Source organism: Glaesserella sp., from assembly GCF_041817755.1.
GTDB lineage: Bacteria > Pseudomonadota > Gammaproteobacteria > Enterobacterales > Pasteurellaceae > Glaesserella.
The window spans coordinates 1-53192 of record NZ_JBGYBX010000002.1 but is presented as its reverse complement, the minus strand read 5'-3'; the positions used below and the strand labels follow the sequence as shown (position 1 = coordinate 53192).

Sequence of the window (53192 nt, the reverse complement as noted above, 5' to 3'; positions counted from 1 at the left end):
GGCACCATCAGGGTTTTAATACGAGAGAAACCGCAAGTTAGAGATAGCTTGCGGTTTTTTTTATTTTGCGGAAGTAATGAACAGAAGAAGAAAAGAAGAGAAGAATGAGGCTGACAAGCGGTCGGATTGCGGGGGAATTTTTCAGATAATGGCATAGTAGACAAAATTGTTTAGCAATTTCTACCCTAAATTTTAAGGAAAAAGTAAAAAAGGATACGTAAATTGTATATTTTTTGTTTGTTGGATGAATTTTAATCGTTTTTTGACAAGCACAGAGATATTTTTTAGAACATAAAATGTTCATTTTGTTTTATTTTTAAACAATTTTTAAAGTATTTTTTATTTTTTCGACAGATGTCACAAAAATAATTACTTCTTGGGATTGAAAATATTTTTTTAGCAATGAATTATTCACCTGAGAAATGTAGTTTCTTTTTTTATTATTTTATTTATAAAAGGAGTAATTTATGTCTAGCATCGAGACAAAAACAAAAGAGATAAGAGCTTTACTCTTCCCTATCATTGGTGAGACAAAAGCAAAAACCACGTTTTCCTATTATGGTATATTTAAGGACGATATATTATTTGCTTTATATAAAGATAATAACTTTTATCTTCGTGTTTCGGATATTTTTGCTGCAGAATTACTTGTGTATGAAGAAACCAAACCTTTACAAGATCCCAATATGGGAATTCATGCGAAAAACTTCTATTTTATTCCACCGTATATATTAAATAATTTACAACAGTATTCACATTGGATAATTAATACTATTCAGGAAATTTCCACCTTAAGGCAGAAAAATAATTCTATGCGAAAAAATTTAATTCGTTCTCTTCCGAATATGAATATAAATATAGAAAGGACATTAAAGAAGTTGGGAATTAACTCTGTTGATGAATTTATTAAACGGGGTGAAATAAGTATTTTTGTGGATTTGATTAAAATGGGAATTGATGTAAATCATATTATGTTATTTAAACTCTATGGTGCGATTACACACAAATATATTTATACCTTAAGTCAAAGAGAAAAACAGTTTTTACTCAAAGAAGTCAACATTGCGCTTTATCAAGCTGGTCTTCGGAAACGTTTTAATATTGAATAGCCTTTTATTATCGATTTATGATCCATATCACAATTTCTTGAAAAAGTAAGGAATGATGATCATTTTTCATTCCTTTCCGGCTCGGCGGGTGCTAATATTTTCCGACTATAAATTTTTTAATCATCATGTTTAGGAGAAACCAATGACATTCCGTATCGAAAAAGACACCATGGGTGAAGTGCAAGTCCCTTCAGATAAATATTGGGCGGCACAAACTGAACGTTCACGTAATAACTTTAAAATCGGTCCTGAAGGTTCAATGCCTGCTGAAATCATTGAAGCATTCGGTTATTTGAAAAAAGCAGCCGCTTATGCAAACCACGATTTAGGCGTACTTTCTGCGGAAAAACGGGATTTAATCGCACAAGCTTGCGATGAAATTTTAGCAAATAAATTAGATGATCAATTCCCGCTTGTGATTTGGCAAACAGGTTCAGGCACACAGTCCAATATGAACGTGAATGAAGTGGTTTCAAACCGCGCGCACGTCTTAAATGGCGGTAAACTTGGCGAGAAATCCATTATTCACCCAAATGATGATGTGAACAAATCACAATCTTCAAACGATACTTATCCAACAGCAATGCACATTGCGGCATACAAAAAAGTGGTTGAACATACCCTTCCTTGTGTAAAACGCTTACAAAAAACCTTAGCGGACAAAGCAGCGGCATTCCAAGATGTGGTTAAAATTGGTCGTACTCACTTAATGGACGCAACACCATTAACATTAGGTCAAGAGTTCTCTGCTTATGCTGCACAATTAGCTTTCGGTATTAAAGCGTTAGAAAATACGCTACCGCACTTAGCAGAATTAGCGTTAGGCGGTACAGCGGTTGGTACAGGTTTAAATACACCGAAAGGCTACGATGTGAAAGTCGCTGATTACATTGCGAAATTCACCGCTTTACCGTTTGTTACCGCACAAAACAAATTTGAAGCCCTCGCAACGCACGATGCGATCGTAGAAACTCACGGTGCTTTAAAACAATTAGCGGTTTCACTTTACAAAATCGCTAACGACGTGCGTTTATTAGCGTCCGGTCCACGTTCAGGTATCGGCGAAATCTTAATCCCTGAAAATGAACCGGGCTCATCAATTATGCCGGGTAAAGTAAACCCAACTCAATGTGAAGCAATGACAATGGTTTGCGCGCAAGTGTTAGGTAACGATGTGACGATTTCATTTGCTGGTACACAAGGCCACTTCCAATTAAACGTGTATAAACCGGTTATGGCGTACAACTTCTTACAATCTGCACAATTATTAGGTGATGCGTGCGTATCATTCGATGAACATTGTGCAATCGGCATTGAGCCTAACTACCCACGCATTAAACAGCAGTTAGATCAATCTCTCATGCTTGTTACGGCGTTAAATACGCATATTGGGTATGAAAATGCAGCGAAAATTGCCAAAACTGCGCACAAAAACGGTACAACACTCAAAGAAGAAGCAATCAACTTAGGTTTAGTGACCGCTGAACAATTTGATGAGTGGGTACGCCCTGAAGATATGGTGGGAAGTTTGAAATAATTTCCGTTGATGTAAGGCTGGTTTTTATCTTAAATCAGCTTTTGTCTATGTGTTTTTGTAAAATATCACGCTAATCATACCGCTTGTATTTTATAAAAAGTATAGTAGACAAAGTAGCTGAAAGAAAGTGGCTTTAAGCCACTTTCTTTCAATAAAGAGATTCGATATTCAATGTAAAGATTTTTAGCATAATATTATGAATATCCAAATAGAAAAAAGACTATTTCAGAAAATTTGTTCATCAGCAATTGGCGGCTATACTTACTGTATAGCGGTTAGATAAATTGTAAAGTAAACAAAAGATCTGACCGCTTGAATAATTGGTTTAACGGATAGTTAAACGATAAAGACTGTTACTTGCGGTAATGAATAAGGTTTTTTGATCATTACCAAAAGTACAATTTGAAGTTGTTTTGTTTAAGATGAATCTTCCAAGAACTGTACCATCGCTGAGTAAAACCATTAATCCTGTTTCACAGCTGCAATAAATCGTTCCTTGTTTATCAACGCAAAAACCATCGGGAATCCCAGGTGTAATTTCGGCAACATCTTTACGATTTTTTAGGTATTTGCCATCCACATCAAATACCACTAAATGGTGCAAACCTTCTTGGTTAAATTCAACAGCAGACATATCTGCGACAAATAGTTGTGTTTCATCAGGTGAAAAAGCTAATCCATTTGGTCGCATTGTATTGAAAGTCGCGATGTTTATTTCTTGAGTACGGGGGTCAAAACGATATACATAGCAACCTATCATTTCACTTGGTGATTTTTTCCCTTCAGCATCACTAAGAATACCGTAAGGAGGATCGGTAAACCAAATTGTGCTGTCGGATTTAACAACAACATCATTAGGGGAATTAAAACGTTTTCCATCAAGTTTATCGGCTAAAATTTCGATATTACCTTTTAAGTCAGTTTTACTAATCGCTCTTCTACCGTGTTCGCAAGTAATGAGATTTCCGTCCAAATCAATTGCATTGCCATTGGAAAAATAAGAAGGTGATCTCACCACTTGTGTTCCTTCTTGTTCACTCCATCTGTACATTGTATTTGCTTTTACATCGCTAAACGTCAATGCTTGTTGTTGAATTGACCAAGCAGGACCTTCTGCCCAAATGGCATTTGAAAAAAGCTCTTCAAAGTTAAATGCAGTACCTACACATTGATGAAATCTATCATCATATATCTCAACGGTTAAATCACTCATATTGACTTCCTAGAAAAACAAGCGGTCTGTTTAAGACCGCTTTATTTTAGATTATTTTACGCCCCAAATTGCTTTATATGCTTCCTTATAACCATTTTGTGGGTCATAAAGATTTTTTTCGCCACCATCAAATTCGACATTCTCTTTTGTTACAAGATGTGCAGGTGTGACATAGCCTGACGGTTTTTCTTTTGCAAAAGCACGGTTTAGTTCATCAACTAATTGCCAGCCGTGTAAGTTAAGGGGTTCAGGGACTGTTGCAAATTGTTTATCATTGTTACGGATACGTTGATATGCTGTCACAGAACCATCTCCTGCTGAAATACTATATGGTCTGTCTTTATTTGCAGAGCGTAATGATGGTGCCATAAAGTCAAAGTAAAGATCATTGATCGCTAAGGCATATTGCAAATCGTCACCATATTTTTGCAGTAAGCTAAAGGTTAAGTTCGGCATACGGCTTGATGTATCTGCTAATGGTGTATCAATAAATTCTAAGACTTTGCATTCCTTACATTTTTCAATCACTTCTTTCATTACATTCGCTTTACGCAATGCAATTTCATAGAGTGAATCAGTTAAGATAACCACTTTTGCTTTACCATCGGACTCTGCTACAGCAAGCATTGCAGAAAGTTTGGCAATTTCATCAGAATCAGAGGTAACATTGTAGAAAATACCATATTTATCAATAGCACCCGGTTCTGGTGTTGCGTGCCAAGCGGTCAGAGTAATGCCATTTTTTACTGCTTTTTGTAAAGGAATTTTAGCGACATTCGGATTCCAACCTCCGATAACGATCGCATCTGGCTTACGAGCAATAGCTTGGTTTAACGCAGCTAGTTGATTATTTACAGTACCCGCTCCATCAAGTACATCAAGTTTCCAGCCTGTTGATTGTACGGCTTCTTTCATTCCGTCAATTACCCCTAACACGCCACCATTTTTCATATCAGAAGCAATAAAAATAATGGTTTTATTTTGTTGCAATTTAGGGCCAGTTGTCGGGCCATCCCATTTCTCCTGTTTTGCTGTCGCCGCTGTAACTTGTTGTTTTGCCTCAGCAACAAACGGATCATTAGCAAATGAGTTACTCGAAACTGAAACAGCGACTAAAGTTGCAATGGCTGTTAAAGTACTGCGTAAATAACGTTTCATAGTGTGTTCCTCGATTAAGGTTAGGGTTAATTTGTTACTTTCTTTTGTACAGATTTTTGATTTAATAAGCGTTTGCGTTGTGCATAGCCTGCAATGGTAATTGAGAGTAATAGTGTTGTTCCGTTAAAGAGCGGTTCAACCCAGAATGCTCCGCCAAATTGTTGAATACCTGAAATGCCGATAGCAAGAATAGCGATACCGACAACCGTTCCCCAAACATTAATACGTCCGGGACGAATAGTGGTACTGCCTAGGAATGCCCCTACAAGTGCAGGAAGTAAGTAGTCCATACCGACGCTTGCCTGACCAACTCCTTGTTGAGCTGAGATCAAAACCCCTGTAAATGCAGTGATAACGCTAGATACAATGAAAGGTACTATGGTGTATTTTTTGATATTGATGCCATTTAGACGAGCGGCAGTAGGGTTTCCGCCAACGGCATACATACAGCGACCTGTTGGGGTATGTTCTGTTACTAACCACATAATGATTGCAACGGCTAACACATAGAATGCGGAAATTGGAATACCGAAAATCTCTGTACTATTAAGAGCAATAAATTCATCGGGTAAATCGCCGACTATTTGTCTTCCGCCTGAGTGCCACAGTGCAACAGCATAAAGAACCGTTCCAGAACCAAGTGTTGCAACGAAACTATCAATGTCTGCCAGTGCCACTAAAATACCGTTTAATAATCCATATAATGCTGCAATAATTAACACGGTTAAAATGGCCATTTGCCAAGAGAACCCATATTGTACTTGTAAGGTAATAACCAAAATATGCCAAAGCACAATTCCAAAGCCGACATTAAGATCAATTTTACCGACAATCATTGTTGTAGTTGCTGCAAGTGCCAGTAGTGCAATTTTTGATTTACTTTCCAAAATCGCATTTAGCGTAAGCATTGAAGCGAAAGATTCTGTCGTAAGCGAAAAGATGATCACTAATAATACGCAAAGCCATAGTAATCCATAACGTGTTAGCATCTGAGAAAACCAAGCCATAAAACCATCACGAGCAATAGAAACTGGCTGCTCTAGTGCGGTTGATTTAATATTTGTTTGTGCCATAAATGACTCCTGAGTAATAAGCCCAAATTTGTAAAACTAGGGGTAAATCAAACCGCTTGTTTTGATTTACTGTCCGACGCTAAAGCAAGTAACTTCGCAAAACTCACATCTTCATTGCGTAGCTCTCCAGCAATATCTCCTCTGTTGAAAACTAAAGCTCTGTTACAAAGGTGAGCAATCTCTTCAAAGTCGGTAGAAATAACGATAATAGCTACACCTTCTCCAAGTGCTTTATTCAGAAGATCGTAAATTTCTGCTCTTGCTCCAACGTCAACTCCTGCCGTTGGGTCTTCAAGGATAAGAATTGGGGTATTAAGGTGCATCCAACGTGCAACAACAATTTTTTGTTGGTTACCACCTGATAATGCACTGACATCAATAAAGAGATTTTTTGGGCGAATATCAAATAATTGGAATTTAAACCAACTTTCGCCCCATTCTTCTCGTTTACTGTATTGTTTGAGTGGTGAATGTCCGCTTAATACAGGATTGATGAATAGGTTTTCTGTTGTTGTCATTGACATCACAAGACTTTCACGCGTACGATCACCTGCAACAAGTGCTACACCTTTATGAATAGCGTCTTGTGGTGAATCTGCACGATATGCTTTGTTATCAAGAAAAATCTCGCCTTTATCAAGTTCTCTTAATCCGAAAAGTAAACGTCCTATTTCTTCTTGTCCTGCACCGCGTAATCCTGCTAGAGCAATCATCTCGCCCTTATGCAAGGTAAAGGAAACAGGACCGGTATCCCCTACTACAACATTATTTAATCGTAGAATTTCAGGGGTATTTTCAGGTAAAGCAACACGCTGTCTGCCACGACTTTCTTCACCAACAATAGCTTTGACTAACCCTTTTACATCATAATTTTTCGTAGCACCTTCTGCGACAGGGAAGCCGTCACGCATTACTAGAATACGGTCAGAGATAGCAATGACTTCATCTAAACGATGAGTTACGTAGATCATTCCTACACCCTGAGCACGCAAGCGGTTTAATACAGTGAAAAGATGTTCAACGTCACTGGGAGGCTGTTGGTTCATCTAAAACAAGAATTTCTGCATTGATCGCAATAGCTCGAGCAATAGCAAGCAATGCTTTTTCAGTTCGGCTAAGATCAAAAACACGCGTATCCGCAGAAAGTTGAATACCGACAAAATCCAATGCTTGTTGTGCTTGTTCCTGAATTTTACCCCAGTCAATTAGTCCGAATTTGCGAGGAAAGCCCATTACAAACGCCATGTTCTCCGCAATTGTCATCCATTCAATTAAACCAAGATCTTGGTGAATAAATGCAATAGGCTTTTTATTCCCTTTCTCCAAAGAAAGGGCAGATTGAACCTTTTGTTGGTGAAACAAAATGTCTCCACTGTCTCGCTCATAAATTCCCGCTAATATTTTAATTAGCGTTGATTTTCCCGCACCGTTTTCACCTAATAAGGCGACGATTTCGCCTGAATGAATATCAAGGCTAACATCATTTACAGCAGTGTGACTACCAAAGCGTTTAACGATATGTTGTAAACTTAAAATTGGTTGTGTTGCCACATTTTCCTCCTTACATGTTGAGGAAGGTTATTTATATACATCGCATAACTATAGCGACTTCAACTTCGCCCAAACCGTATCATCTACCGGAATACCGTTGGCTTTGTTCTCTGCCAAGATAGTGGTAAATTCGTGTCCCGGTAAACGTACGGCCACATTTGGATCAGAACGTTCTGCGGTACGGACATAATCCATAATACGTTCAAGTTTTTCTTCCTTAGTTTTACCATCAATTAAGCGATCAACTTCAATGGCAATAAAGATTTGTGAAACGCAATATTCATCATCTTTGTCTTCTGTTACCGCAGCAGTCGATAGACCATTAGAAAGCAAAGTAGCAATCATATCTAACACGATAGATAAACCGGAACCTTTCCAGAAGCCGGCAGGTAACAAACGACGGTTTTTCTCTACAGTACCTGGATCGCGAGTGAGATTGCCGTCATCATCAAACCCGGCATCCACAAAGGTTTGGCGACCGGCTAAACGGTGGACTTCTAACATGCCGTAAGAGTACATGGAGCAGGACATGTCAACCATAGTAATCGGGTTACTCGGCACCGCAATGATTAACGGGTTTGTTCCGATACGGCACTCTTTTGCCCCCCAAGGTGGCATCACCGCAAGGGCGTTTGTCCAACAAATGCCGATATAGCCTTTCTCCGCTGCCTGCCAACCGTAACCACCACCACGCATCCAGTGATTTGCATTTTTTAATGCCACTACACCGATACCAAATTGATCAGCGATCTCCATTGCTCTATCCATCATTTTTTTTGCAGTTAAGTTACCGATGGCTTGATGAGCATCCCATTGTTCAATCGCACCCAGTGAAAGGACCTTAGTCGGCACTGCATCAGGAATTATATCGCCCTTTTCTAATTGTTGAATAAAGCGCGGGAAACGGTTTACACCGTGGGAATAGACACCGGCTTGAGTGGTATCCGCAAACATGGTGGCACACTCTTCAGCAATATCTTCGCGTACTTGGCGGTCAAGTAATACACGTTTAAATTCGGCTTTAAGCTCGGAATAAGAAACTTTCATTGGAACCTCTTTATTTCACATAGTAAAATGATATTCCACAAATTAAACCCAAAAAGGTTAAAAGTCAATCAAACCACAAATTTAAAAGTAATTATAAATCAATTGGTTATTTGTAAATTTTCAGATTTGTGAGTCAGTTCTCATTTTTTAGAATTGTATTTTATAATATGAAATACGATATTATGATGGCTCGGTAGATCATTTTGAGGAGAAATAAAACATGGCAGCAGAGAAAAGTGGCGGAAATCAAAGTCTTATACGTGGCTTACGTTTGATGGATATTTTAAGTAACTTTCCGAACGGTTGCCCGTTGGCAAAATTGGCTGAAATTGCAGAACTGAATAAAAGCACCGTACACCGTCTGTTGCAAGGCTTGCAAAATGAAGGCTATGTGAAACCGGCAAGTTCGGTCGGTAGCTATCGTTTAACCACAAAGTGCCTCAGTCTCGGGCAGAAAACCCTCGCTTCCATGAATATCATTCACTTGGCGTCCCCTCATTTGGAGCGGTTGAATCTCACTTTGGGAGAAACCGTCAATTTTTCCAAACGGGAAGACGATCATGCGATTATGATTTATAAGCTTGAACCGACTTTAGGCATGATGAAAACCCGTGCTTACATCGGACAACATTTACAACTTTATTGCTCGGCAATGGGAAAACTGTATTTGGCTTATGAAGAGAACCAAGATTATTTGGAACGTTATTGGCGTGCTCATACCAGCCAAATAAAGCAATTAACCTGCAAAACGATTACCGATATTCAAACTATGCGTCAGGAATTAAATGAGATTGTACAATCCGGATTTGCGATGGACAGAGAAGAAAACGAACTCGGCGTTTGCTGCCTTGCCGTACCGGTGTTTAATCATTTGGGGAAAGTGGAATATGCCATTTCAGTTTCTACTTCAATTCATCGCTTAAATGAAAATACGATGAATGATTTTTTAAGTGAAATTCGCTATACGGCACAACTCATTTCTCAAGAGCTGGGATATTGCAAAATACAGTAATAAAAGTGTTTCTCTTCATGATGGTATGGTGTTTAACGGTGGTATTCATATTACTTCATCATCAAGCTCGCTGGGAGGGCAGCTAAATATTTGACTAATGGAATAGAGATGAGCATTAAAGCAATGCAATTTAACTATGGGCTTTCTTAGTTTTTCCATGAAAGGGTTGTTCTGCTTCAAATTATTGTTAATTGATGAGCAGAAAATGCAATTATTTTTGTCGTTTTTATAAAAAGTGGGTTAAAGCCTTATAGTACAAGGTTTCAACCCACTTTACAGACTCAATTTTATCTACTATGCCAAAAATTTTCTATTGTTCTACCCGCTTATTCTATATTTCATTAATAATGTAGTCCAACTTTTGGGTGTAGATTAGAAAATTACTCAGCGTCTTCTTTCGCCCATTCTAATGAACGTCTCACCGCACGTTTCCAACCTTTATAACGTCTTGTACGTTTTTCTTCATCATTATCCGGTGAGAAGGTTTTTTCTACTTCGGCTTTACCGCGAAGTTCTTCCAAACTTCCCCAGAAGCCTGTCGCCAAACCGGCAAGATAAGCCGCACCGAGCGCAGTGACTTCCAATACTTTCGGACGTTCCACTTTAGCATTAAGAATGTCCGCTTGGAACTGCATTAAGAAGTTGTTCGCTACCGCACCACCGTCAACACGTAATGTACCCAGTTTTACTCCGCTGTCCGCTTGCATTGCATCTAACACTTCACGGGTTTGATAGGCGATAGATTCAAGCGTTGCACGCACGATATGGTTACGGTTTGCTCCGCGAGATAAACCGACAATCGCTCCGCGTGCATACGGATCCCAATATGGTGCCCCTAAACCGGTAAACGCCGGCACGACATAAACGCCGTTTGTGCTGTCTACTTTGGTTGCAAAGTATTCGGAATCACGGGCATCGTGGATAATTTTAAGTTCGTCTCGTAGCCATTGAATTGAAGCACCCGCCATAAAGATTGAGCCTTCCAAGGCATAGCAAGGTTCACCTTTGGCGTTACACGCAATCGTAGTCAATAAGCCGTTTTTCGATTCAACGGCTTGATCGCCCGTATTCATCAACATAAAGCAGCCTGTGCCGTAAGTATTTTTCGCTTGGCCTGCGTCGACACAAAGATGTCCGTAAAGTGCTGCTTGTTGGTCACCGGCAATCCCTGCAACCGGAATACGCACGCCGCCCATACCACCAATGTTAGTTTGTCCGTAGATTTCAGACGAATTTTTCACTTCAGGCAACATTTCACGTGGAACATCTAATAATTCCAACATTTTGTCGTCCCACTGTTTGGTGTGAATATTGAATAACATGGTACGAGAGGCGTTGGTGTAGTCGGTCACATGGCTTCTGCCTTGAGTCAGTTTCCATACCAACCAAGTATCGACGGTTCCGAACAGTAACTCGCCTTTTTTCGCCCGTTCTCTTGCCCCTTCTACGTTATCCAAAATCCATTTGACTTTTGTGCCGGAGAAGTAAGGATCCACTACTAAACCCGTTGTTTTACGGATGTAGTCCGCGTGCCCCGCTTTTTTCAATTCATCACAAAAAGATGACGTACGACGACATTGCCATACAATCGCATTGTAAATCGGTTTACCGGTTTCTTTTTCCCAAACAATGGTGGTTTCACGTTGGTTGGTAATACCGATAGCGGCAATTTGATCGGCTTTTACTCCTGCTTTTGCAACCACTTCGTTCAAGGTTGAACTTTGGCTTGCCCAAATTTCCATCGGGTTATGTTCAACCCAACCTGCTTGCGGATAAATTTGAGTAAATTCACGTTGAGCCACTTCAATGATATTGGCATTTTTGTCTAATAACACCGCGCGAGAGCTGGTTGTGCCTTGGTCTAGCGCAATAATGTACTGTTTCGTTGTCATAAGAATGTCCTTTAATCCGAGTTATTCACAATTGTTGCAAGGTAAATTTTTACCGATGACACGGGTATAGATGAACCCGCCCAATAATGCACCGATGATTGGTCCGAAAATCGGTACAAGGAAGTAAGGGATATCACGTCCGCCGGTGAATGCAATGTCTCCCCAGCCGGCAAGGTAAGTGAAAATTTTCGGTCCCAAATCACGCGCCGGATTCATCGCGAAGCCGGTAAGCGGGCCAGTTGCCCCGCCGATAACCGCAATCAACAAACCGATTAATAACGGAGCCATGGCGCCTCTTGGTACGCCGTTACCGTCATCGGTTAAAGCTAAAATGAGCGTCATTAATACGGCGGTAATCACAATTTCAACGCAAAATGCTTGGAATACACTAATGTGTTGATTCGGATAAGTGGAAAATACGCCGGCAAAACCAATACCTTCACCGCGCACGATATTTTTTGCCGCTTCACTCGCTGCAAACAAGTCCTTGTATAAAAAATAGACTAACGCAGCGGCAAAAAAAGCACCTAATATTTGCGAAACAATATAAGGTGCCACTTTTTTCCCGTCAAAACAGGCAAATTTCCATAATGCGATGGTGACCGCCGGGTTTAAATGCGCTCCGGATAAGCCCGCCGAGGCATAAACCGCCATCGCCACCGCAAGCCCCCACATAATCGAAATTTCCCACAAACCGAATGTCGCTCCGGCTACTTGAGCCGCCGCCACACACCCCGCACCGAAAAAAATAATGAGCCCGGTACCGATAAATTCACCGATACAGGCTGCTTTGAGTGATCTGTCCATACATTAATCCCCTCACAGGAAAACGAAAAAAAACAAAAAATGTTTGAAAACGAAAATTTTCTAGACAAATATAGATAAACAAACATTTTTATCAAATAAATAAATACAATTTTGTGAGGTGCAGCACATTTTTTAATATAAAAATGTTGAAATTGTGATATTTATCACATAAAAATATACCAGTGAAAGCATGAACTTTGCACCGGTAATACTCAAAAAAAGGAAAATGACATTCGTCAAAACACCGCTATAACATGTGAACTAATTGCTTCAACCGATATAGAGCCTCCAACGCTTGTTTCGGCGTGAGTTCATCGGGATCAATCTCCGCAAGGGCTTGTTCGACTTTGGACGGTTCGACAAGCGGTGAGATTGGCTCAACATTTTGCAAATTCGCCGAAAAGAGTAAATCTTGCTGTGGATTTGCGTCTAATTGTGCCGTTTGTTGCGAAAGTTGTTCAAGCTGTGTGAGTTTCTGTTTCGCGAGTTGGATCACTTGCTTTGGTACGCCTGCTAGGGCGGCAACGGCTAAACCATAACTTTTACTTGCTGCCCCTTCTTGTACGCTGTGCATAAAGGCGATGGTGTCGTTATGTTCCAACGCATCTAAATGGACATTGGCAACGCCTTTGAGCTGGTTTGGTAAGCCGGTTAGCTCGAAGTAGTGGGTGGCAAATAGGGTGAGCGATTGGGTTTTCTTCGCTAACCATTCGGCACACGCCCAAGCGAGCGATAAGCCATCGTAGGTCGAGGTGCCTCGTCCGATTTCATCAACAAGAACAAGGCTGTTTTCGCTGGATTGATGCAGAATATTCGCCATTTCGGTCATTTCCACCATAAAGGTTGAACGTCCTGACGCTAAATCATCAGAAGCGCCGATACGAGTAAAAATACGGTCAATCGGTCCGATTTCTGCACTGTCCGCAGGCACAAAACTGCCGATATATGCCATTAAGGTAATCAAGGCAATTTGTCGCATATAGGTACTTTTACCGCCCATATTCGGGCCTGTGACGATCAACAAATGGCGTTGTGGATTGAGCAGTACGGGGTTGGCAATAAACGGCGTTTTTAGCACTTGTTCAACAACTGGGTGGCGACCGCCTTTGATATTCACGCCTCGCTGATGGCTAAAACTTGGCATCACATAATTCAGGCTTTCGGCACGTTCGGCAAGGTTGGTTAGCACATCAAGTTCCGCTAACACAAGGCTTGCCAACTGCAATTCACCCAAACGTGGCATTAACAGTTCAAACAGTTCATCATAAAGCTGTTTTTCAAGGGCAAGAGAAGCCCCTCTGGCTTTTAACACCTTATCTTCATAGGTTTTCAGCTCAGGGATAATATAACGTTCCGCATTCTTTAACGTTTGACGGCGGACATAATGGATCGGAGCTTTATGAGCCTGCCCTTGACTGATTTGGATATAGTAGCCGTGTACCGCATTGAAGCCTATTTTAAGGGTATCAATGCCTGTTTTGGCTCGTTCTCTCGCTTCTAAATCTTCAAGGAATTTGGTTGCCCCTTCCGCCAAACTTCGCCATTCGTCCAGTTCGGCATTGTAGCCTTCAGCGATAATGCCACCGTCACGGATAAGTTGCGGTGGGTTATCAATGATTGCTTTGTTCAATAGCTCGAACAGCTCGCTAAAGTCGGCGATCTGCTGCAACGTATTGTCTAAACAAGCGGTTAGATGTTGTGAATGTTTTACAATATCGGGGATATGCTCTAAGGCTGTGCGTAAACGGGTTAGGTCACGGGGACGTGCGGTGCGTAACGCAATGCGAGCCAAAATCCGTTCCATATCGCCCACTTGTTGCAACAGGGGTTGAAGCGGTTCGATACGTTCATTGGTTTGCAATGCTAAAATGGTTTGCTGGCGAGTATGCAGTTTGGCTAAATCACGAATAGGTTGATGGATCCAACGTTTGAGTAAACGGCTACCCATTGGGGTGACGCATTTATCTAACACTGCCGCAAGTGTGTTTTCCGTACCGCCAGCCAGATTGGTGGTTAATTCCAAATTTCGACGAGTTGCCGCATCAAGTAAGACGGTATCGCTATTTTGAGCCAAATGAATGCTGTTGATATGTGGCAGTGCAGTGCGTTGAGTTTCTTGAGCATAATGCAACACACAACCAGCCGCACACAAGGCGACGACCGCTTGTTCGACCCCAAACCCTGTAAGATTTTGTGTCCCAAATTGACGGTTAAGCAACTGAATAGCCGTTATCAGCTCAAATTCCCAGACTGGTCGGCGGCGTAAACCTTTGTAACCCTGTAAAATACCTGCATCAGAAAAATCTTCAGGATAAAGGATTTCTGCTGGCTGGGTGCGTTGTAATTCGGCAGACAGTGCCTCTTTGTTGGGTAATTCACTAATCAAAAAACGCCCGGAAGCCATATCTAATGTTGCAAGGGCGAAAACGCCTTTTTCTTGATAAATTGCGGCGACCAAATTGTCTTGGCGTTCTGGTAATAGTGCTTCATCGCTGACCGTTCCAGGTGTAACAATTCGCACGACTTTACGTTCAACAGGCCCTTTGCTTGTTGCAGGATCACCGATTTGCTCACAAATCGCCACACTCTCACCTAACGCCACCAACTTCGCCAAATAGCCCTCAACGGCGTGATACGGCACTCCCGCCATTGGAATTGGCTCGCCTGCCGATTGCCCACGTTTTGTCAGAGAAATATCTAATAATGCAGCCGCTTTTTTGGCATCATCGTAAAATAACTCGTAAAAATCGCCCATACGATAGAACAAAAGAATATCGGGATTTTGGGCTTTGAGTTGGAGATATTGGGCCATCATTGGCGTGTGGTTTGAGAGATCAGGTGTCATTGATTTTATGAAGTTTGTAATAACATTGAATAAGTATTTTAGGGGGGAATAAACAAGCGGTCAATTTTGAGGAGAAATTTACCAAAAATGCTATTGGATATTTAATGAATTGGTGCATAAATCACACTAAAGACAAAGGTTGGAATCACTTCCAACCTTTATTAACACAGTATATTCAACAAAATACCGCTAAATTACCATTGATAACCGACACCGACGGAACCACCGAAATCACCGCGTGTATTTGCGTTACCTTGGAGTTTGATGATGGTTTTACCGCTATCGCTTGCACGAGAATAACCGACTGCCACCGCACCTTCATTTTTGAAGGTACCGACAGATGCCGCGACCATGGATTTACCCGGTAAGTAAACCTGTGGTAAACCTGCCGCTGCATTTGATCCGGCGATACCTGCGCGAAGATCTTTGTTATTACGGTTAATTTTAGTATCCACACCTTTTAATTGGCTGACATTGACCGCATCGGTATCTGCCGTACCTGCCGCAACATTCGTTATTTTCGCCGCAGAACCGTCTGATTTAGCCACTTTTACATCGCCATCCGTCGTTGAGCTGATGACCGGACCGGTGCCACCGACTTGAACGGTATCAAATACCGGAGCCATTGATGTTGCGATTTGAACATTACTACCTTCACCTGAGATAACAATATTATTACCTGCTGTATAAGTGACCGTATCACCGGCGTTAATATTGCTGGCTGTTGTTGAGGTATAAGTTGATGAACCTGTACCGGTTGAGTTTGCCGCCACCGTCCAATTTCCTGCGTTTGATGAAGAAGAGGAACTAATTGCGCTCATTACGGCATATAATTGACTGCCGTTGATTGCATCGGTACTGGTTGCAGAAATTCGACCTGCAGCTACGTTTGTGATAGTACGCTTAATTGTATCGTTGCCCACGGAAACTGTTGCATAAGGATCTGTACCTGCAAAACCTGAGTAAGTTACGCCGTTAACCGTGGCTTCAGTAGTTCCTACCGCTACGCTTGTTTCTGAATTGGCACCTAATGCAACATCTCCCTCGTTATTTGCCTGAGCCCAGTTACCTAATGCCGTTGAATTAAGAGAAGTCGCATTTGCAAAACCACCTAATGCTACCGCATACGATTTTTGTGAAGTTGCCTTACGACCAATTGCAATAGACTGACCTTCTTGAGCATTTGAACTTAAACCAATTGCAATAGATGTTCTACCTGCAGCAGTTGCGGCCAAACCTACAGCAACAGTAAAACGTTCTGAAGCTACTGCTGATGCACCAATAGCTGTTGATGCCGTATCGCTTGCTTTTGCTCCAACCCCAACAGCAGTGGAACTTAAGCCACTAGCATTTGCTGAGAGACCATATGCAGAAGCAGAAGTACCAGATGCATTTGCCTCCATACCAGTTGCTGTAGAATTTCTCCCACTTGCCTTAGACAAATGACCAACAGCAACAGCGTTAACATTACTTGCATTTGCGGCTTTACCTGCTGCAAACGAATTATTACCGCTGGCTTGAGCAACTGCTCCTATGGCTGTTGACAATTGACCTGTTGCACTTGAATAGTAACCAACCGCACTGGAACCTCCTCCGGTTGCTGTTGTACGCTCACCAATTGCCACATTAAATGGCTTATTTAACGCGGAGCCAATTACAGTTTGACTATTTGCTCCACTACCAATGGCAATATTATTACCGGACGAAGCACCGTTTGCCGCATCAGTGCCGATTGCAATAATATTAGATGCTTCATTAATATTACTACCAGCTCTTTCCCCAATACCGATATTATTATACGTATTACCGATGCTATTATTAATTGCTTGTGTATTGGAAGAATTTACCCCGGCATTACGACCGATAAAAATATCACGTGCACCAACTGCTGTTGCGTTATCCCCTACGGCAATTGCATAAGCTCCTGTACCCGCTACTCTTGAATTCGTACCGATAGAAGCACTATCTCTACCTGCTGCGGTAGTATTTTCTCCGATAGCAACCGCTCTCGGACCGGTTGCCGTTGCTTCTGTACTACTACTATTCACTTTTAAATGATTATCTGCTGCATAAACTCCACCAGCAAGACCACTAATAGCAATGACAACACTTGCTGCGGTTTTTGTTAAAGAGGATGATTTAGCCTTACCTTTGATGTGCGATAATTCGGAAACAACAGTCCAACTGTTTGTTGCGTGATTCCAAATCACTCGGAAAATTTTGTTCATAACAACATCCTTTTAGGAATTAAAATAAAATATGCTCTATTGGTGAATGTTAGATCAACAATAAACATCTAACGTTGCCATTATATTATGTTTTCTAAAATAGAAAATAATCTCACACATAAGTAGATAACACATTTAACAAACTTTAACAAAAACTTACACACAAAAATAATCATTTACATCAATGTTTCTAACTTATTCCTAAAATAAGTCCGAATTTATCTCTTAACACCTCACAAGCAATCACCAAAGCAACCTTATTACACAAGGTAAAATCAAAATATTGTTATAATCCTTATAGTTAAATAGACACATAAAAAATTCTTTTTTATAAAAAAGAGAAATATAATAAATTAAATTTATGTAAAAATAAGAAAATAAACATTTCTTTCGTTCAGAAAATACAATATCCCCTTAAAATACCATAATATATATACGGCTATATAGAAGTAACTTCTCCAACCAAAAGAGTGTTTTTGTCAATAAAAAATGTCGATAGACATAAATCAATCGACATTTTTTATTTGTTACGATACATTTTTGCTGTTAGTAAAGTACCCAGAGACAAATACTAAAGAATAAACCGACTTAAATCTTCGTTTTCAACCACATCATTTAAGGCATTACTGACATATTCCGCATCAATGGTAATTTTTTCTCCCGAACGCTCACTGGCATCAAATGAAATACCGTCCATTAAACGCTCTAATACGGTATGTAAACGACGAGCTCCGATATTTTCGGTTTTTTCATTGACCCGGAAAGCCGATTCGGCAATACGGCTGATTCCGTCCGGAGTAAACTCCACGTCAACGCCTTCCGTTTTCATTAATTCGCGGTATTGTAGCGTGAGAGATGCATTCGGTTCGGTTAAAATACGTTCAAAGTCGTTTTTCGTTAATGATTTCAATTCGACACGAATAGGCAAACGTCCTTGCAATTCCGGTAATAAATCCGACGGACGCGCGACTTGGAAAGCCCCGGAACAAATAAATAAAATATGATCGGTTTTCACTATTCCGTGTTTGGTATTCACGGAACTGCCTTCAATAATCGGTAACAAATCACGTTGAACGCCTTCACGGGAAACATCTCCGCCACTGTATTCGCCTTTCTTGCAAATCTTATCGATCTCATCGATAAACACGATACCGTGCTGTTCTACCGCTTCAATCGCCTGCTGTTTAAGCTCTTCCTGATTCACCAATTTTGCCGCTTCTTCATCAATCAACACTTTCAACGCATCCTTGATTTTCATTTTACGTTTTTTGGTTTTATTCGGCGACATACCTTCAAATAACGATTGAAGCTGAGAGGTCATCTCTTCCATCCCCGGCGGTGTCATGATTTCCACACTCATTTGCGCCGCAATATCGACTTCAATTTCTTTATCATCCAATTGACCTTCCCGCAACTTTTTACGGAAAATTTGGCGGGTGGTTTTGCTGGTTTCCGACACTTCAGGGTTACCCCATTGATCTTTTGCCGACGGAATCAGAATATCCAAAATACGCTCTTCCGCCGCTTCTTCCGCACGAAAACGGTTTTTTTCTACCGATTGCTGACGAACCAGTTTCACTGCGACATCCGTTAAATCACGAATGATCGAATCCACTTCTTTACCGACATAACCGACCTCGGTAAATTTGGTGGCTTCCACTTTGATAAACGGCGCATTCGCCAATTTCGCCAAACGGCGGGCAATTTCGGTTTTACCCACACCGGTAGGTCCGATCATCAGAATATTTTTCGGTGTGACTTCCTGACGCAGTTCTTCCGGCAACTGCATCCGACGCCAGCGGTTACGCAAAGCAATTGCCACCGCACGTTTTGCTTCATTTTGTCCGATAATATGAGCGTCTAATTCCGACACAATTTCACGAGGAGTCATTGACATAGTTTGTTCCTTTTTGTATTGGCGTAAGTCTTTGTACTTATGCCGTTTGACAAGCGGTACGATTTTGCAACATTTTTACCGAAAATGACCGCTTGTTTATCATAAAAAATATGGCACAAGTCAGGGTGCTTGCGCCATCTCATTCAATATTACTAGACTTCTTCAATCACATGATTATGGTTACTGTAAATATCGATATCACCGGCAATTCTCAGTGCTTCCGCCACGATTTCCTTTGCCGATAGATTGTTTTCCGTACGGAGTAATGCAAGCGCTGCCGCTTTTGCGTAGTTGCCGCCGGAACCTATCGCCAATACGTCCTGTTCGGGTTCGATCACATCACCGCTACCCGAAACCAGCAAAAATTCGCTTTCATTCGCCACGATCATCATTGCTTCCAATCGGCGTAATGCACGTTCGGTACGCCACTCTTTTGCCAGTTCTACCGCCGATTTCACCAAATGCCCTTGGTGCAATTCCAATTTTTTCTCAAACAGATCGCGTAAAATAAACGCATCCGCCGTGGAACCGGCAAAGCCTGTGACCACTTTATCTTTGTATAAACGGCGTACTTTGCGTACCGTTCCTTTCTCAATGCAATTACCTAAAGTTGCCTGCCCGTCACCGCCGATAGCCACTTTGCCGTCTTTACGCACACATACGATTGTCGTCATTTGAATTCCTTTATTAATAAAAAACCGCCCTGTATTTGAGGGTGAATATCACAAGTTTCAAGTACAAGCGGTCAGATTTGGCATTTATTTTGCAAATAAGGTGAAATTCACCTCACTAACCAAGTGCTTTTTTTAACACTATGCCGACAGGCACGTTTTGCTCAATACACACATCCGCTTTATACACTAACGGAATAACACCGCCATCCACCGCTTGCGTAAATAACCGCGCATAGGTCGGATCGATCTGCTTCGCTACCTCGAAACGTTCGATCCCCGTATGCAACACGGCAAATAAAATCACCGCATGTCGCCCTTGTTGTGCAATCGCCCTTAATTCCCGCAAATGTTTTTGTCCGCGTTCGGTTTTAGCGTCGGGAAACATTCCTACCCCGTTTTCACCCAATAACGTCGTGGATTTAACTTCGACAAAACAATCAGCCTCTTTGCTTTTTAATAAGAAATCAATCCGACTGTTTTCATCGCCGTACTTTTGTTCCGACAGCACCTCGTCGTATTGGCACAGCTCGCTAATCCATCGATTGGCTAACGCTTCGGCGACCAATTGATTCGCTCGCAGCGTATTGACGCAAATAAAATGTCCGCTTGTCGTTTCGGTCAATTCCCACGTATGGCGGTATTTGCGTTTTAAATTATCGGAAGTCGAAAACCAAACGCGATCGCCGGCATCGGCGCAGCCGGTCATCGCGCCGGTATTCGGGCAATGGATGGTGATTTGTTCGCCGTTTTCCAACTGTACATCGGCTAGAAAACGTTTGTAACGGCGTATCAGAATGCCGCCGGAAAGTGGAGGAAATTGCATATCAACGCTCGTAAAACTCTAACGGTAAATCATCCGGATCGCGAAAAAAGGTAAAACGTTTGCCGGTCAACAGATCGACTCGAACCCCTTCGTGAGCCAGCCCGTGTTCGTCTAAAAACGCAATCGCCCGCTCAAGGTTATCGACCTTAAATGCCAAATGGCGTAAGCCACAGGTTTCGGGGGCGGTAAAACGCGCCGGCGTTATCGGAAAACTGAACAGTTCAATTTGCGATCCGTCGGCAAAAGCAAGATCTAATTTATAGCTTTCTCGCTCGGCACGATAGGTTTCCCGAATAATGTGCGCCCCCAATATTTCGGTATAAAAGCGTTTGGATTTCGCATAATCCGAGGCAATGATCGCCACATGGTGAAAGCCGAGAATAGGGGTTGAACTCATCATATTCCTCTGTATGCAAGCGGTCTGTTTTGACGAAAATTTTGCAAAAAATTTATCAAATCCGACCGCTTGCGTTAGTATTCACATTTTGAAAAATCATTCTAAAGAGTTTTACGTGAAAAAAACATCCCCTTATCCGCTTGCCCAATCTGCGGTGACTGCGCCGTTCGCCCGACAAATGTTGGCTTGGTATCACCAATACGGACGCAAACAATTGCCTTGGCAGCGAAACAAAACATTGTACGGCGTGTGGCTATCCGAAGTGATGCTTCAGCAAACCCAAGTCGCCACGGTGATACCTTATTTTGAACGTTTTATGCAACGTTTTCCGACCGTCGTCGCATTAGCCGATGCGTCGATTGATGAGGTGCTACACCTGTGGACGGGCTTAGGTTATTACGCTCGTGCCCGCAATTTGCACCATGCGGCGCAAACGGTTCGCGATCGGTTCAACGGTCAATTTCCGACCGATTTCGCCGATGTGCTGTCGCTAAGCGGTGTAGGAAGAAGCACGGCGGGAGCGATTTTGTCGTCGGTACTCAACGCACCGCATCCGATTTTAGACGGCAACGTCAAACGCGTTCTTTCACGTTACTTTGCCGTCGAGGGCTGGGCGGGAGAAAAATCGGTGGAAAATCAGTTATGGGCGCTCAGCGCCGAGGTTACTCCGTTTGAACAGGTTGCTGATTTTAATCAGGCGATGATGGATTTAGGGGCGATGATTTGCACCCGCAGCAAGCCGAAATGTACGCTGTGCCCGCTAGAAACACAATGCCGAGCAAATATCACCGAAACTTGGACACACTACCCGGCAAAGAAACCGAAAAAAACCTTACCCGAACGGCAAAGTTACTTTTTAATTTTAAAACAGGGAACAAAAGTATTATTGGAAAAGCGTGAAGCAAAAGGGATTTGGGGCGGGTTATTCGCTTTTCCGCAGTTTGAATCGCTAGATGCGCTCAAGCGGTTCGTTTCGGCAAAAAATTTGCAAATTTCACAACCATTAATCACGTTTCGCCACACGTTTAGTCATTTTCATTTGGATATTCATCCGATTTTAGTCGACATTTCAACCGATTCGGTTAAAGAAAAGTTAGGAACTTATCAACCTTTTGTATCATCCAATAGGGAATATTGGTATGATCTGTTGCAACCCGGTGAAATCGGTTTAGCAACGCCGATTAAACGCATTTTAGACGAATTAACATTAACCATAGAGAAATATCATGGCGAGAATAATTTTTTGTGAATATCTGAAACAAGAGGCTGAAGGCTTGGATTTTCAGCTGTATCCCGGTGAACTCGGCAAACGTATTTTTGATTCAATCAGTAAACAAGCTTGGGCTGAATGGATAAAAAAGCAAACCATGTTGGTCAATGAGAAAAAATTGAGCATGATGAACCCGGAACACCGCAAACTTTTAGAAACCGAAATGGTCAATTTTTTATTTGAAGGGAAAGAGGTCTTCATTGAAGGCTACGTCCCCGTTGAGTCGAAATAGTTGCTGAGAATCCCATGAAACGATTTAAAAAATATTTGCCTTTGTGCCTTATTATTCCTTTTTTAGCCGCTTGTAGTAGCGGTAGCAAAAAAAGTACGACCAAAAAACCAAGACCGGATTACACTAAAGATACGAACGGATTGGATATTTTGACCGGTCAGTTTTCCCGTAATATCGACCATATTTGGGGGGTAAACGAATTATTGGTTGCCAGTCGCAAAGACTACGTAAAATATACCGATAAATATTACACCCGTAGCCACATTAGCTTTGAAGACGGTCAAATTACGATTGAAACGTTAGGCGATCAAAACCATTTGCGTAATTCGATTATTCATACCTTGTTGATGGGATCGGATGCATCGGGCATCGATTTGTTCGCTTCCGGTGACGTTCCGATCAGCAGTAACCCGTTTTTGGCAGGGCAGGTTGTCGACCAATTCGGACGTTCCGTCACGAATATTGCCGTGGCAAACGATTTTGCGACTTATCTGATTCAAAACAAAACGAAAACCCGTCGCTTGAAAAACGGTCATACCGTGACTTACGTGAATATTCCGATGATTGCCAATCACGTGGAAGTACGTGCAAGACGTTATTTACCGCTTGTACGTCAAGCCTCTAAACGCTACGGCATCGATATCAGCTTAATCCTCGGCATCATGGAGGTCGAATCGGCATTTAACCCGTATGCGGTCAGCTATGCCAATGCCATCGGCTTAATGCAGGTCGTTCCGCGTACGGCGGGACGGGATATCTTTGCCCGTAAAGGCTTCGGCGGACAACCGGATCGCGACTATTTATATAACCCAAGTCAAAATATTGATGCCGGTACCATGTACCTGACCATTTTACGTGATGAATATTTGGACGGCATCACGGATCCGACGGCGAAACGCTATGCCATGATTTCCGCCTATAACAGTGGTGCCGGTGCGGTACTGCGTGTCTTTGACAGTGATAAATGGGAAGCGATTGATCGGATCAATAACTTGGATCCCGATGCCATCTATCGTATTTTGACGACGGCACACCCTTCGTCACAAGCAAGAAATTACTTGGTAAAAGTGAATAAAGCGCAACAAAAATACAAAAACGTTAGATAAAATGTTGTTTTTTAACTCAGTTTGAGTAAAAAGCGATCTATCAAACATAATTTCTGACTTTTTTAAAAAAAACGTTTGACGAGAGGGGGTGAAATCAGCATAATGCACCCCGCAAACGACGAGTCGCCTCGATAGCTCAGTCGGTAGAGCAGGGGATTGAAAATCCCCGTGTCGGTGGTTCGATTCCGCCTCGAGGCACCATTTATTGCAAACTCTTTTCCTCCTTAGTTCAGTCGGTAGAACGGTGGACTGTTAATCCATATGTCGCAGGTTCGAGTCCCGCAGGAGGAGCCATATTCTAAGACGCTGATGAGAAATCATCAGCGTTTTTTCTTTTTGAACATTCACATCAAAACACGCCATTTTTTGCTAAAAATGTGATCTTGCTCCAATTTTTGAAAAAAATTTGAATATTTTCTTCACAAAAAAAGGTAATAGGGAGTATGATTTGTTTCGGCAAATAATAAAAAAATAATTCCTCGAATATCGTCAAACTTATGCGACATTATCTAAACGTAATGTCGCATTTTTTCTTTTCCGATTTGCAAAAAACCGGCGTGATCTGACCGCTTGTGAAACTAAAAACCCGCCAATCGGCGGGTCTTTATCAGAGTTTGACGAATCCGTCATAGATATGTACGGCATCCCCCGTCATATAAAGCGGTGATCCTACGCCGTTCCATTCTATTCGTAACGTTCCGCCGGGTAAATCAACCTGTACGTGGTTATCCAGTACCCCTTGCATAATGCCGACGGCAACCGCAGCACATGCTCCGCTACCGCACGCTTGCGTTTCACCGGCTCCACGCTCGAATACACGCAGTTTTATGTGGTTGGGATTGATGACTTGCATAAAACCGATATTGGCCCGCTCAGGAAAACGCTCATGATTTTCCAATAACGGACCAAGCTCTGAGACATTTGCCGTTTGAATATCTTCCACTTGCAATACGCAATGCGGATTGCCCATCGATACCACACCGCATAACACCGTTTGAACATCCGTTCTTAAAATATAGTTTTTTTCGAATTTATTCGCCGTAAACGGTACTTGCGCCGGTTCCCAAATCGGTTCGCCCATATTGACGCGAATCTGTCCGTCCTCTTTCAGGCTCAAGACCATTTTGCCTTTTGCAGTACTGACTTTAATGTCTTGCTTATTGGTTAAACCTTTTAAGGTGACAAAACGCGCAAAACAACGGGCACCGTTGCCGCATTGCGACACTTCACTACCGTCGGCATTAAAAATACGATAATGGAAATCCAATTCGGGATCATAAGGCGGCTCAACCAATAGCAGTTGATCGAATCCGACCCCACGGTGTCTGTCAGCTAGTTTACGGATTAATTCCTCGGTTAAATAAACGTTTTGTGTCACACCGTCAACGACCATAAAATCATTACCGAGTCCGTGCATTTTTGAAAATTGCATATTTTTCCTATAACGTAAATATTTTTATTGATCCAGATTATAAAGCGAATTCATATTTATGCTATATTACCCGCCCTCTTTAAAATAAGAATGCTCTCTGTCTAAACGTTTCCAGTATGAGGGCTTTTGAATAAAATTACAATGGAGCACTTTATGTCAGCTATGTTTCTTCTGCAATTTGCCGTTGTATTACTCTGTATTTTAATCGGTGCACGTATCGGAGGTATCGGTTTAGGAGTAATGGGCGGTTTAGGTTTAGCCATCCTCTCCTTCGGATTCGGGTTAAAACCGGCGGGTCTTCCGATTGATGTGATGTTTATGATTATGGCGGTGGTGTCTGCGGCAGCGGCAATGCAAGCCGCCGGCGGTTTAGACTACATGATCAAAATTGCGACCAATATTTTACGTCGTAATCCGAAACACATTACCTTTATCGCCCCGGCGGTTACTTGGACATTTACGTTCTTGGCGGGTACCGGTCATGTTGCTTACTCGGTTTTACCCGTTATTGCCGAAGTCAGTCGTCACAACGGTGTTCGTCCGGAACGACCACTTTCCATGGCGGTTATCGCTTCACAATTTGCCATCGTTGCAAGTCCGATTGCCGCAGCGGTTGTTGCTGTTGTCGCCTTCCTTGAACCGCAAGGTATTCACTTAGGTGATGTATTAATCGTCACTGTACCGGCAACCATTCTCGGGTTATTTTGCGCATGTTTAATTGTGAACAAAATGGGTAAAGAATTAAAGGATGATCCGGGTTACCAACGTTTATTACAAGATCCGAAATATGTTGAGGAAAATCATACCAATACGGATCCGGCAAATATTGTCATTTCACCAACAGCGAAAACTTCCGTTGGTCTATTCTTATTCGGTGCATTGCTTGTCGTATTGATGGGGGCGGTTCCGTCATTACGTCCGGTCTTTGATGAAAAACCGATGGGGATGGCGCATACAATCGAAATCGTGATGTTATCCGTCGGCGCATTAATCGTCTTGATCTGTAAACCGAACGGTAATGCGATTACGCAAGGTTCGGTATTCCATGCCGGTATGCGTGCCGTCATTGCGATCTTCGGTATTGCTTGGGTCGGTGATACCTTAATGCAAGGTCATATGACCGAAGTGAAAGCGATGGTGCAAGGATTGGTGGAAACCGCACCTTGGACATTCGCGTTTGCGTTGTTCTTACTTTCCGTTTTAGTCAACAGCCAAGGGGCAACGGTAGCAACTTTATTCCCGTTAGGCGTGGCATTAGGCATTCCTGCTCCAATCTTAATCGGGGTATTCGTAGCAGTGAACGGTTATTTCTTCGTACCGAACTACGGTCCGATTATTGCCTCTATCGACTTTGATACCACGGGTACGACAAAAATCGGGAAATATGTTTTTAACCACAGTTTTATGATTCCGGGCTTATTAAGCATGGCATTCTGCTTATGTTTCGGATTACTGTTCGCCAATATCTTCCTATAATAGGCTCAACGTAAAAAACAAGCGGTTAGTTTACGGCAATATTTTGCAAAATTAACCGCTTAATTTTTGGCGTTTTTTCACTTTTGGAGTAACATCCTCCTACTAATCCTTACAAGGAGTCTCCAATGAACAATAAATTTTCTCTTCCATTGTTTATACTTGTCGGTTATTTTCCTTTCTCTGCGGCTGCCGAATCAACCTGGGTCGATCAACAACACGCCAATATCAGAAGCGTACTGCATAACTGGTCTAACAATATTGATGATTGGATAGGCACACCGGATCCTAATGAGCCAGCCTCGGCAAACCTCCGTGTGATGCTGGATAATGAATGGAACCACTATGACGGTTATTCGATTAAACCGCGTATTCGAGGGAAAATCAGATTACCGACCCTCAAAAAACACCTGAGCGTCGTATTCGGTGACGAAGAACTGGATAACCAAGCCCGCGACGGAAACCAACTTCACCGCAATTATAAGGAACCTCTCCGCAACGATAAAAACTACGACAGCAAACAAGCCCGTAACGACAATGCGTCATTAGCATTACGTTGGTCCAACGAAATAAAACGCTTGGGGATAGACAGTGATTTGGATTTGGGGGTTCGTTCCGGTGCGGATATTTTCCTACGTTTAAAGCTCGACAAAGTATGGCAACATACCGATCAATTCAGTACGCGGGTAGAGCCGATTTATCGCTACGGTATTAACAGTAAACATTATGTTCGCTTAAATATCGAAAATAAATTTACCGAAAATGAAAGACGCTTTATCAATAATCATACCTTCGTGGAATATTCTCACGACAATGATGAATCCACCGTTTGGGGAAATAGTCTCTATCGTCAACACAACTATTCGAACCATAAACGCCTGAATTACGGCTTTATGGTTGGCGGAGACATCCATGATAAAACGCCTGAACTCGATTTTTACGGTCCGTTCATTAACTGGCGCCAACCTTTCTTACGCCAATGGTTCTTTATCCAGCCGGAAGTGCATTATTACAATGATAAAAATAAAAACCGCAAACACCATTTGGGCGTATTTCTTCGCTTAGAAGCAATTTTCTAAACCTTACAAGCGGTCTGTTTGGCACCGAAATTTGCCAATTTTTGGCATAGTAGACAAAATTTCGTCCTTGTTTATCGGCTTTTTGTTTCTGTTTATAGTTATTTTTAGTGAAGTGAATTGGAGGTAATTTAAAATTGACCCAAGCGCTTTACTTATAAAAAATCCTAATAATTTAGAATAGTTTATTAAAATAATCGGTTATTTTCTGTTGCGCTTTTATTCTTTTTTTTGCACAATCTGCGTATATTTACGTTATATGCCTAAGATTATGAATATAAATATGTGTATAGATTTAATTTTTATGATTCACGCTTTAAGGAGTAAAATATGCGTAACACGCACAATAAAAAAATGGCAGGCTCCCGCCTTGCGCTCAACACTTCATTAACCGCTTTGGCGTGCTTGGTTTCAGGCGTGCTCTCGGGTCAAGTTCAGGCGGCAACGGTTTATGGTTGCGAAGTATCATTTTACAGCTCAGATAATGCGAATGGTTGCTCGGCTTCAACGTCGCTTAATCAGCAACTTGATGGCAGTATTTATGGCGGTTTCTCAACAAAAGGAGAAGCAAGTAATAATAATGTCACTATTTCTCATGGTTCTTATGTAAAGGGTTATGTGACGGGCGGTAACTCTGAAGATAAAGAAACCAATCACAACCAAGTGGTTATTGGGAATAATGTTATTATCGGGAAAAACGGGAGGGGTGAAGGAGGCTCTGTTTGGGGCGGTAGCTCAATCAAATCAACCTCCGATTTTAATGCAGTACGTATTGGCTCGAATGTTACCGTAGAAGGCTATGTAAACGGCGGTAGTGCAGGCGACACAAATACAGCAGTAAAAAATAATGTAACGGCGGATAGCAATAGTGTGCATATTGGCGATGCTTCAACAATCACCGGGTCTGTGTGGGGTGGTAACGGTGGTAAAAGCGCTTCTTTTAATGAAGTTTATATTGGCAATGGTGTAAAAATAGGTCCTGAAGTTAGTATCACTAATGGCGCAGGAATTACTGGCGGTACAGTTTCAATTGAAGCCGACTTTTTAGAAACAGAAGCCAATTCAAATGTGGTTAATATTGGCGATAATGTTGCTGTATCAACGATTATTGGTGGTAACTCTGCCTCAGATGGTTTTGCGTCTATTGGTACGTCAAAAGACAACCGTGTGATTATTGGTAATTATAGTAATACGATTTTTGTTTCAGCGGCTGAAGGTAGCGCAAACAGTACAGTAGCAAACAACTCGGTAATGATTGGTAACGATGCAAAAACCAGCCAAGTTTACGGTGCACGTACCGCTTCAGGTTCGGTAACAAATTCGACAGTATCGATTGGTCACAATTTAAAGGCTGATCGCGTGTTTGGCGGCGATGCTTATTCAGCGATTGCCGGTGAAGGTAATTCTCACAATAACAGCGTGATTATTGGCGAAAATGCTACGGTAAATGAATTGGTTGTTGGTGGTAATGCGCTAACGAAAGCGAACAACAATTCTGTTTTAATCCACAAAGGCTTTAACGTAAGTGGTGTTGCCGGTGGTGTGGCGCAAAATGAAACCATCAACAATACTGTGACACTTTTCGCTGGTACGGTACAAAACAACATTGTAGGCGGTACTTCAAGCAACGTAAAAGGCAATACGTTGAATTTAGGTACGGCAAACGAAGGTATTGAGATGAATAAACTTTCAGCAAAAGAAGTGCTGAATTTTGAAACGATCAATTTCTACTTGCCTGAAAACGTGCGCAATAATGATACTGCATTGAAATTATCGACGATGTATTTAGATTTAGGCAACACGACAATGAATGCTTACGTGCCGGGTAATGCAGATTTACAAGCCGGCAATGTAGTGCATTTAATTCAAACGAATTATGAAAATGCCTTGCAATGGAGCGGTAAGGGTAATGTTTATCAAGGTGTAACGTTAGTACATAATTTGGCGACGGTTGCGCTTGATGCACAATCGAAAAGTTTAGATTTAACCTTTAACCGAAGCAGCAAGCAAACCAGTTCGAATAGCTCAACGGTTACAAACAACACAACGACAAATACGACAACCAACAGTAATACCACTGTTGTGGTAAATACGAATACCACATCGAATGCCGTTGTTAATACAAACACATCAACGAATAACGCAAATTCGAGTTCAACTACCGCAACCACGACGGTAAACCCACAAACCAAATCGCTTATGCAAGGGCGTTTAGTGGGTTCAGCGTTGGTAAATAGCGGAGCAACCTATCTGGCTGATGGCTTGAATTCGCTTTACCAAAGCACCAATTTAGCGGGCGCAGGTAACGACGCTCAAACCTTTGGTCAAGTCAGCGGTGTTAATCGAGATGTGACAACGGGAAGTTATGTTAGCTTAAAAGGTGCAGCCATTGACCTCGGTCGTGCGTGGAATCAAGCGTACAGTTCAGGGAATTGGTTATATGGCGTGGCGGCAGAGTATGGCTATTCTCGCTACACCGCACACTTAGACGATGGCACAGAAGGTAAAGGCAGTGCGTGGTATCTCGGCGCCAATGCGTTCAGCAACTACCTCTGGAGCAACGGTTTCTATGTGCAAGGCAGCCTCCGTGCAGGACGTGTTTCAAGTAAATATTACAGCTACGATTTCAACCACGTTTACGGCAACTATGTACGCTATACCAGCCGTTCAACCTATGTAGCAGGTCATGTTGGTTTAGGTAAAGTATGGCAGTTAGGCAACCAAAACTCGCTTGATACTTATGTGAAATACTTCGATTCGTACACCTCAAGTGACAGCGCACAGCTCAGCACGGGCGAAACCTATGATTTCTCTTCCGTGCATTCAAAACGTGCGCGTATTGGGGCGCAATATAACCACAATCTAGACAACTGGGGCATGCATTTCGGTGTGGCTTACGAACGTGAATTAAACGGCAACGTGCGTGCGCACTACCAAGGCAACGGCTTACCAACCCCAACTATGAAAGGTGGCACAACCATTGGCGAAGTGGGTGTGAACTACCAACAAGGCGGCAAAACTTTCAATGCCGCCGTACAAGGCTTCGGCGGACGCCAACAAGGTGTGAGCTTGAATTTAGGCATAAAGTTTTAATCTCAGGGGCGGGGATAAACCCCGCCCCGTTTTTGTGATTAAGGGCTTTTATCTCATCGCTTAGCTAGTCGTAACAAATGGCTCTGCGTTTTTCTTTTGCTTTACGCATAAAAAGATCCTGATAAAGCGGAATGATTTATCAGGATCTTAACTCATCAAACGGATGAAATCTTTGTGCAACTGCTACATAATGCCGACCCTATAAGGCTTTAACCCATTTTTATAAAAATACCAAAAATCGGTTGAAACTGACCGCTTGTATTTTTAGATTTTTAGTTCAATACCATTCACAAAACAGGCAATTTTGCATTCTCCACAACCGTTACATTTCTCATTATCTAAAGTTAAATCAGGCAAAATCGCTTGCTGCGGACAGGCTTGTCGGCAAGTGTTGCAAGGCTGTTTATTTTTTTGAAGGCAACGTTGATTAAAAACGGGACGTAGTTCCGTGTCAGCTTTAAAGGCGTGGTTTAACGCATTGGTTGAACAGCTTTCGGCACATTTCCCACAAAAATCACAGGCGGAATAATCGATTTCAAGCACCGCTTTGCTTTGTCGGATTTGAATTAGACCGTATGGGCAAGCGCTCACACAATCGCCACAGCCGTTGCATATCGATACAAACAGATGTTCAGGGCAAGCAAATGGTGGGCGGGCAACTTGGCGAACGATTTCCGTACTCACACTTTTTTGCGTACCGCCAAGTAAACCGCGGAACAGCCCTCTGCGTGAAATGGTATTCATCGACAGATAGGATTGATAATACTGTTTGTCCTTTGCCATAGAAAATTAACGATAAATGGTGACGCTTGGTACAATCAGGAGCAACTGTTCTTGCCACACGTGTAACACTTGTTGTGTCAATAATGCCAAACCTTGATAGAACGGGTATTCCGTCTGCTTGCCAGCCAACTGTAAATAACGTTTTGACCAAGTGAAGAAGTGCTGACTTAAAAACGTATTCAGCAATTCAGGGTTATTTTCGGCTAAATAGGCAGAGAGTAACAACATTAAACCGATATGATCTTCAGGTTCGTCGTAAGCTAAATTGAGTGAAAATTCGATTTGATGCTGGCGTAAGAATGCACGTAATTCAAGTAGCGAATGACCGAAGATGACACTTTCAGGATCAAGATAGACTGACCCCCAAGGCGGTGCAATCAAGGTATTTGGACCGATAAACATTGCCTGATGTTGCTCGGCTAAATCTGTTTGGCTGGCTAATAATTTATTTATTTCTGCAGACGGCTCAACGCCTAACTGTTCCGCCCAGTCGCTTTGATTGAAAAACGACAATACCTTTTGTGCCTGCTCGCTATTGGGTTCAAAATAAAATAATGTGCCGAGCAAACGTCCGGTAATGGAAATCCATTGTTGTAATTCAGGTTGCATAACATTCCTTATGAAGAAAATAGGACGTCATAATACGTCCTATTTGAGTATTGATAAAGGTGCTAAATTTATCTCTTTTGCTTTAACCCTTAAATACCGGCAACATGCCGAACATGGTTAAGAAGTGGAAAGTGGCGACCAAGATGCCGAACAGAATTAATGCACCGACCATCAATGATCCGCCACACGCAATAAAGCCTTGTTGGTTCGGGTTTTGTTGTCGAACTTTGTAAACTAAAATTGCAGGGATAATACAAGTCCAAATGGTCGCTACTGCACCTGCATAGCCAATCGCTTTTAAGAAGCCGAATGGGAATAATACAGACAGTATTAATGGCGGTAAGAAGGTCACTAACCAGCTTTTTGTTCTACCGGCTTTACTGTTTTCAAACTTGAAGAAATCCGCTAAGAAGTCAAACACCCCTAATCCTACACCGATAAAGGACGATAAAATCGCTGCCATAGAGAAAGCGTTAAGTGACTGTTTAATGGATGGTGAATCAATCACACCACCTAAGGTTTTCAGTAAGACATCAATATTGCCGTCGCTGGCGATAATTGGGGCAAATTGATCTCGTGGTAAATTACCGAAAATGCTTAATAGCCAAACAAGATATAAGAATAGCGAAATTAATGTGCCGTATAAAATCGCTCGGGAGGCTTTTTTCTCTTCGCCGTAATAAGCACGCATAGATGACACAGAGTGGTGATAACCAAAGGATGTTAATGCCACAGGGAGCATCATCATAGCGTATTTGGCATATTCGGACGTTTCAGTTTTTGCACTATCAAACAGAGTTTCAAGACTGATATTGCTGGTTAAGCCGAAAATACTAAAGGCAAAACTGAGTACCATAAAGATAATTAACAGTACGGAAATGCGGTCAACGGCACGGGTGGAATGCCATACAAAAGCGCCGAACACGAAAACGAACAAGATCGAAGCAATTTTGCTGTCTAACCCCAATAAATCTTGCAAGATCAAGCCAGATGAAGTGATATAAGCGTATAGTAAAATTCCGCCAACGAAGTAAACGGCAAGATTATTAATGATATTAACTTGGTTGCCTAATACCGCTTTAGTTACCGTATTGAACGAAGCACGAATATCGTATTGTTTATAGGATTCCAATAGCATCCAGCCGGATAGCGTCATCATAATCATAGTGAGCAACATGACGAGAATGGTCCACATTGTCCATGCGCCAGCCCCCGCACTTGGTAACCCAAGCATACCGGCGCCGACACAGACACTTGCAATAATGCACGCACCGCCAAAGACAGAAGGTTGTTTACTCATCTTTTTCTCCTTTTTATAAGGTAGGGGTACCGAATGCTTTTCCGTCAAAATAACCCTGCACGTTAGTGCAGGGAAATAAACAGATTAGCACTAGGTATTTACCCTGACTAAATTAATCCACTTCTTTTAATAAGGCAGTGAAATGTCTTAACACTTTTGGCTCATAACTGAAGGTTAATCCTTTGATATTGTGAATATTTTCTTTCACTTTTTGGAACGCTTCAATAATAAAATCCATATGTGTTTGAGTGTAGGTTGCACGTGGAATGGTTAAACGTAGCAATTCCGCCGGGCAAGGGAGCTGTTTACCGGTTTTTGGATCTCGTCCAAGTAAGAAGGAACCAATTTCCACAGCACGAATACCAGCGACTTTGTAAAGCTCACAGGCTAAGGCTTGGGCCGGGAACTGCTCTGCCGGAATATGCGGTAACAGTTTACCTGCATCAACGAAAGCTGCGTGTCCGCCTGCTTGTTGGCAGACCACGCCAATCGCTTCTAAGCCATCAACCAAATATTGTACTTGGTTAATACGATAAGCCAACCAATCTTGACGCATACCGTCTTTTAAGCCGACCGCCAAACGCTCCATTGCTCCACCTTCTAAGCCGCCGTAGGTTGGGAAACCTTCTTGTACCACGCAAAGTGTGCGGCATTCGGTGTACACATCAAAGAAGCTGTCATCTTTAAAGCAGAGTAAGCCGCCCATCGGCACCATGGCATCTTTTTTCGCTGACATCGCCAACATATCGGCATACTTATAGCTTTCGTAGGTGATTTGCTCAATTGTCCAATCTTTATAGGCTTCTTCACGTTGTTGAATGAAATAGGCATTTTCTGCAAAGCGGGCTGAATCCATGACGACTGGAATATCGTATTTTTGTGCGATTTCATACATGCCTTTCATGTTCGCAATAGAAACGGGCTGACCGCCGGCTGAGTTACAAGTGATGGTGCACACAATATAAGGCACGTTTTTCGGATCGGCTTCTAAAATCGCTTGTTCTAATTTTTCGAGATCAAAGTTGCCTTTGAAATCACTACGAACACCTGTATCAAAAGCTTCTTTGGTATAAGTATTTCTTACGGTACAACCATTAATTTGGCTATGTCCTTGGGTGGTATCAAAGAAGTAGTTAGAAATAACAACTGCTTTTGAACGATCCAAGCCTTTTTCTTGTTCACGTTTTTTAATGAGAACAGGGATATAAATTTGCTCCGCACCACGTCCTTGGTGAGTTGGAATAGTGTATTGATAACCGAAAATCTCTTTGACGGCATTGGCTAATGCATGATAACTACGGCTACCACTATAAGCTTCATCACCACGTAGCATCGCCGCTTGCATATCTTGAGTGACGGCACCTGTGCCACTATCAGTCAACAAATCGATAAAAATATCTTCGCTATCTAATAAAAACGGGTTCATCCCTGCTTTTAAAATCGCTTGTTCACGATATTCACGGGTAGTACGTTTTACGGGTTCTATCACACGAATGCGGAAAGGTTCTGGTAAATGTTTGAAATTTTGCATAATAAAATCCTTACACCAAATAAGTTTGGTGGCTTAAATGAATAACAAATTGAAATAAAAGAAAAATTTAAGCGAGAGGATTTAACGGAAAGAAAAAAGAGAGTTTATGATCGAGATTAAACCACCGACTAAGTAAGATTGTAGAGACTTTCATAGTAAGCTCCTTACAGGGTTTATGGATATAATCATAAATATTAAGGACACTGAATAATAACAAAGCTTGATTGTTTTGTGTAAATTATTTGTTTAAAATGTGACCGTAGTCACAAATTATTTACATTGATTTTCAGATTGGGTGATGTTGGGGAAATGAATACAAGCGGTGAGATCTAGTGAATAATTTGCAAATTATTTAACAAAACTGACCGCTTGTATGGTTAGTCGATCTACTGACTGAGATAAGCTTTCAGGTTTTCCATCTCTCTTTGGGCATCCGAAACCCCTAACTCGTACATCGCTTGGATTTTAGCTGGATCTTTTTCAATCCGTTTAATTGGTAAAGTTTGTGACGGGCGGATAACAAAAATGTTGCCCTGTTCGTGTTGTTCAATGACCTGCTCAACACATTCATTATAGTTTTTATAACGATAAGTTAATGCTTCAACCAATTTAGGATATTGATGGTAGAACAATTTACTGAATAGCGGATTGGACGGTGATTTTCGGTAATCAAGGGGACGAGTCAGCACAACAATAATTTTGCCATAACCGAGAGCTTGGCACTGCTTGAGCGGAATGCTATCTGCAATACCGCCATCAAGGTATTTTTTACCGTCCACTTCAACAATGTTTGACACATAAGGCATAGCGGATGTGGCTCGCAAGGTTTCCATTTGTGCAAAAGGATCGGTGATTTTATGATATTCTGCCAAACCCGTTTCAATATTGGTTAAGGTTGCATAAAAATCAATCGACGATTGTTTAAAGGTATCGTTATCAAAAATATCCAATTTAAACGGCACATCATAAAACGCAAATTCCTTATTCACGATATTGCCTGTGGTGATTAAACTGCGGAAGCCTAAGTAACGGGGATCGTTGAGGTATTTCAGATTATAGCGTAAGGCACGCCCACGCTGTTTGGAAGGGAAATTCGCCCCAAACAGCACCCCTGCCGATACGCCGACAATGCCGTCAATGTGAATGTTTTCATCCATAAACACGTCCAACACCCCTGCGGTAAATATTCCGCGCATGGCACCGCCTTCTAATACCAATCCGACTTTCATTTTTATTCCTTATATATTTTTCAAAAAATTGAATTTTATTTCGTTGCAATTTATGTTGTGTTCAATGCATTGTAATAAATAAGTAAAGAAATAAAAAAGGGGGAAAATAGTATTTGTAGCATGCTTGACACCGTTTTTGGTTATTTTACAATAATCGCAATTTTGATGAGTAACTGTTTTTTTATATTTAATGAGGAACATCCAATGAAATTAAAATTTATCTTGGCGTTATCACCTTTCTTTTTAAGTGCTTGTACTTCAATGTATTTACCGCGCCATACCGGGGAAAGTGATGCTGAAATTGCACAGCGTCGCGCGGAAATTCGAGCAATGGAAATGCAAGACTATCAAGATGAACGCAGAAAACGTCAGGATGCGATCGAAGATCTTGGTACGATGCAAATGAACGAAGCAAAAGCAATCGACAGAGCGTATAAAAACCGTAGTAAACAGAATATTTATTTAGTTCATTAATTTTTTAGGAGATCTTATGAAAAAATTACTTTGTGTATTAGGTGTTGCAACCATGCTAACAGCTTGTGCAAGTACGGGAGATATTAATGCCTCCCGCGGTTTAAATTCTTCTCGCGTAACGCAAGCAGAATTAGATCAATATAACAAACAACGTGCAAACGAAGTAACGGAAGCCCAAGCACAAGCGGCAAAAGCACAAGGCTATTCCGAAACGATCCGTCAAGGTTCTTCCGCAATACAATCTGGTGTGGATGCGATTCACTCTATCATGAGTATTTTCAGATAATCTACTTTTATCTTAATAAAAGCACGGGGATTCCCGTGCTTTTTGCTTATTATACGGTTGGTTTTTGTCTTCCTTTTACAAAATATTATCCAAATCGAACCGCTTGTTCCGCTATTTTCTATTCAACCATGCCATATATGCCTTAGTACCTTCTGCGACGGTTTTGAACGGTTTGTCGTAACCGGCGGCGCGCAGTTTGGTTAAATCTGCTTGGGTAAAGGTTTGATAGCGGGATTTCAAATGTTCCGGGAACGGAATGGTTTCAATGTGACCTTTTTGGTGGAAATCAATCACGGCATCGGCAACGGCTTTAAATGATTCGGCATTGCCTGTTCCTAAATTGAAAATACCGGAGATTTTGTTTTGCCATGCCCAAATATTGACCTGAGCAACATCTTCAACATAGACGAAATCGCGTAAAAAGGTTTCGGAACCGGCAAACAGTTTCGGGTTCTCGCCTTTGAGAATTTGATTGTTTAAATGAAAAGCCACACTTGCCATCGAACCTTTATGTTGTTCGCGCGGGCCGTATACGTTGAAATATTTGAAACCGCATACCGGAGAGTAAGCATCCGGCAAAATACGGCGGACATATTCGTCAAACAGGAATTTAGAATAGCCGTAGACATTTAACGGACCTTCGAATCGGCGCTCTTCAATAAAGTGATCGGAACGTCCGCCGTAGGTTGCCGCGCTGGAAGCGTAAAAGAACGGAATTTTACGATCCAAGCAATAATGCAACAATTCTTTGGAATATTCGTAGTTATTTTGCATCATATACTTGCCGTCCCATTCAGTGGTGGTGGAGCACGCGCCTTCATGGAAAACGGCTTCAATGTAACCGTAACCGAAGTCGTCGCCGGCAAGGATGGAGGCGATAAAATCGTCTTTATCGCAATAGTCGGCGATATCCAAATCGACCAAATTAATAAACTTCTCACCGTTTTTGAGGTTATCTACCACGAGAATGTCTTTTCTGCCCATCTCGTTTAACGCTTTGATAATATTACTGCCGATAAAACCGGCGCCGCCTGTTACGATAATCATAAATGTATCCTCTTAGTCTTTATTGCGCGCAATTTGCTTTTTCAATTTAAGCATTTTGTCACGAATCCGCTGGCGTTTCAGTTGGGAAATATGATCCACAAACAGCACGCCGTTTAAATGATCGATTTCATGTTGAATACAAATAGCCAACAATCCGTCGGCTTCCAGTACAAACTCTTGTCCGTGGCGGTTTAACGCTTTGACGGTGACTTTTTCTTTACGCGGCACCAATGCGCGACAACCGGGAATGGACAAACAACCTTCTTCGATAGCCGCTTCGCCGCTACTTTCAATGATTTCAGGGTTAATCAACACGATTTGATTGGTTTTATCGCCTTCAATATCGATGGTGACGACTCTTTTTAACACGTTGACTTGCGGTGCCGCAAGCCCGATACCTTCATGGTCGTACATCGTGTCAAACATGTCGTCAATAAATGTACGCAACGCATCGTCAACGTTTTCTACGGGTTGGCACACTTTTGCCAAATTCTCTTCCGGGTAAATCAGTACCTCTAATACAGCCATTTTTGTGATCTCTGTCGAAAACCGAATAATAAATAATTCGGCTATTCTAGTCTTTTTCTTACTATTAGGGAAATAAAGAAATTGAAGGAAAAAGTGAGATGAGTCATTTGCCCGATTTACTGAGGTTACTACAAATTCCGCAATTGGGTGCGCAACGCATCGGTAAATTATTGGAGTACGTCGATTTGGACACGTTTTGTCAATACGATAAAGTACAATTGCGTTACATCGGTTGGAACGAAAAACAGATCCAACGTTGGTTTCAGCCGGAGAGGAAATGGATTGATACCGCCTTGACTTGGGCGGAACGATCGCCAAACAGGTTGGTCAGCATACTTGATCCCGATTACCCTTTTTTATTAAAGCAAATCAGTAGTGCGCCACCGGTGTTATTTGTGAAAGGCAATATTGCCGCGCTGTCTTCTCCGCAAATTGCCATGGTCGGCAGTCGCGATTATTCCGATTACGGAAAATATTGGGCGGAATATTTTGCGCGGGCATTCGTCGAGCACGGTTTGACCGTCACCAGCGGTTTGGCAATCGGCATTGACGGCTTTTGTCATCAACAAGCGGTAGCACATCACGGTACGACGATTGCCGTGTTGGGCAGCGGGTTGGAACAAGTGTATCCCGCCCGACATAAAAAGCTGGCGGCGGCGATTATAGAAAACGGCGGAGCGTTGTTATCCGAATTTTTTCCTCATCAACCGCCGTTGGCTGAAAATTTCCCGCGTCGTAACCGCATTATCAGCGGGTTGTCATTGGGGACGTTGGTGGTCGAAGCCACATTAAACAGCGGTTCATTAATTACGGCGCGTTATGCCCTTGAGCAGGGGAGGGAAGTGTTCGCCTTACCGAATGCCATTCACACGCCTTATAGCCAAGGGTGTCACAAGTTAATCAAAGAAGGCGCGCTGTTGGTCGATTGTGTGGAAGACGTGTTAGATGCTATTGCATTACAGCATCAACCGAAACAGTCGTCATTGTTTGAATTATCTAAAATACAAGCGGTCTGTTCCGCGCCGAAATTTGCAAAAAATCCGCCGAATCTGACCGCTTGTCAACAAGCCATTATCGAGAAAATCACCTTTGAACCGATCTGCATTGACGATATTGCCAATGCTTGCCAAATGGCGGTTAACGAATTGTTAATCGAACTGTTGGAGTTGGAATTGCTCGATGTCGTTAAACAAGTCGACGGCGGATATATAAGAAGCTGACAGTACGGGAATGCCGTTGCATTCCCGCATCGGATAAGATGTTACGGCAACAAGGTTTCATGGCGCCATAATTCCGCAAAATCGGCGCGCGCTTTAATCAGGTAAGCGTTATCGCCGTCAACCATCACTTCGGCGGCTTGCGGACGGGAGTTATAGGTTGAAGACATGGCGGCACCGTAAGCGCCGGCGGAACGCATGGCGATTAAATCGCCCTCGGCAATGGCAAGTTCGCGTTGCTTGCCTAAAAAATCGGCGGTTTCACAAATCGGACCGACCACATCATATACGGCACGAGTGCGGTCAAGGGGGCAATCGACTTCGATAATGCGCATATAGGCTTCGTACAGTGCCGGGCGGATCATGTCGTTCATACCGGTATCAACAATGGCGAACCGGCGATCTTCGTTTTGTTTGAGGTATTCGACTTTGGTCACCAAAATTCCCGCATTGGCGGTAATGGCTCTGCCCGGTTCCAAAATGATTTCAAGGTTCGGGTAATCCGCCAGTTTTGCCAATAAGGCGGCGGCATATTCCGTCGGGTGCGGAGGTTCTTCGCCGTTATACGGCACGCCCAAACCGCCGCCGAGATCAAGATGGTGAAGCTCGATACCGTCTTCTTTAAGTTGTTCCATTAATATTATCAATCGATCCGTCGCATCTAAAAACGGTTGTAATTCGGTCAATTGTGAGCCGATGTGACAATCCATGCCGGTGATATGCACATGCGGGAGCGTACGGGCTAAACGGTAAGTTTCTCTGGCTTGGGTCACGCTGATCCCGAATTTGTTTTCTTTTAACCCGGTTGAAATATAAGGATGGGTGTGAGCGTCTACGTCCGGATTCACACGTAATGAAACGGGCGCCGATTTACCAAGTTGCCCTGCCACATCGTTAATGCGTTTTAATTCGGAAACGGATTCCACGTTAAAGCAGCGAATACCGACTTCCAGTGCGCGTGCGATTTCCGTATGAGATTTTGCCACGCCGGAGAACACCACTTTTTTCGGATCACCGCCTGCTGCCAAAACACGTTCCAATTCCCCTTGGGAAACAATGTCAAATCCCGATCCGAGGCGTGCCAAGATATTTAATACGGCAATGTTTGAATTGGACTTCACCGCATAGCAAATTAAATGCGGGTGATTGCCCAAGGCATTGTTAAAGGCGTGCCAATGGCGCTCAAGTGTGGCGCGGGAATAAATGTAAAGCGGTGTGCCGAATTGATGTGCAAGTTGGCTGACGGCAACCTGTTCGGCAAAAAGTTGATGGTTGTGATAATTAAAATAATCCATGGATTGTCCTGTTGTGTTTGACCGGAAAGAAGTGTGCGGTACCGCCCGTTTGCAAAAAAACGGTGCGAACCGACCGCTTGTTACGGTGTTTGTGGTTGCTGTTGTTGCGGTTGTTCCGGGAAGTAAAGCGGGCCTTTTACACCGCAAGCGGTTAACCCGATACTTGACATGACAACGATGAGCAGTAATTTTTTCATAGAGACCTCGCGACGATAATGAAACGGATTGTACCGAAGAACATCATGGAATGCACGTCATCCGCAAAAGAAAAAAGCCGTTTGAAGTGACCTTCAAACGGCTTGGTATTGATGGGGAAATTATTTGCCGATTTGGCTACCGATTACCCCACCCAACGCAGCACCACCAAGGGTTGCGCCGGTTGAACCACCAATAATATGTCCAGCAACACCACCGACAGCCGCACCAACCGCGGTGTTCTTTTGAGTTCTGCTTAACCCGTGGCACGCGCTTAATGCAATAACTAACGATAATACTGTAAATGTTTTTACCATTGCTTTCATATAAAAAAACCTCATAAAATTTTTCCGAGTGCGTAAATGTAAAAGGACAACCTACGCACCTGCTAAGACGATGAGATTAATGTTAAGTTCTCGAGTAGTTTTTTGATTGGTTGTTTTTTAAGCAAAATGCGGTATGTACCGCATTTTGTGGTTGCCTGCTGTCACTTAGCTTTTACCTTATCACTTGAGACGGTTTTTGATTTTTTATCGGTTTTAGGCGTTTTTGCCCGTTTAACACTGTCGACAGCGGCTTTCTTTACGGCTTTTTTCTTTTCAAGTACGGCTAACGATGCGTCGCTTAACGTGAATGCCATGTTGTGTTGCTCCGCCCATTCTTTTATTTTTGCCAAGAAGACGCGTCCCATCGGTTTAGGATCGCCGCTGAAGAGGGTTTGTAACCCGTTATTTTCAATCACATGACGGCGAAGCGCTAAACGTTCTTGGTGATTTTCCGCTAAACGTACGGCGCGTTCGACATATTCGTCAACCGTATTGGCGATTAACCATTCAGGTAAGCCTAACCGTTTGAATAAACCTTCATCGATATGTTCATGGACTTCGGCGCCCGTTTTACAAATGCTGACCAAGCCGAGCGTGACCATGTCAATAATACCGTTGGTGTTGCCGAACGGGAACGGGTTAACCATCATGTCGCAATGTTGCAGAATCGCCAAGTATTGTTGATACGGGGTATGCGGATGCGCCGTTGCGTCATCACCCAAATAACTTTTGATAAAACGTTCTACATACGGATGAGTAATGCCGGTGGATTGCCCGAGCGCAAAATGGAAGTGTACTTTCACCTGCGCTCGGTCACGAATCGCTTTTAAGGCTTCTAAGAAATACGGGTTCAATTTCATTGTGGTTGAGGCGATGCCGATATTGACGACTTCCGGATTTTCACGCAGGGTGTATTGGACATTCGTCGGCGCAAGAGATGACGGTACATAAGGCAGCGCATCTTTCGGTAAGCGTAATAAGGTCTCGCTGAAACAGCTTTCCGAGCCGACGTAATCATCTTCCACAATCACATATTCGATAAAGTCCGAATAGGTGGTTGCCGGATGGCCTAATGCAATCGCCTGGATCGGTGCCATTCGGGTGTTGCTGGCGAAAATCGTGGTTAAGTCCATACCGATGCTTGGCATATAGAACACGGATGCGCCGGACTCTTCACATAAGCTTCTAATGAATTCGAGGCGTTTTACAATCGTGGAATTATCCAATACGTGAAATTCGTCGAACACCTCTTGTCCGGTTTTGTCAACCGAATCATTGCCGACGCCGACTAAATAAAAATGCTCACGCGCGGCAATCATGGAAGTGGAGTGCGTGCGGTAGATTGAGTGCGATGAATTAAAATGTTCCAACAGTACGACCATCACCGGTTTGCCGTTTTTATAGCCGATATGGGCGATGTTGCGATCCTGCCAACCTTCACTCACTAAATGACGGCGGATAACTTGATTTAACGGGCGTTTTACCTGATGTTTGTTCTCCGCAGTATCATAGCTGCAGTGCATATAGACATCATGTGAAATACTGCTCGGCAAATTGTTGAGATCGTCTAATTGTGCCAATTTGGATGGGAACCATTGCAAAACGGCGGCACGTTTGGCGAATGCCGTCGGTGTACCGATAAAACGCGGCGACTGCAGAGCAAAGCAGAGCGATGCGCATAATTTCGGATCAATATTCCATAGTGTTTCGAGGTTTAACGAGATATTGGATTCGGGGAAATACAGAATACAGAATTTGATTAAGGCATTTCGATTGTTGTCTATCTGCACATCGTTCGGATTATCTTTATTCGGGTTCTTGTTGTAAGTGTATAGCACATGATCGGCATTCACATAAGGCGAACTGGCAAAGATCATCGCCATCCAACGCTGGAAGCCTAAAAAACGGAGAGCTCCCGTATCGGATACGTTGAAATCGGGATCACCGAATAATTTCGTGATGGCAACAGCCATGCGTGTACAAAAATAAACGGTTTTATCCTTTTCCAACGGTATGAGTTGTTCCGGCAGGTTGATCTCTATCTGTCCGATTGCTCCGAAGTCGCTGTCAATTTGTCCTAAAATATCCAGCAGTTCGACGCAAGCCGGTTCGTAATGCTTGGCATCGACCTCTTGCTCGAAACGAATCACACTCGGTTGTTTCTTTTCTGACATAGTAATTCCTTTTAAAAGTTAACACGTTCCCCACAGATCATATTCGTCTGCGTTTGTGATGGTGACGGAAATCAACTGCCCGACTCGGACATCCGTTCCCGACAGGTTATCGACATAAACCACACCGTCGATTTCCGGTGCGTCTGCCATGGTGCGTCCGATAATTCCTTCTTCATCGATTTCATCGACAATGACCTGAAGGGTTTTACCGATTTTTTGTTGTAAACGATTCGCCGAAATTTGTTGCTGAAGTTGCATAAAACGGTGAAAACGCTCTTCTTTAATTTCTTCAGGCACTTGATCCGCCATTTCAGTGGCGACGGCACCGTCAACCGGGCTGAATTTAAAACAGCCGACCCGATCGAGTTGGGCATCTTGTAAGAAATCAAGCAGTAATTGGAAGTCCTCTTCGGTCTCTCCCGGGAAACCGACAATGAATGTCGAGCGCAGTGTCAGCTCAGGGCAAATCTCTCGCCATTTCTTGATACGTTCCAAGGTCCGTTCAATGGATCCGGGACGCTTCATTGCTTTGAGAATTTTCGGGCTGGCATGTTGGAGCGGAATATCCAAATACGGCAAGATTTTTCCCTGTGCCATTAACGGAATAAGGTCGTCCACATGCGGATACGGATACACATAATGTAAACGCACCCAAACGCCTAACGAGCCTAATTTTTCGCACAGGGTCATTAAGTCGTTTTTAATCGGCATCCCATTCCAAAAGACGGTTTTGGAACCGGCTTCTTTCTTTTTGTCTAACGCATAAGCGGAGGTATCTTGAGAGACGACTAAAATTTCTTTTACGCCCGCATCGGCAAGGCGTTTAGCTTCGTCCAATACCTGCACGATAGGGCGACTGTCCAAATCGCCACGCATAGACGGGATAATACAAAAGGTGCAGCGGTGATCGCAGCCTTCGGAGATCTTCAGGTAGGCGTAGTGTTTCGGCGTTAATTTGACCCCTTGTTTCGGTACCAGGCTGACATATGGGTTATATTCCGGTTTCGGTACATATTTATGCACATGTTTCATCACGGCTTCATAGCTGTGCGGACCGGTAATTTCGAGCACTTTAGGGTGAACTTCACGAATTTGATTTTCTTTTGCACCCAAACAGCCGGTGACGATCACCTTGCCGTTCGCTTCCAATGCTTCACCGATAGATTCCAACGACTCTTGTACGGCGCTGTCGATAAAACCGCAGGTGTTGACAATGACTAAATCCGCCCCCTCATAACTCGGGACGATGTTATAACCGTCCGAACGAAGTTCGGTTAAAATTCGTTCCGAATCCACTAAGTTTTTCGGACAGCCAAGGCTGATAAAGCCGATATTAGGTGTAACACTCATAACACTCTCAATCAAAATAATCAGTAATAAACAAAAAAATGTGCCTATGAAATCATAGGCACTGTTAAACGAGCATTGTACAAAAAATCACGAAAAAAGTCGTATTTTTAGACGGTTATAACGGGATATTTACTTAAATTAGTTTAAATAACCGAGCATCGCTAAGACGACGGCGGAGGATTTTTCCGCCGCCAGAGGCAGAAATTCCTCAAACGACAAATGTGATTCTTTATCCGCCACATCCGAAATCGCCCGAACGACCACAAAAGGTATGTTAAACGCATGACATACTTGCGCAATGGATGCCGCTTCCATTTCTACCGCCACGACCTGCGGGAAATTATGACGGATTTTTTCGATCATCTCACGTCCATTTACAAATAAATCTCCGCTACACACCAAACCGGAGACGGCATGCAAACCGGCTTTTTGTACTTTCCGGGCTGCCGTTTCAATCAAATAAGGATCGGCGACGAAAGCCGGCGGATTTGCCGGCAATTGCCCAATTTCATAACCGAAAGCGGTAACATCGACATCGTGGTGACGGACTTCGGTCGAAATCACGATATCTCCGACGTTTAATTTGGTATCCAAACCGCCTGCCGAACCGGTATTAATGATCATATCCGGTTTGGTCAGCTGCAGCAGCAACGTCGTGCCGATTGCCGCCGCCGTTTTGCCGATACCCGATTGCAACAAAGCGACGTCTTTATTATTGATTTTTCCTTCATAAATCTTACAACCGGCAATCTCCGTTAGTTTGGGTTCACCCATATACCCTAATAAAATCTGTATTTCTTGCTCCATTGCACCGATAATACCTAATTTCACGTTATCTTCTCCCGACATACTTAGGTTAATAATAAATTGATGAACAAATCATCAATGCCACTGCCTAATAATGCGGCGGTGGCGTTTCTTCCGCCCGACTGGCGATATTGCTTATTTGGACGCCTTTTAATTTTTCAGCCAATTGGCGCACCTGCTGCTGTAATTTGTCCAACAAAAATTGTTGATCGATCAATGCTTGATTCAAATCTTCAATGGTTTGTTCCTGAAAGGCGACTTTGGTTTCCAATTCAGTCAAATAAGCCAATATTTTTTCGAAATTTGCCTGCATTTTGATATAAATGGGTTGTATTAAAAAGAAATACACTTTACCCTATCCCACTTTGTTTTAACAATAATTTATGAAACTAAATAAGGAAATCCTATGTTAAAAACTAAACGGTCAGTGCTTGCCACGCTTGCAAGCGTCTTATTCGCTTCACAGGTGACGTTTGCGGAAACCGCCAATACGAAATTTGTAGACGATTCTTCTTATGCCGTGGGCGTATTAATGGGCAAAAACATTGAAGACGTCATCGAATCCCAAAAAGAGATTTTCTCTTACAATCAGGATCGTATTCTCGCCGGTGTACAAGATACGTTAAAGAAAAGCGGTAAATTAACCGACGAAGATTTGCAAAAACAATTGAAAGCGTTAGATGCATACTTGCTTGAACAAGAAACCAAAATCCAAGCGGAAAAAAGTAAATCGACCATTGAAGCCGGTGACAAATTCCGCGCGGAATATGAGAAAAAAAGCGGCGTGAAAAAAACCGCCTCCGGTTTATTGTATAAAATTGAAAAAGCGGGCGAAGGCAAATCGCCTGAAGCCAGCGATACCGTCAAAGTACATTACAAAGGCACGTTACCGGACGGCACGGTCTTTGACAGTTCTTACGACCGCGGCGAACCGATCGAATTCCAATTGAATCAGTTGATTCCGGGGTGGGTTGAAGCGATTCCGATGCTGAAAAAAGGTGGAAAAATGGAAATCGTGGTACCGCCGCAATTAGGCTACGGCGATCGTCAAGCGGGCAAAATCCCGGCCAACTCCACATTGGTATTTGAAATTGAGTTGTTAGATTTTAAACCGAGCGATAAAAAATAATTGATCTCGCTATCACGGAAGACATATTTGCAAAAATGATGTCAGATCAGACCGCTTGTCAGCGGTCTGTTTTCCGTGAATTTGAAGGGTAATCACATGACATCCACATTCAATCCGCTTTCCGATGAAGATCATGCGATTTTAGCGTCCTATTTTCCCGTCGTTGACGGTATTGCCGCCTTAATCGGCGAACATTGTGAAATCGTGCTGCACTCACTTGAATTCCTCGAACACTCGGCAATCTATATCGTGAACGGACATAATACCGATCGCAAAATCGGCTCGCCGATTACCGATAGGGCTTTGTGGTCGCTCCATCACATGCAGACGGACAGCGTCTCCAAGCCTTATTTCAGTCGCTCGAAAAACGGGGTGTTGATGAAATCCGTCACCATTGCCATTCGTAACGGCAGACAGCATGTCATCGGGTTGATTTGTATCAACATCAATTTGGACGTACCGGTTTCGCAGTTTTTAAATGCTTTTATTGCACCGCAAGAAACGGAGGGCAGTGTGAATTTTGCCAGCTCGGTAGAAGATTTGGTCGCCCAAACGATTGAAAATACGATTGAAGAAGTTTTGGCGGATAGACAGGTTGCCAATAACAATAAAAACCGTCAAATCGTGACTTCATTATTTGAAAAAGGTATTTTTGACATTAAAGACGCGATTAACCAAGTTGCCGAACGTTTGGATATTTCACGTCACACCGTTTATCTTTATATCCGTCAAATCAAACAGGACGGTGAATAGTGCGGTACGTATTGGCGATTAAACAAGGCGTATACGGTTCGCAAGGGGCTTTTTTAGCTTATCAGGTCGCCGAAGCGTTATTGCGCGCCGGACACGACATCAGCCAAGTGTTCTTCTTTCAAGACGGTGTGAGCAACGCCAATAAATGGGTGGATGCGGCAAGTGATGAAGTCAATTTGGTCGAGTATTGGCAAAAATTGGCGCAAACCCACCGCTTGTCACTCCATTTATGCATTTCCGCTGCACAACGGCGCGGTATCGTGAAGGAAACCGTTGCCGACGGGTTTATTTTGGCAGGGCTTGGCGAGTTCAGCCAAGCGGTATTTAACGCTGATCGTTTACTCACTTTTTAGTATGAAAAAATATAAACTTGCCGTGTTATTTACCCAGCCGCCGTTCGGCTCTTCCGCCGGGCGCGAAGGGTTGGACGCACTACTTGCCGCCGCGGCTTTTTGTGAGGAAGATGAACTGCTTATCGGCTTTCTTTACGACGGTGTATTCAATTTGCTTGCCGGTCAACACCCGGAACGGGTATTACAAAAAGATCATATCGCGTCGTTTAAGTTAATTGAATTGTATGAGCTCAGCGACTGTTTCGTTTGCCGGGAATCCGTTGTGGCACGGGGCTTAACACATGCCGAGTGGATATTGTCCGATATGCGCTTCGTTTCACAACGTGCGTTATTCGAGCGGTTGAACCAGGCAGACAAAGTGCTGACCTTCTAAATTAAAGGAATATTATGCTCTATACCTTTGCCAAGCCCGGTTACGATCACACCGAACTGCAAGCCTTGTTAGCACAAGTGACGCCGCAGGATGCCGTCGTCTTGTGGCAAGACGGGGTGTTACAAGCGGTCAGATTCGCACATATTTTTGCAAATCTCGATCAGGTGTTCGTATTAGAAAACGACATTCAAGCCAGAGGATTGACGACCTCATTCAACACGATCTCCTTGGATGAATTCGTCAAGCTGACCGAACAATATTATCCGCAGACGGCATTTTAACTTCGGGAGTTACCCATGGATTTACACCACATTCGTGAAGAATACAGTCAACAAGCCCTTTCCGAATCACAGTGTGCCGCGGATCCGTTGATACAATTTCAGCAATGGCTACAAGACGCCATGACGGCTAAAGTCAACGAACCGACGGCAATGCATCTTGCCACCGTACAGCACGGTAAACCTGCCGGACGGATCGTGTTATTGAAAGAAGTGAACGAACAAGGCTTCATTTTCTTTACCAATTACCTGAGCCGCAAAGGGCAGAGTATTGACGAAACGCCTTATGCGGCGCTCACCTTTTTTTGGGCGGAGTTGGAACGGCAAGTGCGTATTGAAGGAGCAATCCAAAAAATCAGCCCGCAGGAATCGGACGCTTATTTTCAATCCCGACCGTACAGTAGCCGTATCGGGGCTTGGGCAAGTGAGCAAAGTAAGGTAATTGCAGGAAAACAAGTGCTGTTGACCCGTGCGGCAAAATTCGCCCTGATACATCCGGTGTCGGTTCCGCGTCCTCCCCATTGGGGCGGTTATTTGGTTCGACCGGATTATGTAGAATTTTGGCAAGGCAGACCGAGCCGCCTACATGATCGTATCCGCTACCGTTTAAGTGACGGCAGTTGGATCAAAGAACGATTAGCGCCGTAACAAGCGGTCACTTTCGTTCCGAAATTTGCAAAACCCCATACATGAACGGTATGGGGTTTGTTCTTTCAGGAGGGGAGTGAGAACTAGATAATCCCTTGTTCTTCCAGTTTCCCGAGAAAATACGGCATTTGCTGACGCCAAAGCGGCCAGTCGTGTGCCATATCGTACCCCCAGTAATCAAACCAGCCCGGAATACCTTTAGCTTCAAAAGCGGCTTGTAAACGACGGGTGTCTTCGACGTGCTGTTCTTCCCATGCGCCTTGCCCTACCGCCACGATATAGTGGTTTTGGCGGTAACGGTCTAAGAACCAGCCGTCGTGTTGGTTCCATAGGGAATCAATCGGTGAATTGATGTAAACGGCGAGATCACCGTAAAATTCGTTGGTGAAGAAACGGGCGTCATAGACACCGCTTAAGGCAATGGCGGTATCGAACAGATCCGGATGGCGCAGTGCAAAGTTGATCGTATGGTAAGCGCCCATGCTGCAGCCGGTAGCGATCATTGCTCCGCCCCAATGGGATTCGTGGCGAATTAACGGCACAAATTCGTTGATGATATAGCGGTCGTAAGCGTTGTGAGCCTGTGCCATGTCGTGTCCGGATTTCCACTTCGCCAGCCATGATTCGCCATCAAATGAATCAGGGGTATAAAATTTGATTAAGCCACGATCAATAAAGGAACGGCAAGCGTCAATCATGCCGAAATTGCCGTATTCATTTTGGTTTCCGCCGGATGAGGGGAATACAATTACCGGTTTTCCGGCATGTCCGTAGACGTTAAAGTGCATTTCACGTCCTAATTCACCACTCCAGTGGCTGCGTCTTTCAAAGTGCATTAAATATTATCCTTCAAAAATAGGAGGACGCACTACGTGCGTCCGTTTTAGTCAGTTATCGAACTGCGCTCATATGGCAACATTACTGTTTCTCTTGTGCAAAACGGGTAATGTCGTGCAGTTGTTCCATGGTTTCGGTACGGGCAAGGATACCGTGTTCGCCCATAATTTTGGCAAATACGCCCGGTACGCTTTGTACGCTGATGATGTTACCGGTGTATTTTTGGCATACCTCTTCAATGGTATGTTTGTAGTTTTTATTCGCTTTGCGGGCGATATAAACGACATTCCAAGGATGGGTAATGTTTGAGTAGAATTTGTTCTCTTTAACGATATTCGCATACTCTTTGAACACGTCGAAATCGTTTGCATAGTTCCACATATCAATGGTTAAACCACCCGGCGGACGGCAATTGATTTCAAGCGGCATTAATTCGCCGGTTTTTTTCACACGGAAGTATTCAAAGTGGAAGAAACGTTCACGGACGTTGAATGCATCGACACATTTCTGACCGAGTTTAACTAAGTCTTCTTTGATTTCGCGTGGAATGTAGTAGAACATATCGTTGTCTTTTTCAACGGTATCCAATACTACTTCGGAATACTCAAGGCTGGAATAGAACACAATGTTGCCGTCTTTATCGGTTAAGCCGTCAAAGGTCACGATATCGCCTTCGATAAACTCTTCCATAATATATTCAACGTGGGCATTTTTATAACCAAAGAAAGCTTCTAGTTCGTCTGCAGATTTGATTTTGTAGGTATCGCTCGCCCCAACACCTGAGTTTGGTTTGATGATCACAGGGAATTTGAGTTCTTTAGCCAGTTTGCGTGCGTCTTCATCGTCTTTAAACACACGGCCTTTCGCCACTTTCAAGCCTGCTTTGCGAAACACTTCCTTCATCTGAGCTTTGGTTTTGATTGCCAACATATCTTCGTTTTTATAACCGAAGACATTGAAATCGGTACGCAATTTAGCATCAAGCTCCAGCCAGTATTCGTTGTGCGATTCTACGCGGTCAATACGACCGTATTTATGCGCAAAATAGCCGACTGCTCGATATACTTGCTCATAATCTTCCATATTATCGACACGATAATATTCGGTCAGTGAGTTGCGTAAGCCTTCGCTTAATTGCTCGTAAGGTGTGTCTGCAATTCCCAAGGTATTAAACCCACTTTCACGCAATCTCACCGCAAAGGTTTCAAAATTGGTTGGAAAGTGAGGGGAAATCATCACAAAGTTCATTGGTTTGGACATGGTCTTTCCTCAAAGATAAATCAAAATTTCATGAAAACGCTGGCATTATACCTAATTTAATCGTTTGCGCCATTTGGAGAACGGCAATTGTTTTCCAAATAGGCGACAAACGGTGAGCGCTTATTTCTCAGTTTTTGGGGTATAAAAGATCTTATGCAACTTTTAAACCTTCTTGGATACGCACCGCATCTACGCCTTTATCGGCTTCCACGCGTTGAATAAACGCCTTAAATTGGGTTAAGTGGCTAAAATCAATCCCGAGTTTTGCAGCCCAGCCTAACATCACGTATAAGTAGACGTCGGCAACGGAGATTTTTTCACCGAAGAAAACGTGATGTTCTAAATGTTGGTGGGCAATATCCAAATAACCCAAAATGGCTTCCGTAGCAGATTCGCGTATTTTTTGAGTCAGTTCTTCATTACCTTGGGCGTAACTCGGTACACGGAAGAGCGGTACAAACGCTTTATGGACGTCCGAATTAAAGAATGACAACCAACGTGCCGCTTTGGCTTTATCGCGAGCGGTCTTGCTGCCGAACAATTCGGCATGCGGATATAATTCGTCAAGATAAGAGAGAATGGCAATGTTCTGAGACAAGACAAAATCGTCGTCAATTAATAGCGGAACGGCGCCTTGAGGATTGAGTGCCAAGTATTCCGGTGATTTGATTTTTTCACGTGTTGCGGCTTCGGCTTCATACGGTTGGCCGATCCATTCTAAAGCAGTGTGCGGAACAAAAGAGCAAGCGCCCGGTAAGTAATACAGTTTCATAGAATGTCCTTGTGACGGAGGTGAATGATGTGCGTAAGTATAGCACTCTCTTTCGATTGTGCGGGGGAGTTTTGCAAATTTCCGAACAAAACAGACCGCTTGTTATGCCCGGCGAGGTGAATTCGGAGAATAAATTCTGAAAATAGCGCTTGCGTCGGCGTGGTGTTTTAGGTAGAATCCACGCACTTTACTGAGCGCATAACTGTGTCGTTCGTATCGTCGCCTAGTGTAATCATTTACTAAGCGGTATTGCCAGTAGGGCAATATGTAAAATGTTTCCGATTGGGAAACTATAACAAGGTAGGACTGTGCCCCCTTAACTTAAATTTGTTAAGCGGTGGTTCGGTTTTTTTATTAGCTAAAATTTAATGGAGCTCTGGTCTAATGCAGAACCAAAGAATCCGTATCCGCTTAAAAGCTTTTGATCATCGTTTGATCGATCAATCTACTGCGGAGATCGTAGAAACAGCTAAACGTACTGGTGCACAAGTTCGTGGTCCGATTCCTTTACCAACCCGTAAAGAACGTTTCACCGTGTTGATTTCTCCACACGTAAACAAAGACGCGCGTGACCAATACGAAATTCGTACACACAAACGTTTAGTAGATATCGTAGAGCCAACAGAAAAAACTGTTGATGCATTAATGCGTTTAGATTTGGCTGCCGGCGTTGACGTGCAGATCAGCCTAGGT

General features: G+C 43.0%; 50 protein-coding genes, 2 tRNA genes and 2 pseudogenes. 21 read left to right on the top strand and 33 right to left on the bottom strand.

All coding sequences use genetic code 11. The annotated features are described in order from the left end of the window. The first annotated feature begins 467 nt into the window (after window positions 1-467). Window positions 468-1109 (top strand): TfoX/Sxy family DNA transformation protein, encoded by a 642-nt coding sequence (locus ACEYKX_RS00310; RefSeq protein ID WP_373767432.1) that lies wholly within the window; start codon window positions 468-470, stop codon window positions 1107-1109. A 142-nt stretch (window positions 1110-1251) separates the two neighbouring features. Further along, window positions 1252-2646, top strand: coding sequence for a class II fumarate hydratase (fumC, locus tag ACEYKX_RS00305; RefSeq protein WP_373767431.1), 1395 nt, complete (start codon window positions 1252-1254; stop codon window positions 2644-2646). Window positions 2647-2971: 325 nt separating this feature from the next. Here fumC and ACEYKX_RS00300 read toward each other — a convergent pair whose 3' ends face one another. From ACEYKX_RS00300 to yiaK, 5 genes and pseudogenes are all read right to left on the bottom strand, one after another. Further along, window positions 2972-3859 (bottom strand): SMP-30/gluconolactonase/LRE family protein, encoded by an 888-nt coding sequence (locus ACEYKX_RS00300; protein ID WP_373767430.1) that lies wholly within the window; start codon window positions 3857-3859, stop codon window positions 2972-2974. Between the two features lie 51 nt (window positions 3860-3910). Continuing rightward, the gene (locus ACEYKX_RS00295; RefSeq protein ID WP_373767429.1) at window positions 3911-5017 is read right to left on the bottom strand and encodes a substrate-binding domain-containing protein; all 1107 of its coding nucleotides are present in this window, start codon (window positions 5015-5017) and stop codon (window positions 3911-3913) included. A 26-nt stretch (window positions 5018-5043) separates the two neighbouring features. Further along, window positions 5044-6090 (bottom strand): ABC transporter permease, encoded by a 1047-nt coding sequence (locus tag ACEYKX_RS00290; protein ID WP_021117711.1) that lies wholly within the window; start codon window positions 6088-6090, stop codon window positions 5044-5046. A gap of 47 nt (window positions 6091-6137) precedes the next feature. Continuing rightward, window positions 6138-7641 (bottom strand): annotated as a pseudogene (locus tag ACEYKX_RS00285) (sugar ABC transporter ATP-binding protein). Window positions 7642-7689: 48 nt separating this feature from the next. After that, window positions 7690-8688 carry a 3-dehydro-L-gulonate 2-dehydrogenase gene (gene yiaK, locus ACEYKX_RS00280; protein WP_373767428.1) on the bottom strand — a complete coding sequence of 333 codons (999 nt, stop codon included), beginning with the start codon at window positions 8686-8688 and terminating at the stop codon, window positions 7690-7692. A 220-nt stretch (window positions 8689-8908) separates the two neighbouring features. On the opposite strand from yiaK, the gene ACEYKX_RS00275 reads away from it, so the two are divergent. Beyond that, entirely contained in the window at window positions 8909-9700 is a 792-nt protein-coding gene (locus tag ACEYKX_RS00275) for an IclR family transcriptional regulator (RefSeq protein WP_373767427.1), read from the top strand. 380 nt (window positions 9701-10080) lie between these two features. On the opposite strand, the gene glpK is transcribed toward ACEYKX_RS00275, so the two are convergent. The 9 genes and pseudogenes from glpK to ACEYKX_RS00230 all read right to left on the bottom strand — a co-directional run bounded on the left by glpK (window position 10081) and on the right by ACEYKX_RS00230 (window position 21263). After that, window positions 10081-11592: a glycerol kinase GlpK gene (gene glpK, locus ACEYKX_RS00270; protein WP_373767426.1), complete on the bottom strand. Its 1512-nt coding sequence runs from the start codon at window positions 11590-11592 to the stop codon at window positions 10081-10083. Between the two features lie 21 nt (window positions 11593-11613). Continuing rightward, complete coding sequence (locus ACEYKX_RS00265) at window positions 11614-12399, bottom strand: MIP/aquaporin family protein (protein WP_373767425.1); 786 nt, start codon at window positions 12397-12399, stop codon at window positions 11614-11616. Between the two features lie 247 nt (window positions 12400-12646). Then, window positions 12647-15244: a DNA mismatch repair protein MutS gene (gene mutS / locus ACEYKX_RS00260; protein WP_373767424.1), complete on the bottom strand. Its 2598-nt coding sequence runs from the start codon at window positions 15242-15244 to the stop codon at window positions 12647-12649. 194 nt (window positions 15245-15438) lie between these two features. After that, window positions 15439-17292 (bottom strand): YadA family autotransporter adhesin, encoded by a 1854-nt coding sequence (locus ACEYKX_RS00255; protein WP_373767436.1) that lies wholly within the window; start codon window positions 17290-17292, stop codon window positions 15439-15441. A 57-nt stretch (window positions 17293-17349) separates the two neighbouring features. Then, a pseudogene (locus ACEYKX_RS00250) lies at window positions 17350-17472 on the bottom strand (ESPR domain-containing protein); the annotation flags it as partial. Window positions 17473-18043: 571 nt separating this feature from the next. Further along, complete coding sequence (gene hslU, locus ACEYKX_RS00245; RefSeq protein ID WP_373767423.1) at window positions 18044-19369, bottom strand: HslU--HslV peptidase ATPase subunit; 1326 nt, start codon at window positions 19367-19369, stop codon at window positions 18044-18046. Between the two features lie 152 nt (window positions 19370-19521). After that, the gene (gene hslV, locus ACEYKX_RS00240; protein WP_373767422.1) at window positions 19522-20043 is read right to left on the bottom strand and encodes an ATP-dependent protease subunit HslV; all 522 of its coding nucleotides are present in this window, start codon (window positions 20041-20043) and stop codon (window positions 19522-19524) included. A gap of 115 nt (window positions 20044-20158) precedes the next feature. Then, window positions 20159-20866 carry a DNA/RNA nuclease SfsA gene (gene sfsA, locus ACEYKX_RS00235; protein ID WP_373767421.1) on the bottom strand — a complete coding sequence of 236 codons (708 nt, stop codon included), beginning with the start codon at window positions 20864-20866 and terminating at the stop codon, window positions 20159-20161. A 1-nt stretch (window position 20867) separates the two neighbouring features. After that, on the bottom strand, window positions 20868-21263 hold the full coding sequence (locus ACEYKX_RS00230) for a VOC family protein (protein WP_373767435.1): 396 nt from the start codon (window positions 21261-21263) through the stop codon (window positions 20868-20870). A 115-nt stretch (window positions 21264-21378) separates the two neighbouring features. Here ACEYKX_RS00230 and mutY point away from each other — a divergent pair, with 115 nt between their 5' ends. The 5 genes from mutY to ACEYKX_RS00205 all read left to right on the top strand — a co-directional run bounded on the left by mutY (window position 21379) and on the right by ACEYKX_RS00205 (window position 24165). After that, window positions 21379-22512 carry an A/G-specific adenine glycosylase gene (gene mutY / locus ACEYKX_RS00225; protein WP_373767420.1) on the top strand — a complete coding sequence of 378 codons (1134 nt, stop codon included), beginning with the start codon at window positions 21379-21381 and terminating at the stop codon, window positions 22510-22512. Further along, window positions 22490-22765 carry an oxidative damage protection protein gene (locus ACEYKX_RS00220; protein WP_373767419.1) on the top strand — a complete coding sequence of 92 codons (276 nt, stop codon included), beginning with the start codon at window positions 22490-22492 and terminating at the stop codon, window positions 22763-22765. The genes mutY and ACEYKX_RS00220 overlap by 23 nt, the downstream gene beginning before the upstream one ends. A 14-nt stretch (window positions 22766-22779) precedes the next feature. Beyond that, the gene (gene mltC / locus ACEYKX_RS00215; RefSeq protein ID WP_373767418.1) at window positions 22780-23871 is read left to right on the top strand and encodes a membrane-bound lytic murein transglycosylase MltC; all 1092 of its coding nucleotides are present in this window, start codon (window positions 22780-22782) and stop codon (window positions 23869-23871) included. Between the two features lie 125 nt (window positions 23872-23996). Further along, a tRNA-Phe gene (locus ACEYKX_RS00210) sits at window positions 23997-24072 on the top strand. 17 nt (window positions 24073-24089) lie between these two features. Continuing rightward, window positions 24090-24165, top strand: a tRNA-Asn gene (locus ACEYKX_RS00205). Window positions 24166-24478: 313 nt separating this feature from the next. Here the strand turns inward: ACEYKX_RS00205 and dapF are convergent. Further along, the gene (dapF, locus tag ACEYKX_RS00200; protein WP_373767417.1) at window positions 24479-25303 is read right to left on the bottom strand and encodes a diaminopimelate epimerase; all 825 of its coding nucleotides are present in this window, start codon (window positions 25301-25303) and stop codon (window positions 24479-24481) included. Window positions 25304-25456: 153 nt separating this feature from the next. Here dapF and ACEYKX_RS00195 point away from each other — a divergent pair, with 153 nt between their 5' ends. From ACEYKX_RS00195 to ACEYKX_RS00185, 3 genes are all read left to right on the top strand, one after another. Further along, on the top strand, window positions 25457-26779 hold the full coding sequence (locus tag ACEYKX_RS00195; protein ID WP_373767416.1) for an anaerobic C4-dicarboxylate transporter: 1323 nt from the start codon (window positions 25457-25459) through the stop codon (window positions 26777-26779). Between the two features lie 125 nt (window positions 26780-26904). Next, window positions 26905-27855, top strand: a complete 951-nt coding sequence (locus ACEYKX_RS00190) for a hypothetical protein (protein WP_373767415.1) — start codon at window positions 26905-26907, stop codon at window positions 27853-27855. Window positions 27856-28182: 327 nt separating this feature from the next. Continuing rightward, window positions 28183-30945 (top strand): hypothetical protein, encoded by a 2763-nt coding sequence (locus tag ACEYKX_RS00185; RefSeq protein ID WP_373767414.1) that lies wholly within the window; start codon window positions 28183-28185, stop codon window positions 30943-30945. 264 nt (window positions 30946-31209) lie between these two features. On the opposite strand, the gene napF is transcribed toward ACEYKX_RS00185, so the two are convergent. The 6 genes from napF to ACEYKX_RS00155 all read right to left on the bottom strand — a co-directional run bounded on the left by napF (window position 31210) and on the right by ACEYKX_RS00155 (window position 36397). Next, window positions 31210-31728: a ferredoxin-type protein NapF gene (napF, locus tag ACEYKX_RS00180; RefSeq protein WP_373767413.1), complete on the bottom strand. Its 519-nt coding sequence runs from the start codon at window positions 31726-31728 to the stop codon at window positions 31210-31212. 6 nt (window positions 31729-31734) lie between these two features. Then, the gene (dmsD, locus tag ACEYKX_RS00175) at window positions 31735-32337 is read right to left on the bottom strand and encodes a Tat proofreading chaperone DmsD (protein ID WP_373767412.1); all 603 of its coding nucleotides are present in this window, start codon (window positions 32335-32337) and stop codon (window positions 31735-31737) included. Window positions 32338-32419: 82 nt separating this feature from the next. Next, on the bottom strand, window positions 32420-33637 hold the full coding sequence (locus tag ACEYKX_RS00170; protein ID WP_373767411.1) for an aromatic amino acid transporter: 1218 nt from the start codon (window positions 33635-33637) through the stop codon (window positions 32420-32422). Between the two features lie 112 nt (window positions 33638-33749). Continuing rightward, on the bottom strand, window positions 33750-35168 hold the full coding sequence (tnaA, locus tag ACEYKX_RS00165) for a tryptophanase (protein ID WP_135676108.1): 1419 nt from the start codon (window positions 35166-35168) through the stop codon (window positions 33750-33752). 67 nt (window positions 35169-35235) lie between these two features. Next, complete coding sequence (gene tnaC, locus ACEYKX_RS00160; protein WP_373767434.1) at window positions 35236-35322, bottom strand: tryptophanase leader peptide; 87 nt, start codon at window positions 35320-35322, stop codon at window positions 35236-35238. Between the two features lie 232 nt (window positions 35323-35554). Beyond that, entirely contained in the window at window positions 35555-36397 is an 843-nt protein-coding gene (locus tag ACEYKX_RS00155) for a patatin family protein (RefSeq protein WP_373767410.1), read from the bottom strand. Window positions 36398-36601: 204 nt separating this feature from the next. Between ACEYKX_RS00155 and ACEYKX_RS00150 the strand changes: the two genes are divergently transcribed. Together ACEYKX_RS00150 and ACEYKX_RS00145 are read left to right on the top strand one after the other, a co-directional pair. Next, window positions 36602-36871, top strand: a complete 270-nt coding sequence (locus tag ACEYKX_RS00150; protein ID WP_373767409.1) for a hypothetical protein — start codon at window positions 36602-36604, stop codon at window positions 36869-36871. Window positions 36872-36887: 16 nt separating this feature from the next. Continuing rightward, a complete protein-coding gene (locus tag ACEYKX_RS00145; RefSeq protein WP_373767408.1) occupies window positions 36888-37157 on the top strand; it encodes an NGK_0946 family protein in 270 nt (89 codons plus the stop codon). 111 nt (window positions 37158-37268) lie between these two features. On the opposite strand, the gene rfaD is transcribed toward ACEYKX_RS00145, so the two are convergent. Next, window positions 37269-38204 (bottom strand): ADP-glyceromanno-heptose 6-epimerase, encoded by a 936-nt coding sequence (rfaD, locus tag ACEYKX_RS00140; RefSeq protein ID WP_373767407.1) that lies wholly within the window; start codon window positions 38202-38204, stop codon window positions 37269-37271. Window positions 38205-38216: 12 nt separating this feature from the next. After that, a complete protein-coding gene (gene def / locus ACEYKX_RS00135; protein WP_373767406.1) occupies window positions 38217-38732 on the bottom strand; it encodes a peptide deformylase in 516 nt (171 codons plus the stop codon). Between the two features lie 98 nt (window positions 38733-38830). On the opposite strand from def, the gene dprA reads away from it, so the two are divergent. Continuing rightward, entirely contained in the window at window positions 38831-39952 is a 1122-nt protein-coding gene (gene dprA, locus ACEYKX_RS00130; protein WP_373767405.1) for a DNA-processing protein DprA, read from the top strand. Between the two features lie 41 nt (window positions 39953-39993). Here dprA and lysA read toward each other — a convergent pair whose 3' ends face one another. From lysA to ACEYKX_RS00095, 7 genes are all read right to left on the bottom strand, one after another. Further along, window positions 39994-41244: a diaminopimelate decarboxylase gene (lysA, locus tag ACEYKX_RS00125; RefSeq protein WP_373767404.1), complete on the bottom strand. Its 1251-nt coding sequence runs from the start codon at window positions 41242-41244 to the stop codon at window positions 39994-39996. 80 nt (window positions 41245-41324) lie between these two features. After that, the gene (locus tag ACEYKX_RS00120) at window positions 41325-41441 is read right to left on the bottom strand and encodes a lipoprotein (RefSeq protein ID WP_373767403.1); all 117 of its coding nucleotides are present in this window, start codon (window positions 41439-41441) and stop codon (window positions 41325-41327) included. A gap of 120 nt (window positions 41442-41561) precedes the next feature. Beyond that, window positions 41562-41765, bottom strand: coding sequence for a glycine zipper 2TM domain-containing protein (locus tag ACEYKX_RS00115; RefSeq protein WP_373767402.1), 204 nt, complete (start codon window positions 41763-41765; stop codon window positions 41562-41564). A 161-nt stretch (window positions 41766-41926) separates the two neighbouring features. Beyond that, window positions 41927-43939: an adhesin gene (locus ACEYKX_RS00110; RefSeq protein WP_373767401.1), complete on the bottom strand. Its 2013-nt coding sequence runs from the start codon at window positions 43937-43939 to the stop codon at window positions 41927-41929. Between the two features lie 18 nt (window positions 43940-43957). Continuing rightward, window positions 43958-45289, bottom strand: coding sequence for a 30S ribosomal protein S12 methylthiotransferase RimO (gene rimO / locus ACEYKX_RS00105; RefSeq protein WP_373767400.1), 1332 nt, complete (start codon window positions 45287-45289; stop codon window positions 43958-43960). A 138-nt stretch (window positions 45290-45427) separates the two neighbouring features. After that, window positions 45428-46120 (bottom strand): 5'-methylthioadenosine/S-adenosylhomocysteine nucleosidase, encoded by a 693-nt coding sequence (gene mtnN, locus ACEYKX_RS00100; RefSeq protein ID WP_373767433.1) that lies wholly within the window; start codon window positions 46118-46120, stop codon window positions 45428-45430. A 64-nt stretch (window positions 46121-46184) separates the two neighbouring features. Further along, a complete protein-coding gene (locus ACEYKX_RS00095; protein ID WP_373767399.1) occupies window positions 46185-46409 on the bottom strand; it encodes a SlyX family protein in 225 nt (74 codons plus the stop codon). Between the two features lie 93 nt (window positions 46410-46502). Here ACEYKX_RS00095 and fkpA point away from each other — a divergent pair, with 93 nt between their 5' ends. The 6 genes from fkpA (at window position 46503) to pdxH (ending at window position 49630) form a co-directional block, all read left to right on the top strand. Then, window positions 46503-47225, top strand: coding sequence for an FKBP-type peptidyl-prolyl cis-trans isomerase (fkpA, locus tag ACEYKX_RS00090; RefSeq protein ID WP_373767398.1), 723 nt, complete (start codon window positions 46503-46505; stop codon window positions 47223-47225). 96 nt (window positions 47226-47321) lie between these two features. After that, complete coding sequence (locus ACEYKX_RS00085; protein WP_373767397.1) at window positions 47322-47978, top strand: transcriptional regulator; 657 nt, start codon at window positions 47322-47324, stop codon at window positions 47976-47978. Continuing rightward, window positions 47978-48331, top strand: coding sequence for a sulfurtransferase complex subunit TusD (tusD, locus tag ACEYKX_RS00080; RefSeq protein WP_373767396.1), 354 nt, complete (start codon window positions 47978-47980; stop codon window positions 48329-48331). The genes ACEYKX_RS00085 and tusD overlap by 1 nt, the downstream gene beginning before the upstream one ends. 1 nt (window position 48332) lies before the next feature. Continuing rightward, complete coding sequence (gene tusC, locus ACEYKX_RS00075; protein ID WP_373767395.1) at window positions 48333-48704, top strand: sulfurtransferase complex subunit TusC; 372 nt, start codon at window positions 48333-48335, stop codon at window positions 48702-48704. A gap of 14 nt (window positions 48705-48718) precedes the next feature. After that, window positions 48719-48985: a sulfurtransferase complex subunit TusB gene (gene tusB, locus ACEYKX_RS00070; RefSeq protein ID WP_373767394.1), complete on the top strand. Its 267-nt coding sequence runs from the start codon at window positions 48719-48721 to the stop codon at window positions 48983-48985. A 15-nt stretch (window positions 48986-49000) separates the two neighbouring features. Continuing rightward, window positions 49001-49630: a pyridoxamine 5'-phosphate oxidase gene (pdxH, locus tag ACEYKX_RS00065; RefSeq protein ID WP_373767393.1), complete on the top strand. Its 630-nt coding sequence runs from the start codon at window positions 49001-49003 to the stop codon at window positions 49628-49630. An 83-nt stretch (window positions 49631-49713) separates the two neighbouring features. On the opposite strand, the gene ACEYKX_RS00060 is transcribed toward pdxH, so the two are convergent. From ACEYKX_RS00060 to ACEYKX_RS00050, 3 genes are all read right to left on the bottom strand, one after another. Then, window positions 49714-50466, bottom strand: coding sequence for an esterase family protein (locus ACEYKX_RS00060; protein WP_373780346.1), 753 nt, complete (start codon window positions 50464-50466; stop codon window positions 49714-49716). Window positions 50467-50548: 82 nt separating this feature from the next. Next, the gene (locus ACEYKX_RS00055; protein ID WP_373780345.1) at window positions 50549-51727 is read right to left on the bottom strand and encodes an acetyl-CoA carboxylase biotin carboxylase subunit family protein; all 1179 of its coding nucleotides are present in this window, start codon (window positions 51725-51727) and stop codon (window positions 50549-50551) included. 151 nt (window positions 51728-51878) lie between these two features. Then, on the bottom strand, window positions 51879-52499 hold the full coding sequence (locus ACEYKX_RS00050; RefSeq protein WP_373767390.1) for a glutathione S-transferase family protein: 621 nt from the start codon (window positions 52497-52499) through the stop codon (window positions 51879-51881). Between the two features lie 384 nt (window positions 52500-52883). On the opposite strand from ACEYKX_RS00050, the gene rpsJ reads away from it, so the two are divergent. After that, on the top strand, window positions 52884-53192 hold a 309-nt coding region (gene rpsJ / locus ACEYKX_RS00045), incomplete at its 3' end, for a 30S ribosomal protein S10 (protein WP_001181005.1).

What these genes read in the sequence shown, in the direction of transcription:
- ACEYKX_RS00150 (WP_373767409.1), top strand. Translation starts at nt 36,602, where the DNA reads ATGAAATTAAAATTTATCTTGGCGTTATCACCTTTCTTTTTAAGTGCT.
- ACEYKX_RS00230 (WP_373767435.1), bottom strand. Translation starts at nt 21,263, where the DNA reads ATGAGTTCAACCCCTATTCTCGGCTTTCACCATGTGGCGATCATTGCC.
- ACEYKX_RS00310 (WP_373767432.1), top strand. Translation starts at nt 468, where the DNA reads ATGTCTAGCATCGAGACAAAAACAAAAGAGATAAGAGCTTTACTCTTC.
- ACEYKX_RS00290 (WP_021117711.1), bottom strand. Translation starts at nt 6,090, where the DNA reads ATGGCACAAACAAATATTAAATCAACCGCACTAGAGCAGCCAGTTTCT.
- dapF (WP_373767417.1), bottom strand. Translation starts at nt 25,303, where the DNA reads ATGCAATTTTCAAAAATGCACGGACTCGGTAATGATTTTATGGTCGTT.
- ACEYKX_RS00190 (WP_373767415.1), top strand. Translation starts at nt 26,905, where the DNA reads ATGAACAATAAATTTTCTCTTCCATTGTTTATACTTGTCGGTTATTTT.
- tusB (WP_373767394.1), top strand. Translation starts at nt 48,719, where the DNA reads ATGCTCTATACCTTTGCCAAGCCCGGTTACGATCACACCGAACTGCAA.
- rfaD (WP_373767407.1), bottom strand. Translation starts at nt 38,204, where the DNA reads ATGATTATCGTAACAGGCGGCGCCGGTTTTATCGGCAGTAATATTATC.
- ACEYKX_RS00120 (WP_373767403.1), bottom strand. Translation starts at nt 41,441, where the DNA reads ATGAAAAAATTACTGCTCATCGTTGTCATGTCAAGTATCGGGTTAACC.
- sfsA (WP_373767421.1), bottom strand. Translation starts at nt 20,866, where the DNA reads ATGCAATTTCCTCCACTTTCCGGCGGCATTCTGATACGCCGTTACAAA.
- rimO (WP_373767400.1), bottom strand. Translation starts at nt 45,289, where the DNA reads ATGAGTGTTACACCTAATATCGGCTTTATCAGCCTTGGCTGTCCGAAA.
- ACEYKX_RS00145 (WP_373767408.1), top strand. Translation starts at nt 36,888, where the DNA reads ATGAAAAAATTACTTTGTGTATTAGGTGTTGCAACCATGCTAACAGCT.
- ACEYKX_RS00275 (WP_373767427.1), top strand. Translation starts at nt 8,909, where the DNA reads ATGGCAGCAGAGAAAAGTGGCGGAAATCAAAGTCTTATACGTGGCTTA.
- ACEYKX_RS00185 (WP_373767414.1), top strand. Translation starts at nt 28,183, where the DNA reads ATGCGTAACACGCACAATAAAAAAATGGCAGGCTCCCGCCTTGCGCTC.
- fumC (WP_373767431.1), top strand. Translation starts at nt 1,252, where the DNA reads ATGACATTCCGTATCGAAAAAGACACCATGGGTGAAGTGCAAGTCCCT.
- ACEYKX_RS00060 (WP_373780346.1), bottom strand. Translation starts at nt 50,466, where the DNA reads ATGCACTTTGAAAGACGCAGCCACTGGAGTGGTGAATTAGGACGTGAA.
- mutS (WP_373767424.1), bottom strand. Translation starts at nt 15,244, where the DNA reads ATGACACCTGATCTCTCAAACCACACGCCAATGATGGCCCAATATCTC.
- ACEYKX_RS00195 (WP_373767416.1), top strand. Translation starts at nt 25,457, where the DNA reads ATGTCAGCTATGTTTCTTCTGCAATTTGCCGTTGTATTACTCTGTATT.
- ACEYKX_RS00265 (WP_373767425.1), bottom strand. Translation starts at nt 12,399, where the DNA reads ATGGACAGATCACTCAAAGCAGCCTGTATCGGTGAATTTATCGGTACC.
- napF (WP_373767413.1), bottom strand. Translation starts at nt 31,728, where the DNA reads ATGGCAAAGGACAAACAGTATTATCAATCCTATCTGTCGATGAATACC.
- ACEYKX_RS00115 (WP_373767402.1), bottom strand. Translation starts at nt 41,765, where the DNA reads ATGAAAGCAATGGTAAAAACATTTACAGTATTATCGTTAGTTATTGCA.
- ACEYKX_RS00110 (WP_373767401.1), bottom strand. Translation starts at nt 43,939, where the DNA reads ATGTCAGAAAAGAAACAACCGAGTGTGATTCGTTTCGAGCAAGAGGTC.
- ACEYKX_RS00295 (WP_373767429.1), bottom strand. Translation starts at nt 5,017, where the DNA reads ATGAAACGTTATTTACGCAGTACTTTAACAGCCATTGCAACTTTAGTC.
- dmsD (WP_373767412.1), bottom strand. Translation starts at nt 32,337, where the DNA reads ATGCAACCTGAATTACAACAATGGATTTCCATTACCGGACGTTTGCTC.
- ACEYKX_RS00155 (WP_373767410.1), bottom strand. Translation starts at nt 36,397, where the DNA reads ATGAAAGTCGGATTGGTATTAGAAGGCGGTGCCATGCGCGGAATATTT.
- tnaC (WP_373767434.1), bottom strand. Translation starts at nt 35,322, where the DNA reads ATGAAAGTCTCTACAATCTTACTTAGTCGGTGGTTTAATCTCGATCAT.
- tusC (WP_373767395.1), top strand. Translation starts at nt 48,333, where the DNA reads ATGAAAAAATATAAACTTGCCGTGTTATTTACCCAGCCGCCGTTCGGC.
- tnaA (WP_135676108.1), bottom strand. Translation starts at nt 35,168, where the DNA reads ATGCAAAATTTCAAACATTTACCAGAACCTTTCCGCATTCGTGTGATA.
- ACEYKX_RS00300 (WP_373767430.1), bottom strand. Translation starts at nt 3,859, where the DNA reads ATGAGTGATTTAACCGTTGAGATATATGATGATAGATTTCATCAATGT.
- ACEYKX_RS00055 (WP_373780345.1), bottom strand. Translation starts at nt 51,727, where the DNA reads ATGTCCAAACCAATGAACTTTGTGATGATTTCCCCTCACTTTCCAACC.
- ACEYKX_RS00220 (WP_373767419.1), top strand. Translation starts at nt 22,490, where the DNA reads ATGGCGAGAATAATTTTTTGTGAATATCTGAAACAAGAGGCTGAAGGC.
- glpK (WP_373767426.1), bottom strand. Translation starts at nt 11,592, where the DNA reads ATGACAACGAAACAGTACATTATTGCGCTAGACCAAGGCACAACCAGC.
- lysA (WP_373767404.1), bottom strand. Translation starts at nt 41,244, where the DNA reads ATGGATTATTTTAATTATCACAACCATCAACTTTTTGCCGAACAGGTT.
- hslV (WP_373767422.1), bottom strand. Translation starts at nt 20,043, where the DNA reads ATGACGACAATCGTATGTGTGCGTAAAGACGGCAAAGTGGCTATCGGC.
- pdxH (WP_373767393.1), top strand. Translation starts at nt 49,001, where the DNA reads ATGGATTTACACCACATTCGTGAAGAATACAGTCAACAAGCCCTTTCC.
- yiaK (WP_373767428.1), bottom strand. Translation starts at nt 8,688, where the DNA reads ATGAAAGTTTCTTATTCCGAGCTTAAAGCCGAATTTAAACGTGTATTA.
- ACEYKX_RS00170 (WP_373767411.1), bottom strand. Translation starts at nt 33,637, where the DNA reads ATGAGTAAACAACCTTCTGTCTTTGGCGGTGCGTGCATTATTGCAAGT.
- ACEYKX_RS00085 (WP_373767397.1), top strand. Translation starts at nt 47,322, where the DNA reads ATGACATCCACATTCAATCCGCTTTCCGATGAAGATCATGCGATTTTA.
- fkpA (WP_373767398.1), top strand. Translation starts at nt 46,503, where the DNA reads ATGTTAAAAACTAAACGGTCAGTGCTTGCCACGCTTGCAAGCGTCTTA.
- ACEYKX_RS00095 (WP_373767399.1), bottom strand. Translation starts at nt 46,409, where the DNA reads ATGCAGGCAAATTTCGAAAAAATATTGGCTTATTTGACTGAATTGGAA.
- mltC (WP_373767418.1), top strand. Translation starts at nt 22,780, where the DNA reads ATGAAACGATTTAAAAAATATTTGCCTTTGTGCCTTATTATTCCTTTT.
- dprA (WP_373767405.1), top strand. Translation starts at nt 38,831, where the DNA reads ATGAGTCATTTGCCCGATTTACTGAGGTTACTACAAATTCCGCAATTG.
- hslU (WP_373767423.1), bottom strand. Translation starts at nt 19,369, where the DNA reads ATGTCAATGACTCCTCGTGAAATTGTGTCGGAATTAGACGCTCATATT.
- def (WP_373767406.1), bottom strand. Translation starts at nt 38,732, where the DNA reads ATGGCTGTATTAGAGGTACTGATTTACCCGGAAGAGAATTTGGCAAAA.
- ACEYKX_RS00050 (WP_373767390.1), bottom strand. Translation starts at nt 52,499, where the DNA reads ATGAAACTGTATTACTTACCGGGCGCTTGCTCTTTTGTTCCGCACACT.